Source organism: Acinetobacter sp. AM (genome assembly GCF_003105055.1).
Lineage (GTDB): Bacteria > Pseudomonadota > Gammaproteobacteria > Pseudomonadales > Moraxellaceae > Acinetobacter > Acinetobacter tibetensis.
Genome location: NZ_QETG01000007.1, coordinates 1 through 57,671 on the forward strand (window position 1 = coordinate 1; position 57,671 = coordinate 57,671).

The 57,671-nt window shown below is 40.9% G+C and carries 50 protein-coding genes and 1 pseudogene (1 of these 51 running past the window's edge); 17 read left to right on the top strand and 34 right to left on the bottom strand.

Annotated elements, in window-relative coordinates:
* From DCO44_RS16745 to DCO44_RS05160, 6 genes are all read right to left on the bottom strand, one after another.
* On the bottom strand, positions 1-188 hold a 188-nt coding region (locus tag DCO44_RS16745), incomplete at its 3' end, for a DUF4297 domain-containing protein (RefSeq protein ID WP_228157508.1).
* Positions 189-286: 98 nt separating this feature from the next.
* Positions 287-2,893, bottom strand: coding sequence for a Fe/S-dependent 2-methylisocitrate dehydratase AcnD (gene acnD / locus DCO44_RS05140; RefSeq protein WP_116759724.1), 2,607 nt, complete (start codon positions 2,891-2,893; stop codon positions 287-289).
* A complete protein-coding gene (gene prpC, locus DCO44_RS05145) occupies positions 2,893-4,044 on the bottom strand; it encodes a 2-methylcitrate synthase (protein WP_116759726.1) in 1,152 nt (383 codons plus the stop codon). The genes acnD and prpC overlap by 1 nt, the downstream gene beginning before the upstream one ends.
* Before the next feature lie 97 nt (positions 4,045-4,141).
* Positions 4,142-5,026 (bottom strand): methylisocitrate lyase, encoded by an 885-nt coding sequence (gene prpB / locus DCO44_RS05150; RefSeq protein ID WP_016165869.1) that lies wholly within the window; start codon positions 5,024-5,026, stop codon positions 4,142-4,144.
* Between the two features lie 23 nt (positions 5,027-5,049).
* Positions 5,050-5,733 (bottom strand): GntR family transcriptional regulator, encoded by a 684-nt coding sequence (locus DCO44_RS05155; RefSeq protein ID WP_116759728.1) that lies wholly within the window; start codon positions 5,731-5,733, stop codon positions 5,050-5,052.
* A 430-nt stretch (positions 5,734-6,163) separates the two neighbouring features.
* The gene (locus DCO44_RS05160; protein WP_116759730.1) at positions 6,164-9,127 is read right to left on the bottom strand and encodes a heavy metal translocating P-type ATPase; all 2,964 of its coding nucleotides are present in this window, start codon (positions 9,125-9,127) and stop codon (positions 6,164-6,166) included.
* A gap of 82 nt (positions 9,128-9,209) precedes the next feature.
* Between DCO44_RS05160 and DCO44_RS05165 the strand changes: the two genes are divergently transcribed.
* The 4 genes from DCO44_RS05165 (at position 9,210) to DCO44_RS05180 (ending at position 13,357) form a co-directional block, all read left to right on the top strand.
* Positions 9,210-9,605 (top strand): MerR family transcriptional regulator, encoded by a 396-nt coding sequence (locus DCO44_RS05165; RefSeq protein ID WP_116759732.1) that lies wholly within the window; start codon positions 9,210-9,212, stop codon positions 9,603-9,605.
* A 71-nt stretch (positions 9,606-9,676) separates the two neighbouring features.
* The gene (locus DCO44_RS05170; RefSeq protein ID WP_116759734.1) at positions 9,677-10,267 is read left to right on the top strand and encodes a 5-formyltetrahydrofolate cyclo-ligase; all 591 of its coding nucleotides are present in this window, start codon (positions 9,677-9,679) and stop codon (positions 10,265-10,267) included.
* Positions 10,268-10,415: 148 nt separating this feature from the next.
* Positions 10,416-12,845, top strand: a complete 2,430-nt coding sequence (gene lon, locus DCO44_RS05175) for an endopeptidase La (protein ID WP_116759736.1) — start codon at positions 10,416-10,418, stop codon at positions 12,843-12,845.
* Positions 12,846-12,976: 131 nt separating this feature from the next.
* Positions 12,977-13,357 carry a VOC family protein gene (locus tag DCO44_RS05180; protein WP_116759738.1) on the top strand — a complete coding sequence of 127 codons (381 nt, stop codon included), beginning with the start codon at positions 12,977-12,979 and terminating at the stop codon, positions 13,355-13,357.
* 282 nt (positions 13,358-13,639) lie between these two features.
* Here DCO44_RS05180 and DCO44_RS05185 read toward each other — a convergent pair whose 3' ends face one another.
* Positions 13,640-14,578: a M28 family peptidase gene (locus DCO44_RS05185; RefSeq protein ID WP_416224519.1), complete on the bottom strand. Its 939-nt coding sequence runs from the start codon at positions 14,576-14,578 to the stop codon at positions 13,640-13,642.
* 153 nt (positions 14,579-14,731) lie between these two features.
* Between DCO44_RS05185 and rlmH the strand changes: the two genes are divergently transcribed.
* The 3 genes from rlmH to DCO44_RS05200 all read left to right on the top strand — a co-directional run bounded on the left by rlmH (position 14,732) and on the right by DCO44_RS05200 (position 16,991).
* Positions 14,732-15,214: a 23S rRNA (pseudouridine(1915)-N(3))-methyltransferase RlmH gene (gene rlmH, locus DCO44_RS05190; RefSeq protein ID WP_026441300.1), complete on the top strand. Its 483-nt coding sequence runs from the start codon at positions 14,732-14,734 to the stop codon at positions 15,212-15,214.
* Positions 15,215-15,328: 114 nt separating this feature from the next.
* On the top strand, positions 15,329-16,105 hold the full coding sequence (locus tag DCO44_RS05195; RefSeq protein ID WP_116759740.1) for a DODA-type extradiol aromatic ring-opening family dioxygenase: 777 nt from the start codon (positions 15,329-15,331) through the stop codon (positions 16,103-16,105).
* A 115-nt stretch (positions 16,106-16,220) separates the two neighbouring features.
* Entirely contained in the window at positions 16,221-16,991 is a 771-nt protein-coding gene (locus DCO44_RS05200) for an META and DUF4377 domain-containing protein (RefSeq protein WP_116759742.1), read from the top strand.
* A gap of 62 nt (positions 16,992-17,053) precedes the next feature.
* Here the strand turns inward: DCO44_RS05200 and gdhA are convergent, their stop codons facing one another.
* Positions 17,054-18,397: an NADP-specific glutamate dehydrogenase gene (gene gdhA / locus DCO44_RS05205; protein ID WP_116759924.1), complete on the bottom strand. Its 1,344-nt coding sequence runs from the start codon at positions 18,395-18,397 to the stop codon at positions 17,054-17,056.
* Between the two features lie 342 nt (positions 18,398-18,739).
* Here gdhA and DCO44_RS05210 point away from each other — a divergent pair, with 342 nt between their 5' ends.
* Positions 18,740-19,531, top strand: a complete 792-nt coding sequence (locus DCO44_RS05210; protein WP_116759744.1) for an RnfABCDGE type electron transport complex subunit B — start codon at positions 18,740-18,742, stop codon at positions 19,529-19,531.
* A 2-nt stretch (positions 19,532-19,533) separates the two neighbouring features.
* Complete coding sequence (gene nth / locus DCO44_RS05215; RefSeq protein WP_116759746.1) at positions 19,534-20,232, top strand: endonuclease III; 699 nt, start codon at positions 19,534-19,536, stop codon at positions 20,230-20,232.
* A gap of 51 nt (positions 20,233-20,283) precedes the next feature.
* Here nth and DCO44_RS05220 read toward each other — a convergent pair whose 3' ends face one another.
* The 4 genes from DCO44_RS05220 to DCO44_RS05235 form a co-directional block, all read right to left on the bottom strand.
* Positions 20,284-20,466: a hypothetical protein gene (locus DCO44_RS05220; protein WP_116759748.1), complete on the bottom strand. Its 183-nt coding sequence runs from the start codon at positions 20,464-20,466 to the stop codon at positions 20,284-20,286.
* A gap of 85 nt (positions 20,467-20,551) precedes the next feature.
* Positions 20,552-21,211: an adenylate kinase gene (gene adk / locus DCO44_RS05225; protein WP_116759750.1), complete on the bottom strand. Its 660-nt coding sequence runs from the start codon at positions 21,209-21,211 to the stop codon at positions 20,552-20,554.
* A gap of 85 nt (positions 21,212-21,296) precedes the next feature.
* Positions 21,297-22,613 (bottom strand): hypothetical protein, encoded by a 1,317-nt coding sequence (locus DCO44_RS05230; RefSeq protein ID WP_116759752.1) that lies wholly within the window; start codon positions 22,611-22,613, stop codon positions 21,297-21,299.
* Positions 22,614-22,684: 71 nt separating this feature from the next.
* On the bottom strand, positions 22,685-23,212 hold the full coding sequence (locus tag DCO44_RS05235; RefSeq protein ID WP_116759754.1) for a hypothetical protein: 528 nt from the start codon (positions 23,210-23,212) through the stop codon (positions 22,685-22,687).
* A gap of 251 nt (positions 23,213-23,463) precedes the next feature.
* Here DCO44_RS05235 and mrdA point away from each other — a divergent pair, with 251 nt between their 5' ends.
* Positions 23,464-25,521 (top strand): penicillin-binding protein 2, encoded by a 2,058-nt coding sequence (gene mrdA, locus DCO44_RS05240; protein WP_228157509.1) that lies wholly within the window; start codon positions 23,464-23,466, stop codon positions 25,519-25,521.
* Positions 25,521-26,075, top strand: a complete 555-nt coding sequence (gene rsmD / locus DCO44_RS05245; protein WP_116759756.1) for a 16S rRNA (guanine(966)-N(2))-methyltransferase RsmD — start codon at positions 25,521-25,523, stop codon at positions 26,073-26,075. The genes mrdA and rsmD overlap by 1 nt, the downstream gene beginning before the upstream one ends.
* Before the next feature lie 88 nt (positions 26,076-26,163).
* Here the strand turns inward: rsmD and DCO44_RS05250 are convergent, their stop codons facing one another.
* The 3 genes from DCO44_RS05250 to DCO44_RS05260 form a co-directional block, all read right to left on the bottom strand.
* Positions 26,164-26,349 carry a hypothetical protein gene (locus DCO44_RS05250; RefSeq protein ID WP_116759758.1) on the bottom strand — a complete coding sequence of 62 codons (186 nt, stop codon included), beginning with the start codon at positions 26,347-26,349 and terminating at the stop codon, positions 26,164-26,166.
* Between the two features lie 197 nt (positions 26,350-26,546).
* A complete protein-coding gene (locus tag DCO44_RS05255) occupies positions 26,547-26,756 on the bottom strand; it encodes a hypothetical protein (RefSeq protein ID WP_116759760.1) in 210 nt (69 codons plus the stop codon).
* Positions 26,757-27,030: 274 nt separating this feature from the next.
* A complete protein-coding gene (locus tag DCO44_RS05260; RefSeq protein WP_133243150.1) occupies positions 27,031-27,330 on the bottom strand; it encodes a hypothetical protein in 300 nt (99 codons plus the stop codon).
* A 639-nt stretch (positions 27,331-27,969) separates the two neighbouring features.
* On the opposite strand from DCO44_RS05260, the gene DCO44_RS05265 reads away from it, so the two are divergent.
* Together DCO44_RS05265 and DCO44_RS05270 are read left to right on the top strand one after the other, a co-directional pair.
* Positions 27,970-28,167 (top strand): hypothetical protein, encoded by a 198-nt coding sequence (locus DCO44_RS05265; RefSeq protein WP_116759764.1) that lies wholly within the window; start codon positions 27,970-27,972, stop codon positions 28,165-28,167.
* 328 nt (positions 28,168-28,495) lie between these two features.
* On the top strand, positions 28,496-30,121 hold the full coding sequence (locus DCO44_RS05270) for a bifunctional 3-(3-hydroxy-phenyl)propionate/3-hydroxycinnamic acid hydroxylase (protein ID WP_116759766.1): 1,626 nt from the start codon (positions 28,496-28,498) through the stop codon (positions 30,119-30,121).
* A 79-nt stretch (positions 30,122-30,200) separates the two neighbouring features.
* Here the strand turns inward: DCO44_RS05270 and DCO44_RS05275 are convergent, their stop codons facing one another.
* The 12 genes and pseudogenes from DCO44_RS05275 to DCO44_RS05330 all read right to left on the bottom strand — a co-directional run bounded on the left by DCO44_RS05275 (position 30,201) and on the right by DCO44_RS05330 (position 44,594).
* Positions 30,201-30,812 carry a glutathione S-transferase family protein gene (locus tag DCO44_RS05275; protein ID WP_116759926.1) on the bottom strand — a complete coding sequence of 204 codons (612 nt, stop codon included), beginning with the start codon at positions 30,810-30,812 and terminating at the stop codon, positions 30,201-30,203.
* Positions 30,813-30,927: 115 nt separating this feature from the next.
* A complete protein-coding gene (locus tag DCO44_RS05280; protein WP_116759768.1) occupies positions 30,928-31,821 on the bottom strand; it encodes a LysR substrate-binding domain-containing protein in 894 nt (297 codons plus the stop codon).
* Positions 31,821-33,026: an MFS transporter gene (locus DCO44_RS05285; RefSeq protein WP_116759770.1), complete on the bottom strand. Its 1,206-nt coding sequence runs from the start codon at positions 33,024-33,026 to the stop codon at positions 31,821-31,823. Before DCO44_RS05285 ends, DCO44_RS05280 begins: the two co-directional genes overlap by 1 nt.
* Position 33,027: 1 nt before the next feature.
* Positions 33,028-33,609 (bottom strand): TetR/AcrR family transcriptional regulator, encoded by a 582-nt coding sequence (locus tag DCO44_RS05290; RefSeq protein ID WP_116759772.1) that lies wholly within the window; start codon positions 33,607-33,609, stop codon positions 33,028-33,030.
* A gap of 164 nt (positions 33,610-33,773) precedes the next feature.
* Positions 33,774-34,298, bottom strand: coding sequence for an acyl-CoA thioesterase (locus DCO44_RS05295; RefSeq protein WP_116759774.1), 525 nt, complete (start codon positions 34,296-34,298; stop codon positions 33,774-33,776).
* Between the two features lie 477 nt (positions 34,299-34,775).
* A complete protein-coding gene (locus tag DCO44_RS05300; protein WP_228157510.1) occupies positions 34,776-35,705 on the bottom strand; it encodes a patatin-like phospholipase family protein in 930 nt (309 codons plus the stop codon).
* 322 nt (positions 35,706-36,027) lie between these two features.
* Entirely contained in the window at positions 36,028-37,503 is a 1,476-nt protein-coding gene (locus DCO44_RS05305) for an alanine/glycine:cation symporter family protein (protein WP_116759778.1), read from the bottom strand.
* Positions 37,504-37,581: 78 nt separating this feature from the next.
* Entirely contained in the window at positions 37,582-38,823 is a 1,242-nt protein-coding gene (gltS, locus tag DCO44_RS05310; protein WP_116759780.1) for a sodium/glutamate symporter, read from the bottom strand.
* A 142-nt stretch (positions 38,824-38,965) separates the two neighbouring features.
* Positions 38,966-40,272, bottom strand: a pseudogene (locus DCO44_RS05315) (DcaP family trimeric outer membrane transporter).
* 304 nt (positions 40,273-40,576) lie between these two features.
* Positions 40,577-41,932, bottom strand: a complete 1,356-nt coding sequence (locus tag DCO44_RS05320; RefSeq protein ID WP_116759782.1) for a DcaP family trimeric outer membrane transporter — start codon at positions 41,930-41,932, stop codon at positions 40,577-40,579.
* A 784-nt stretch (positions 41,933-42,716) separates the two neighbouring features.
* Positions 42,717-43,628, bottom strand: a complete 912-nt coding sequence (locus DCO44_RS05325) for a neutral zinc metallopeptidase (RefSeq protein ID WP_116759784.1) — start codon at positions 43,626-43,628, stop codon at positions 42,717-42,719.
* A 39-nt stretch (positions 43,629-43,667) separates the two neighbouring features.
* Entirely contained in the window at positions 43,668-44,594 is a 927-nt protein-coding gene (locus DCO44_RS05330) for a DUF808 domain-containing protein (RefSeq protein WP_116759786.1), read from the bottom strand.
* A 199-nt stretch (positions 44,595-44,793) separates the two neighbouring features.
* Here DCO44_RS05330 and trpS point away from each other — a divergent pair, with 199 nt between their 5' ends.
* The 4 genes from trpS (at position 44,794) to DCO44_RS05350 (ending at position 49,504) form a co-directional block, all read left to right on the top strand.
* Positions 44,794-45,807, top strand: a complete 1,014-nt coding sequence (gene trpS, locus DCO44_RS05335; RefSeq protein WP_116759788.1) for a tryptophan--tRNA ligase — start codon at positions 44,794-44,796, stop codon at positions 45,805-45,807.
* A 381-nt stretch (positions 45,808-46,188) separates the two neighbouring features.
* Positions 46,189-46,830: a YqiJ family protein gene (locus DCO44_RS05340; protein WP_116759790.1), complete on the top strand. Its 642-nt coding sequence runs from the start codon at positions 46,189-46,191 to the stop codon at positions 46,828-46,830.
* Between the two features lie 24 nt (positions 46,831-46,854).
* Complete coding sequence (locus DCO44_RS05345; protein ID WP_116759792.1) at positions 46,855-48,564, top strand: flotillin family protein; 1,710 nt, start codon at positions 46,855-46,857, stop codon at positions 48,562-48,564.
* 118 nt (positions 48,565-48,682) lie between these two features.
* The gene (locus DCO44_RS05350; protein WP_116759794.1) at positions 48,683-49,504 is read left to right on the top strand and encodes a VOC family protein; all 822 of its coding nucleotides are present in this window, start codon (positions 48,683-48,685) and stop codon (positions 49,502-49,504) included.
* 23 nt (positions 49,505-49,527) lie between these two features.
* Here DCO44_RS05350 and DCO44_RS05355 read toward each other — a convergent pair whose 3' ends face one another.
* The 7 genes from DCO44_RS05355 to lpdA all read right to left on the bottom strand — a co-directional run.
* Entirely contained in the window at positions 49,528-49,890 is a 363-nt protein-coding gene (locus tag DCO44_RS05355; RefSeq protein WP_228157511.1) for a hypothetical protein, read from the bottom strand.
* 252 nt (positions 49,891-50,142) lie between these two features.
* Positions 50,143-50,904, bottom strand: a complete 762-nt coding sequence (locus DCO44_RS05360) for a TorF family putative porin (protein WP_116759798.1) — start codon at positions 50,902-50,904, stop codon at positions 50,143-50,145.
* 70 nt (positions 50,905-50,974) lie between these two features.
* Positions 50,975-53,275, bottom strand: a complete 2,301-nt coding sequence (gene tynA / locus DCO44_RS05365; RefSeq protein ID WP_116759800.1) for a primary-amine oxidase — start codon at positions 53,273-53,275, stop codon at positions 50,975-50,977.
* A gap of 129 nt (positions 53,276-53,404) precedes the next feature.
* Positions 53,405-54,079: a response regulator transcription factor gene (locus DCO44_RS05370; RefSeq protein ID WP_116759802.1), complete on the bottom strand. Its 675-nt coding sequence runs from the start codon at positions 54,077-54,079 to the stop codon at positions 53,405-53,407.
* 131 nt (positions 54,080-54,210) lie between these two features.
* Entirely contained in the window at positions 54,211-55,101 is an 891-nt protein-coding gene (gene sucD, locus DCO44_RS05375; RefSeq protein ID WP_116759804.1) for a succinate--CoA ligase subunit alpha, read from the bottom strand.
* Between the two features lie 11 nt (positions 55,102-55,112).
* On the bottom strand, positions 55,113-56,279 hold the full coding sequence (gene sucC, locus DCO44_RS05380; RefSeq protein ID WP_116759806.1) for an ADP-forming succinate--CoA ligase subunit beta: 1,167 nt from the start codon (positions 56,277-56,279) through the stop codon (positions 55,113-55,115).
* A gap of 174 nt (positions 56,280-56,453) precedes the next feature.
* A protein-coding gene (lpdA, locus tag DCO44_RS05385; protein WP_116759808.1) for a dihydrolipoyl dehydrogenase crosses the window boundary here: on the bottom strand, positions 56,454-57,671 show its 3' portion. The gene runs 216 nt beyond the window's last position; the window shows 1,218 of its 1,434 coding nt (coding positions 217-1,434); the start codon falls outside the window, past its right edge — the gene reads right to left on this strand; the stop codon is at positions 56,454-56,456.

A 57,671-nucleotide genomic window follows, 5' to 3' on the forward strand; every position in this document is an offset into this window, starting at 1 on the left:
TTAATATTCTCAATACCCTCAATTGTCCTAAAACAATATAAAAAGTCATCATGATGCTCAATACAGACAAAAAAGTTTTTCTCTTTAAAAGAATCATAATCGTCAAGTAGCAAATATAATGCGCAATTACGTTGAAAATCAAAACCAACCTGAGCATCTACGCCACCATTTACAGACTTCTTATTCAAAATTATCAGCCTTTAAAACCATATAATATAATTAAATAAACCCCATCATTAAGATAGGGTCTTTTAAAATAAATTTCAAATATTTATAGACTAAATAATTAAGCCACTTGGCCTTCTAAAAAGTCCTGAGCAAAACGCTGAAGTACACCGCCCGCTTCATATACAGAAACTTCTTCTTCTGTATCTAAACGGCAAGTCACAGGCACTTCCACAATTTCATTTTTACCATCAGCAGTTGAGCGCTCAATCACCAACGTTAAATCAGAACGTGGCGCAATATTACCAATCACGCTATAAAGCTCTGTACCATCTAATTTTAAAGTCTTGCGGTTTACACCTGCTTTAAACTCAAGTGGTAACACGCCCATACCCACCAAGTTAGTACGGTGAATACGCTCAAAACCTTCTGCCACAATCGCTTCAACACCTGCAAGGCGTACACCTTTTGCAGCCCAGTCACGGCTTGAACCCTGACCGTAGTCAGCACCCGCAACAATAATTAATGGCTGCTTACGGTTCATGTAGGTTTCAATCGCTTCCCACATACGCATGACTTCGCCTTCTGGCTCTACACGCGCTTTTGAACCTTGCTTAATGGTACCGTCTGAACGGACCACCATTTCGTTATAGAGTTTCGGGTTAGCAAATGTTGCACGTTGTGCAGTCAGGTGGTCACCGCGGTGCGTTGCATATGAGTTGAAGTCTTCTTCTGGCAGACCCATTTTATGAAGATATTCACCCGCAGCCGAGTCCATCAAAATCGCGTTTGAAGGCGACAAATGGTCGGTGGTGATGTTGTCACCCAAAATCGCAAGCGGACGCATGTTCGCTAAAGTACGTGGTGCAGCCAACGCCCCTTCCCAATATGGTGGACGGCGGATGTAAGTACTTTGTGGACGCCAGTCGTAAAGCGGACTTTCAGCCTCTACGGTTACGCCTAAGTCAAACATTGGAATGTAGACTTTACGGAACTGTTCAGGCTTCACAGCTTCTTTTACTAATGCATCAATTTCAGCGTCAGATGGCCAAATGTCTTTCAGGTAAATCGGGTTACCGTCTTTGTCATGACCCAAAGCATCTTTTTCGATGTCAAAACGAATCGTACCTGCAATTGCATATGCCACGACAAGCGGTGGAGATGCCAAGAACGCTTGTTTTGCATATGGATGGATACGGCCATCGAAGTTACGGTTACCAGACAGTACTGCTGTTGCGTACAAGTCACGGTCAATAATTTCTTGTTGAATGACTGGATCTAACGCACCCGACATACCATTACAAGTTGTACAAGCATAAGCCACAATACCAAAACCAAGTTGTTCTAAGTCTTTTAAAACACCCGCTTCTTCAAGGTAAAGTGCAGCCGCTTTTGAACCCGGTGCAAATGATGATTTCACCCAAGGTTTACGAACCAAACCAAGTTCATTCGCTTTACGTGCCAATAAACCTGCCGCCACAGTGTTACGTGGGTTAGAGGTGTTGGTACATGAAGTAATTGCAGCAATAATGATTGCGCCATCAGGCATTAAGCCATCAGAACGGTTTTCAACAACACCTGCAATGCCTTTTTCTTTTAGGTCCGCAGTTGAAACACGTGCATGTGGGTTTGATGGACCAGCAATGTTACGTGTTACTTCTGATAGGTCAAAACGTAGTACGCGTGGGTACTCTGCTTTGGTCATGTCAGTTGCCCAAAGGCCGATTTCTTTTGCGTACTGTTCAACCAATGCCACTTGAGCATCTTCACGACCTGTTAGGCGTAAGTAGTCGATTGTGTTTTGATCGATGTAGAACATCGCAGCCGTAGCGCCATATTCTGGTGTCATGTTCGAAATGGTTGCACGGTCGCCCACAGACATGCTGTCAGCACCTTCACCAAAGAACTCAAGGTATGCACCAACCACGCGCTCTTTACGCAAGAACTCTGTCAATGCCAATACGATATCGGTTGCCGTGATGCCTGCTTGACGTTGACCAACAAACTCAACCCCAATAATGTCTGGCAAACGCATCCAAGATGCACGACCCAACATCACGTTTTCAGCTTCTAAGCCACCCACGCCCACAGAAATTACGCCCAAAGCGTCTGTATGTGGCGTGTGTGAGTCTGTACCGACACATGTGTCTGGATATGCCACGCCATCACGCGCCTGAATCACCGGAGACATTTTCTCTAGGTTAATCTGGTGCATGATGCCGTTCCCCGCAGGGATCACGTCAACATTTTTAAATGCTGTTTTAGTCCACTCAATAAAGTGGAAACGGTCTTCGTTACGACGGTCTTCAACAGCACGGTTTTTTTCAAAAGCGTCTGGGTCAGCACCGCCATATTCCACTGCTAAAGAGTGGTCGACAATCAGTTGTGTCGGCACAACTGGATTGACTTTAGATGGGTCGCCGCCTTTGTCGGCAATTGCATCACGCAAACCTGCAAGGTCAACCAATGCAGTTTGACCTAAGATGTCATGACACACGACGCGCGCAGGATACCAAGGAAAGTCTAAGTCCTGACGGCGTTCAATTAGCTGCGTTAAATAGGCAGTTAAGTTCTCGGCATCGGCACGGCGTACCAATTGCTCTGCGAGTACTTTAGACGTGTAAGGCAGTTTTTCGTATGCGCCTGGCTGAATATCTTCAACGGCTTGACGCACGTCGTAATATTCAAGCTGAGTACCTGCCAGCGGTTTACGGTATTTTGTATTCATTAACCACGCTCCGCCAATGGTTTAAATTCGAGGTTTTCAGGGCCTGTGTAGTTCGCGCTTGGGCGAATAATCTTGCCGTCTTGGCGTTGCTCAATCACATGCGCTGACCAACCCGCAGTACGTGCAATCACGAATAATGGGGTGAACATGGCAGTTGGAACGCCCATTAAGTGATAGCTCACCGCACTGAACCAGTCGAGGTTGGGGAACATGTTTTTCACTTCTTTCATCACGGCTTCTAAACGTTCCGCAATCAAATACATTTTTTTGTTTTCTTGCGCATCCGCCAATTCAAGTGCAACTTGCTTAATCACTTCGTTACGTGGGTCAGCGATGGTGTAAACAGGGTGACCAAAACCAATCACGACTTCTTTGTTTTCTACACGCTTACGAATGTCTGCTTCTGCTTCATCTGCGTTGTCATAACGCTGTTGAATCACGAATGCAACTTCGTTTGCACCACCATGTTTCGGACCACGTAATGCACCAATCGCGCCTGCAATGGTTGAGTACATGTCTGAACCTGTACCTGCAATTACACGTGACGTAAACGTCGATGCGTTGAACTCATGCTCTGCGTACAAAATCAACGACGTGTGCATGGCTTGAATCCATTGTTCACATGGTTTTTCACCGTGTAACAAATGAAGGAAGTGCGCACCAATTGAGTCATCATCGGTTTCAACTTCAATACGTTTGCCGTTGTGACTGAAGTGATACCAGTAAAGCAACATTGAACCGAAAGATGCCATTAACTTGTCTGCGATGTCGCGTGCACCTGCATAGTTATGGTCTTCGTGTTCTGGAGTTAAGCAACCTAGAACTGAAACACCAGTACGCATCACATCCATTGGGTGCGCATATGGTGGGAGTTGTTCTAACGCCGCTTTAAGTGATGCAGGTAAACCACGAAGTGCTTTCAGTTTATTCTTATAGGCTTTGAGTTCCGCTTTATTCGGTAATTTGCCATGAACCAAAAGGTAAGCCACTTCTTCAAATTCACTTTGACCCGCAAGATCTAAAATGTCATAACCACGGTAGTGCAAGTCATTACCACTACGACCTACGGTGCAAAGTGCTGTATTACCCGCCACTTGTCCGCTGAGTGCGACTGATTTTTTAGGTTTGAATCCGCTTGTTGTTGCATTCATGAGATCTTCCTTCTTCCATTGGGTGGATCAATTCATTTTTATGCTTTGCGTCAGTTTTATTTCCTACACTGACGCGAAGATTTTTATGGTTAAACTGTTATTTATTTTTGACAAAAGAGGCATCAAGGTATTGTTCAAACGCATGATAGTTAATGCGATCATACAATTCTTGACGCGTTTGCATGGTATCAACCACGTTCTTTTGTGTGCCTTCTTTACGTAAAGTGGTGTAGACATTTTCCGCTGCCTTGTTCATCGCACGGAAAGCCGAAAGAGGATAAAGCGCAATGCTGACATCCGCAGAAGCCAATTCCTCTGTGGTGAATAATGGTGTAGAACCAAATTCAGTAATGTTGGCCAAAATTGGAACATTCGTTGCAGCAGCAAATTGTTTATACATCGCCAATTCAGTAATTGCTTCGGGGAACAACATGTCCGCGCCTGCTTCAATATAAGCACCTGCACGGTCAATTGCAGCTTGCAAACCTTCTACAGCCAAAGCATCGGTACGCGCCATAATCACAAACTTGTCATCACCACGCGCATCAACCGCCGCTTTAATACGGTCTACCATTTCTTGTTGTGAAACAATCGCTTTGTTTGGACGGTGACCACAACGTTTCGCGCCGACTTGGTCTTCAATATGCATAGCCGCTGCACCAAACTTGATGAGTGCTTTTGTCGTACGGGCAATGTTAAATGCAGAAGCACCAAAACCTGTGTCGGCATCGACCAATAAAGGCAAGTCACATACATCAGTAATACGGCGTACATCTGTCAGTACATCATCGAGGTTGCTAATACCTAAGTCAGGCAAACCCAAAGAACCTGCTGCTACACCACCACCAGATAAATAAATGGCTTTGTAACCTGCACGCTTTGCCAATAAAGCATGGTTGGCATTGATGGTTCCGACCACTTGTAATGGATGTTCACTTGCAACCGCATCACGGAATTTCTGCCCTGCTGATAACGTTGACATACGTCCTCCCTCTCTCTTCATCATTAAATTAGGTTTTGTTCAATATTTTGATAAGACGCAGCAATGTGGCGTCGCATCAGTAATTCCGCGAGTTCTGCATCACCTTCGGCAATGGCATCTAAAATACGAATATGTTCCGACAAGGCTCGATGCGGACGATTGGGCGTTTTGGAATACTGAATTCGATACATCCGAATCAGGTGATACAACTCATCACATAGCATCTTTTCCAAAGTTTTATTGCCACAGTTCTTGATGATGCAATAATGAAAATCGTCCTGACCTTCTTGTAAGTAATAGCCTTTACCTTCTTTAAAATTCGGGTCTTGCGCATGTAAATGCAGCACTTCACGCAAATTTAAAATCTGTTGTTTGTCGATGCTTTGTGCAGCCAAACGGCAAGCCAAACCTTCCAAGTTTTCACGAATTTGATACAGCTCAAACAGTTGTTGATGCGATAAAGACACAACGCGCGCACCAACATGAGCGGTACGCTCCACCAATTTTTGCCCTTCTAAGCGGTGGATGGCTTCACGTAAAGGCCCACGACTAATGCCATACACACGTGCCAGTTCTGGTTCAGAAATTTTACTGCCAGGCGTAATTTCACCGCTCACAATCGCAGTTTGAATCTTTCTGAAAATCTGGTCGGTTAAAGTCGCTGTAGCGACTTGTTTTGTCTGTGGAGACAGCTCGTCAATTTGCATATTGTCAACAATCAGATCAATTATTAGCTAAAATAAGCACAAATAAATTAAAATGCAATAAGATTGTCAACAACTTTGGTATTAGAGTTGAAAATGTGATTGACGAAGACTTGACAACGTTTAAGTAAAATCATATCGGGTATCCGTTCTAAAGATGCTTCAATACAACAGCTCTTTAATTTATTTTAATTCAATATCTTAAATCTTATTTCAATGCTGATTCTGTGATAGAACTGCATTTTAGATGTCCATGTCGTGACCTACTCTATCAATACTTGGTTTGAGTCCAATCGCGAAGTTGTTCTTAATGACCCTTGAGTTCTATTGTCGACACTTCAGTTTTTGTTTTGTTCTATCTGTTATGCCGTAAATGGAAAAAAGCCTCAAGGAAATGCTTGAGGCTTTTGTTACCATTTATATGCTGCTGGACTTATTTCGCTTTTTGCAAACGTAAAGCATTTAAGACCACAGACAATGAACTGAGCGACATCGCCACTGCGGCTAACATCGGGGTAAGTAATAACCCAGTGAGTGGATAGAAAATCCCCGCTGCGACAGGTACCCCCAACCCGTTATACACGAAAGAAAAGGCAAGGTTCTGTTTCATATTACGCACGCCGAGTTTCGCCATATGCAGGGCATCGGCTGCTCCACGAATATCGCCTTTGACCAACGTCACTTGCGCCGTCTGTTTGGCAATATCAGTTCCATTCCCCATCGCAATCCCGACATTGGCTTGGGCAAGCGCTGGTGCATCATTAATTCCATCACCCGCCATCGCAACAATTTTGCCCTGCGCCTGATATTTCTTCACTATCTCCAATTTTTCGATTGGGGTACAATTGCCATGCACATGCTGAATGCCTAACTCTTTTGCCACCAGTTGCGCATTTTGCTCATGGTCACCTGTTGCCATCACCACTTCAATGCCATCATCAATCAATTGCTGAATCACTTGATGCGCATTGGCTTTAATCGCATCATGGATAGAAATATACGCTAGTACCTCTTGGCTATTGCTCAAGAAACTTATGACATTGCCTGTTGCACGTTGCTGGTCTAACTGGCTTTGTAAAGTGGTGTCTAACGTGATACCGAGTTGTTCTAGCAACTTTTGACTACCGATATAAAGGGTTTGCTCGCCAATCTGACCTTTGACGCCAAAGCCTGTAACATCTTCAAAGTCTGCCACTTTAAGCAATTGCTGTGCAGGCACCAACTGAGTCAGAGTTTGAGCAATCGGATGACTTGAATACTGTTCAATCGAGGCAATCCACTGTTCAACTTGAGTTTGTTCCACATTTGGACTGAGCAACTGAATTTCTTTAAGGCTTGGTTTACCTTCAGTCAAGGTTCCAGTTTTGTCGACTATCAGCGTATTGACCTTACTTAAGGCTTCAATCGCTTCCGCATCTTTAAACAGAACACCTTTCTGTGCTGCACGACCTGTAGTGGCCATCACGGACATTGGCGTTGCTAAACCAAGCGCACATGGACACGCAATAATCAGTACCGCTACAGCACACATCAATGCCAAGTCAAATTGCGCACCACCAAACACCATCCATGCAATGAAGGTCAAAGCACTAATTAACAACACCACAATCACAAAATATTTAGCAAATACATCGGCTAAACGTTGTAGCGGTGCTTTAGAACGCTGCGCTTCCGCAACTGTCTGAATCATTTTCGATAACGTTGTATTCGCACCTACAGCCGTGGTTTGTATACGAATACTGCCCTGCTGATTCACTGTACCGCCAATGACTGTGTCATGCACTTGCTTTTTCACTGGCACAGGTTCACCCGTCATCATGGCTTCATCGACATAGGTTTTGCCTTCTACCACCACGCCATCCAGTGGAATCTGATCACCTGAGGAAATCTGTAAAATATCGCCTTGTTTGACCATGCCAATATCTACTTCAATCACTTGATCGTTTTGAACCAACTTAGCGGTGTTGACTTGCAGTTTCAGTAAGGCTTTCAATGAATCTGCTGTTTTGGCACGGGCTTTTAGCTCCATGATTTGACCAAGCAAACTTAAAGACACGATCATACAGGCCGCTTCATAATACACCGCGACGCCATGCCCTGTTTTGGCTGCCATCGGAATCAGGCTTGGGAAGATGGTCGCCACGACACTATAAATATAGGCGGCTAATACCCCAACCCCAATCAGGCTCCACATATTCAGGTTACGGGTTTTATACGAGGTCCAACAGCGCTCAATAAACGGTTTACCCGCCCACAGCACCACAGGAGTCGCGAGGACTAGCTCAATCCACGGCTGAATATGCGGTGAAATGAAACTATGAAGATGTGAACCCATCGCCAAGACAAATACAATCAACGTCAGTGGTAAAGTCATCCAAAAGCGATGACTAAAATCTACCAATTCTGGGTTTGGTGCATCATCTAAAGTGGGTTGCATCGGCTCCAGCGCCATACCACAAATCGGACACGTGCCCGGCCCTTTTTGCACAATTTCAGGGTCCATCGGACAGGTATAGTCCATATCCGCAGCCCCTTCAGGCACAGGACGCTGATCAGGCGGAAGTAAATAAAACTCAGGATCACCCTTAAACTTGTCTAAGCAAGATGGATTACAGAAATAATAGGTCTGTTGTTGATAATCCGTTTTTAACTCTGTATTCGGATCGACTGACATACCACATACAGGGTCTATAAAATCGGCTGATCCAGATTGAGTACTGTGTTCATGTTGATGTTTCCCGCCACCACAGCAGCTACTTTTTGCAGGTTCTGCTTTAGGCGTTGCTGCACAGCAACTTGCTTTGCTATCTTGCGCTGTGTGAGGTTTTGGCTCACAACAAGACGTTTTTTTCTCAGTCAATTTTGAAGTTGACCCGCAACAGCCCGCAGTAGAAGTAGACCCCGATACTGCATCTTCAGTTTTTACATAAGCCTCTGGATTGGCAATGAATTTTTGCTGACATTTTTCACTACAAAAATAGTAGTTCTGATTCTGCCATTTAGTATGCGGTTTAGTTAAATCTGTCACGGTCATGCCACATACAGGGTCAATAAATATGGTCTTCGCTGTATCTGAAACAGCTTTTGATCCACAACCACAACCTTTGGAAGTCACTACAGCACTTTCCTCTTTCACCTGAGATGAAGCATTGCTTATCTCTGTTTTCGGTTGACTGCAACAAGCGCTTGATTGTTTTTCTGAGCTTAAGTAAGCCTCTGGATTAGCTGCAAATTTCTTTAAACAGCCTGAGCAACAAAACAAATAACGAACTGATTGATGCTCATACACATGTGGAGAATCTTCCGCCACAGTCATACCGCAGACAGGATCGATATTTACCACAATAGGCGCTAATTTCTGTTTAGAACAGCAAGACGTTTTGTGTTGTTCACTCATTCTGACTCACCTTTTATTTTTTGATTGTGTTAGCATAAAGTCTGTACCTAGGTACTGAGTCAAGCCTTTTGGAGATTATTTTATGCTCACTATCGGCAAACTGGCAAAACACTGTCAAGTGAATGTGGAAACCATTCGTTATTATCAACGAATTGGTCTCATGCGCATTCCTGAAACCATGCAAAACTATCGCTATTACAGTCAGCAAGACATTGAAACCTTAAGTTTTATTCAAAAAGGCAAAGATGCTGGCCTGCAGCTCAGTGAAATTCAAGATCTACTACATTTACAACTGGATGATCGAGAGAAAGTCCGTGATGTGATTCAGCAACGTCTGGAAAAAATTGATCAACGGATTCAAGAATTAAATGCACTGAAACAGCGTCTTTCAAGTTGGGTGGATGAATGTAAAACCACAACAGACAGTTGCTGCCCAATTTTGCAAGAACTGAAAAAAAGTTCAACGACTGCACCATAAACAAATGCTGTCTTTTTGACTTGGCGATCACTTTAACACTTACCTTTTTGATACTCAGGACTGCGTTCACCATGTCGATTGAACTTGCCCAACTCAGAAAACAGCTTCGCAAACAACGCAGACAAGTTTCCGCCTATCAACAGCAGCAGTCCGAACAGCAAATTTTACAGCGCCTAAGACGTGTACCCGAATTCAAACATGCCACCCGTGTCGGTATCTACCTACATGCTTTTGGGGAAATTCAGACCCATAAAATCATTGAATATTGTTTTCATCAAAAAAAGTCGGTGTATTTACCGATGATTTGCAATATGAATCAACGCTTGGTGTGGGTCAAAGTTTCACGCAATCAATTTCAAAATAAGCGCTTTTCCCACCATCCACTGGGTATGCAAGAACCCATGGCAACACGTGGGCAGCACGTTTCACATTTGGATTTGCTACTGATGCCTTTATTGGCTTGCGATCCTTATGGCACACGCATTGGCATGGGCGGTGGTTTTTACGACAAAACCTTGGCTACTGCGCCCTATCACCGTCCGTTTCGCCTCGGTTTGGCCCATCACTTCCAGTTAGTACCACAGCATCTCATTCGAGAAAAATGGGATCAACCTTTAGATGGACTACTCACCCCTCAACAATATTTACGCTTCAAGCGCTAAAATTGACATTTTTGACTGTTGAGAATACTCAAAAATCAAATGTTTAGTCATTTTTTATACAATTTGCTTTGACCAACCCTTGTATTTTTTAAAATACCCATCACTATAAAAAATATGGCAACACCGTTGTCACTCATTAGGAGTGCCCATGTCTGAAATTATTATGAATCAAGAAACCTTAGAGCCTCAGGTTCCAAGTGTATTACCACTTTTAGCGTTACGTGATGTGGTGGTGTATCCACACATGCAAATCGCGCTATTTGTAGGTCGTGAAAAATCGATCAATGCAGTTGATGTGGCTCGTAACAGTGACAATCTAGTATTTGTGGTTGCTCAGAAAGATTCTCTTTCAGAAGAAATTGATCACGACAACTTATATCAATACGGTACTGTCGCGAAGATTGTGCAAGTTGTGAATCATGAAAATGATGAAAACTGTATAAAAGTATTAATTGAAGGCTTGCATCGTTCAAAGCTAGAAAAAATCATTGATGAAAATGATTATCTAACCGCAGAACATGCGCTTAGCCCAATGTCAGTCCACATTGACGAAACAACGCAAGAAACACGCGTTCAAGAATTACGTGCCCTGTTTGCTCAATATGCGGAAGCAAAACTACGTAATGCACGTGAACTGATTGCTGCTGCGAACAAGATTGACGATTTACTGCAATTGTTATTCTTCGTAGCGACCCGTGTTCCACTGAATATTGATGTGAAGCAAAAATTCCTCGAACACGATGAATTTGAAGCACATTTACAAGAACTGATGACATATTTATTGCAACAATCTGAAGAGCAACAGATTGAGCAAACTTTACATGACTCAGTAAAGCGTCAAATGGAGAAAAATCAACGCGAATACTTCCTCAATGAAAAGATGAAGGTCATTCAGCGTGAGCTTTCTGACATGAATGGCGGTGCGGAAGATGACGTTGCTGAGATTGAAAAACGTCTTGCTGAAGCTGATTTGCCCGAACACGTGCGTAAAAAAGCTGAAAGCGAATTCCGTAAACTCAAAGCAATGCAACCTGCGTCTAGTGAAGCGGCTGTGGTGCGCAATTATATCGAGGCCATTTTAGATACGCCTTGGAATAAAGCCAGCAAAGTCAGCATTAACTTAAGCAAAGCGCAAGAAATTCTCGATGCAGATCATTACGGCTTAGACGACGTGAAAGATCGTATTGTGGAATATCTCGCAGTTCAATCTCGCGTGAAAAAACTCAAAGGTCCGATTCTATGTTTAGTCGGCCCTCCGGGTGTAGGTAAAACTTCACTGGGTGAATCGGTTGCGAAAGCAACAGGTCGTGAGTTTGTCCGTATGGCACTGGGTGGCGTACGCGACGAAGCGGAAATCCGTGGTCACCGTCGTACCTATATCGGTGCGATGCCGGGTAAAATTGTGCAATCATTAACCAAAGTTGGTGTAAAGAACCCATTGTTCTTGCTCGATGAAATCGACAAGATGGCGCAAGACTACCGTGGCGATCCAGCTTCTGCGTTGCTTGAAGTACTTGACCCATCACAGAACAACAAGTTTAACGATCACTATTTAGATCTTGATCTAGACTTGTCTGAAGTGATGTTCATCTGTACTGCCAACAGCATGAATATTCCAGAAGCCTTGCTGGATCGTATGGAAGTGATTCGTCTACCGGGTTATACCGAAGATGAAAAAGTCAATATTGCTGAACGCTACCTTGTGCCTAAAGCCATTAAGAACAATGGTCTACGTGCGAAAGAACTGACTGTTCATGAAGAAGCGATTCGTGACATCGTGCAGCGTTATACACGTGAAGCTGGTGTGCGTAGCTTAGAGCGTGAAGTCTCTAAAATTGCCCGTAAAGTGGTAAAAGAAGCGGTCAGTAAAAAGGCGAAAAACCTGCAAGTTGATGTGACTTCGGCCAATCTTCCAGATTACTTAGGTCCACATAAATTTGACTTTGGTATGGCGGAAGATGAAGCACAAGTCGGTCGTGTCAACGGTTTAGCATGGACTTCTGTCGGTGGTGAGTTATTGACCATTGAAGTTGCTGCTGTGAAAGGTAAAGGTAAATTCATTACTACGGGTTCACTCGGTGATGTGATGAAAGAATCGATTACCGCAGCCATGACCGTGGTACGTACACGTGCAGATGAGTTAGGCATCGAGTCAACTCGCTTTGAAGAGACCGATGTTCACGTCCACTTACCAGAAGGTGCAACACCAAAAGATGGTCCATCTGCTGGTTTAGCACTGACTACAGCATTGGTTTCTGCCTTCACAGGCATCCCAATTCGCCCTGACATTGCCATGACAGGTGAAACCAGTCTTGGTGGTCGTGCAATGCGTATTGGTGGTTTGAAAGAAAAATTGCTTGCTGCACATCGTGGTGGCATTAAATTAGTCTTCATTCCTCAAGATAATGTCCGTGATCTTGCCGAGATTCCTGAAAATGTGAAAGAAGGTCTTGAAATTAAAGCGGTAAAATCAATTGATGAGATTTTGCCTCTTGCCTTGACCTCTATGCCTGAACCTTTGGTCAAAGCACCGATTGTAAAACCAGTCGATGATGGTAAAAAAGCAGCACGTCACTAATTTCAGCAAGAATGAAAAGAGAGCTACGGCTCTCTTTTTTTATTACAATTTACTGTTGATAATACCACATATCTTTATGCTTTTATCCCCTACAATAAATTGCATCCATAGGATGATACAGGACCATTAAAATGAAAAACCCTGTCGGATGGTTTGAAATATATGTCAATGACATAACCCGAGCCAAACAATTTTATGAAGCCGTATTTAAGATTCAACTCTCTGAACTCACTCCTCCTTCTGAGGGTAACTCGCTTCAAATGTGGGCTTTCCCATCGGATATGCAAGCCTATGGCGCTTCTGGTGCTTTGGTAAAAATGTCAGGTATCGCCGCTGGTGGGAATAGCACATTAATCTATTTTTCATGTGAAGACTGTGCAGATGAAGCTGCCCGAATTGGTCATGCTGGTGGCAAAATCCATGAAACAAAAACTTCAATCGGTGAGTACGGATTTATTGTTTTAGCTTTTGATACAGAAGGGAATATGATTGGTTTACACTCCATGAAGTAAACCAGTGTATCGTAAATAATTTAAGATTATCGTATGTTCTGACTTTTAGTATTAAGTAAGTTTACCTTCACAAATCAGACTTGAAAAAACAGAAAAAAAGCCCCATATATAATAGTAAGAATACATATGTGCTGTATGTTTCTTATTCCTAAAGGTTATCTGTTTCTCCAGGCAGATAATCTCTTGATCGCAGTCCTTACACTATTCAAGGACTGCGTTTTTTATTGGTATTTTTTATTTTTTCTACATAAAAAATAATGATGCCCTTTTATCCCACATTATTTACTTCAATATTGTTTGCACCAGCCCATCGATCACCTGAGTCATCTTTTCAAGATTTAACGTCTTTAATGTGTCCGCAGCCGTATGATAATTCTTATTCCGATAAAAAGCGGTATCGGTCAGCATAATCGCAGGAATATCATAATTCCAATAGTTACTATGACTGGAAAAATTCAGCCCAGGGGTAAAAGATGGTGCAACTAAACGTTGGCATTCCAACTGCTGCATTGCAGCACAAAAACGCTCACCTAGCCCACGCGAATCGATATCACTCACCGCTGCAATAAAGTTGCCATGGCTCGGATAAATCCATTTCAATCCAACAGGATATTCTTGTACCAGTGCTGCATCGTAGTAGCCAATCATTTCCAGAATATAAACTCCTCGAATCTTATCACGCTGTGCTTGTACGGATTTGGCATGTACATAACTGCCCATATATTCAGTATTGGTATACGGTGGTTCTTCAAGCGTATAAAAAGCGAATTCTACATTGTGGCTCAGATGGCTTTTTTCCTGTGACAAAATACGAGCCGTTTCAATTACTCCTGCGACCCCAGAAGCATTGTCATCTGCTCCCTGTACTTCACCAAACACATCATAGTGTGCGCCCACAATGACTTTTTCGGCACCACCCACATTTAATGAACAGACCACGTTGCGATAATTCTGCCGATTCACAATATAATTCTGAAATTGACAAGGAATACCAAATAAACGCATTTGCTCTTTAATCCAAGCTGAAACTCGATTTAATTCGGCAGTATTTTGATGATTCCGAAATGACCCTGTACCAATAATTTGCTGTAGATAAAGTTGTACATTCTGAACATCAGCTTGTTGACTGATGGCAGAATTGGCCTGACTCTGCGTAGCCACCGATATAGCGACCATCAGTAAACCCACCCAACCTATTTTAAAAAATTTCTTCCTTTTCATTTATTATTATTCCACCGTCATCGCAATTTTTTCCGTTCTTAAAGAGCATTAATGCAACAGCCAGTAATTATTTTCAATTGCAAAATGTATATCGACATTGGATTGTGTTCATTCAACGCTATAATTCTGCTGAATTAGCATGTGATGCCAGATATGAAAATACGAATTCTGACCATCGGTCAAAAAATGCCAGCATGGGTTCTGACGGGTTTTGAAGATTATTTCAAACGAATTCAACCCTTTGTACAGACTCAAATTATTGAGCTACCAATGGCAAAGCGTGGAAAAAATGATTCTGAAGCCGACATTTTAAAATATCGACAAATTGAAGGTGATAGCATTTTAAATGCGCTCAAACAGAATGAAACGCTCATCGCGCTTGAAGTGGGTGGTCGTGAATTCAGTACTGAAAAACTGGCAGACACCATGAAATCTTGGATGTTGGAAGGCAATGATGTCGCCTTAGCAATTGGTGGACCAGATGGTCATTCAGAAGCGGTCCGTAAAGCAGCAGCGTGGCATTGGTCGTTATCAAAACTGACCTTGCCACACCCTTTGGTGCGTGTCATGCTGATTGAACAGTTATATCGAGCCATGAGTATTAACCACAATCATCCCTATCATCGGGCGGGTTAAAGCTGTTCTCCATCATTCTATAATTGCAACAATACGTTGAATAGAAACTATTTATTCAATTATTCGTATTTGGCATGATGAACATATTCTTTTATTCAAATTAGGCGCAAGACAATGAATCTACAAACTTTACCAGGTTTATTTATTTCACATGGATCTCCCATGCTTGCGCTTAACCCTGAACAAGTTGGCCCAGCTTTACACCGTTTAAGCTTAAATCTCCCGACGCCCAAAGCCATTGTTGTGATGTCAGCACACTGGGAAAGTCAGGCACTGGAAGTTAATACGGGCATCCGCCCAGAAACTTGGCATGATTTTCGTGGTTTTCCCCCTGCGCTGTATGAAATTCGCTATCCTGCCCCAGGTGAACCTCAACTTGCCGAAGACATTTTAAAGCGCCTGTCCGATGCAGGATTTGATGCGCATGCTAACAATAGCCGCCCGCGTGATCATGGCGTGTGGATGCCATTACTCCACATGTTCCCAAATGCAGATATTCCAGTGGTTGAAATTTCACTCCCCATACATATGTCCGCAGAACAGATTTATCAAATTGGGCAAGCTCTTTCAGTTTTGCGTGAACAACAGATTTTACTCATCGGTTCAGGCAGTATTACCCATAATTTGTCTGAATTGTCATGGCATGGGGAATCTCAGGATGTGCCTGTATGGGCATCCACCTTCCGTAATTACGTCGTTCAAAAACTAACGCATCAAGACTATGACGCTGTATTAGATTGGAACAGCATTCCCTATGTACAGCGCAACCATCCAACCCTAGAACATTTTGCGCCTCTATTTTTTGCAATGGGTACTGGAACGCGATTCAACATTGTACATAGCAGTTTTTCTATGGGTTCATTGGGAATGGACATTTACCGTTTTGACTAATCCTTTATAAACATTAAAGAAATGAATACAAATGTTGTACACGTATTCATTTCTTTTTTTTATTAATCATTTAACCTTTAGTTTTGTAGCTATTCACTAAAGTGTTAATTTAAAAATGAAATTGAAATACCTTTTACTTGCTTTGTTGCCTTTTTCTCTTGCTGCTTGCCAATCAACTCAAACACCATCAAATTTGGATCAAGCCGTGAATGTACAATCAATTCCTGATCAAAACAAAACACTTGCTGCCTATGAATGGATCAGCACCACATCGACCACGCCAAAACCTTTAACACTGTCGTTTAATACACAAGGACAATTGTCCGTAAAAACGAGCTGTAACGGTTTAGGTACGAGCTGGAAAGTTGAAGGTGACAAAATTGTCACAGGTGCAATGATGGGCACACAAATGGCTTGTGCTGAACCCGCGATGCAACAAGAACGCTTAGCCGCAGATTTACTCGGGCAACGTTCAATTCAATTTACCTTGAATAGCCAAAATATTGAAGCACCGACATTAACACTGGTTTCTGCGAAAGGCGAAAAACATGTCTTTGTTGGGAAAATGACACCTGAAACGAAATACCAATCTCAAGGTGAAACCCTCTTTTTAGAAATTTCACCAGAAACAAAAACCTGTTCCGCAGGTGTCGCTCGTATTGAGTGCTTACAAGTTCGTGAAATCAAATATGATGACAAAGGTATAAAAACAACTGTCGATAAAAATTGGACTTTATTCTACGACCAGATCGAAGGCTATACTCACGATTCTAAAACCCGCCAAATTGTTCGCGTAAAACGTTTTGAACGTCAAAACTCTGCTGCGGATCAATCAAAATATGCTTATGTGAAAGATATGGTCATTGAAACCGAAACTGTAAAATAAGCACATATAAAAAAAGCCGATACAATTGCATCGGCTTTTTTATATGTGCTATTTATTCAGCTTTAGAACACACCCTGTGACAGCATGGCATCTGCAACTTTTACAAAGCCTGCAATATTGGCACCATCTACATAATTAATGCTACCGTCTGCTTTCGTGCCATATTTAACACAATTGCGGTGAATCTCTTTCATAATCGCATGTAAGCGCTCATCAACTTCTTCGAAACCCCAACCTAGACGTAAAGCATTTTGTGACATTTCTAGACCTGAAGTTGCAACACCCCCTGCATTGGATGCCTTACCTGGTGCATACAGAATTTTCGCTGCAACAAATTTTTCAACAGCGTCGAGGGTTGAAGGCATATTGGCACCTTCTGCAACACAGAAAACACCATTGGCTAATAATACCTCTGCATCTTCACCCGTCAATTCATTCTGAGTTGCACATGGTAAAGCGATATCACAAGGAATCCCCCAAGGGCGTTTGCCTTCTAAATATTCAAATCCATGCTTAGATGCAAATTCAGAAATACGTCCACGCGCTTCATTTTTCAAATGCATCACTTCTGCTAGAAGTTCGTCGGTAAAACCATCTTTGACATAAACCGTACCATTCGAGTCTGAAAGTGATACGACTTTTGCACCTAGGAACATGGCTTTTTCCGCAGCAAACTGTGCAACATTACCTGAACCTGAAATGGTCACGGTTTTTCCTTGGAAACTGTCACCACGCGTTTTTAGCATTTCTTCAGCAAAGTATACTGTGCCATAACCCGTTGCTTCTGGACGTGCCAAAGAGCCGCCAAATGCCAAGCCTTTACCAGTAAATACACAAGAAGTGTCATTACTGAGCTTTTTCATCATGCCTGCCATATAGCCGACTTCACGGCCACCAACACCAATATCTCCAGCAGGAATATCTGTGTTAGAACCTAAGTGACGGTATAGCTCAATCATTAATGCTTGGCAGAAACGCATGATTTCGCCTTCTGATTTCCCTTTAGGGTCAAAGTCAGAACCCCCTTTTCCGCCACCCATAGGCAACGTTGTTAAGGCATTTTTAAAAGTCTGTTCAAAACCCAAGAATTTTAAAATGGATAAATTGACAGAGGGATGGAAACGCATTCCCCCCTTAAATGGACCAATTGCTGAGTTGTATTGAACACGAAATGCTCGATTTACATGGGTATTGCCTTGATCATCTACCCATGACACGCGGAATTGGATGGCACGTTCTGGTTCAACTAAACGCTCAAGTAATCCATGTGCTGCATACTTTGGGTTCTTTTCAATGAATGGCCACAGACTGGTCATCACCTCTTCTACCGCTTGTAGAAACTCGGGTTGGTGTGCATCACGTGTTTTTACGTAATCCAAAAAGTCGTTTAGGCTACTGTATTTCAACACTTCATCCTCAGCAATTTATGAATCAAAATAGGTCAAAATTAAATTAAGTGATAAATTTTGGCGCAAAACATTAAATACTTTTTATCTACCTTCCACAATATTTATTTAAAATAACATCATATTTTCAATATATAACAAACAATTATTTAACTATTACTCAAAGTTTGTCTTTTCTGTTTTTTAAACCCTAGCTTAACAATTCACCCAAGCCTTGCACTATATAAATACACTAAATGCATTAATTTGGAACACAAGATTAATCCATTGAATCATGCTAAAATTCGGGAAAATTTGACTCTATCTCTCTAATCCTGTTTTAAAGACAGGTGTGGTTTTCGCATGATTTCGCAAATTGCTCTCATTCAACACATCGACTCTCTACTCCCCCAAACTCAATGTGGTTTATGTGGTCATCGAGATGGTTGCCTTCCCTACGCCAAAGCGATTGCAGAAGGAGAAGCAGCCAATAAATGCGTACCAGGTGGGCAACCTGTTGCAGATGCTCTAGCCCTTTTGCTACAGCGTCAACATTTACAGGTTGAAGAAAGCGTATGGCCACTTCAGGCGGATGGACGTCCGCAACGGATGAAAGCCATTATTCGAGAAGATGAATGTATTGGTTGTACCAAATGTATTAGTGCATGCCCTGTCGATGCGATTATTGGATCAGGTAAACTCATGCACAGTGTCTTGACTGATTTGTGTACGGGCTGTGAACTTTGTATTCCACCCTGTCCAGTCGACTGCATTGATTTGGTCGAAGACTTGAATAGCTTACCGAATGAAATTGAGCGTACTAAGGAACAAAACAATTTACGCCAGCGCTACTATGCTCACATTCAGCGAGAAGAAACTCGGCGCTTGCACCGCAAAGGACCTGTGGTACGTGCCGAGATTGATACCACATTATTTGCTCAATTCTCTACTCAACTTGACTCTGTACCTGTGATTGAAGTCGCAGATAAAACACCTGCTGTAGCCAATCAAAATGCCCAATCAACCATTGAATTGGCAAAGTTACGGACACAAATTAAAAAATTAGAAAAACAACTTAGTGTTCGTGAAGATGTCGCCAAACGTGCTCAATTGCTAACATTGACCGAACAACTCAATGCATTGCAAGGGGTTTAAACATGACAACCAAAACCTCTACCGTTAAAAACATGACCAAGAAGCAAATTCAAACCTTCTTTGAACGTTTACGCGATCAACGTCCGAATCCAACCACTGAATTAAACTTTTCAACACCATTTGAGCTGTTAATTGCTGTGACTTTATCGGCTCAAGCCACTGACGTGAGTGTCAATAAAGCCACGGACAAATTATTCCCCATTGCCAATACGCCTGAAGCCATTTTTGGACTGGGTGTCGAAGGACTCAAGCAATACATCAAAACCATTGGTTTATATAATTCCAAAGCTGAAAATGTCATTAAAACTTGCCAAATTTTAATGGAGCGACATAACAGTCAAGTGCCGAATAATCGTGCTGACTTAGAAGCTTTACCTGGCGTTGGACGTAAAACTGCAAATGTGGTGTTGAATACCGCATTCGGACATCCAACCATGGCGGTGGATACGCATATTTTTCGTTTAGGTAATCGGACTGGGTTAGCGGTAGGAAAAAATGTACTCGAAGTGGAACATCGACTGGTCAAAGTGATTCCCAAAGAATTTATGGTCGATGCACACCACTGGCTGATTCTTCATGGTCGTTACTGCTGTATCGCACGTAAACCCAAGTGTGCCGAATGTGTGGTTTCAGATGTGTGTAATTGGCCAGAGCGCTTTGAATTTGGGGCTCCCCGCGCGATTCCTGTTAATAATATTTAAGGAGCACAGTGCATCTAGCACAAGATGCGCTGTCATCCAAAAATCACGCTCTTATTTTTTAGGCTGTTTTTGTTTCAATTTCGGATGTAACTGATATTGAGGTTTTTCCGCAGTTTTACTTTCTTCTTTTTGCTTTTGTTGGGTTTCTCTTAACATTTTAAAGCTGATATACAACAAACCCAGCAACATCGCCAAGCAAGCCACCACTAAAATGAATAAACCAATTTTTAACAAAATCGTATCCTCAAAAAGTTCGGACAAATAAAAAGAGCCCTAATATGACTTAGGACTCTTTTAAAGTCAAAAATTCAGTTTTGAATTATTTTGACTGATCTAAAATCGCGAACAAATCTTTTTGTACGTCTTCAATTGCACGTAAACCATTTAACTTGTCATAAGTCGGGGCATTTTCACCAGAAGCAGCACGACCTTGGTAGAATCCAACCAACTGTTCAGTTTCTGTATGATATGAACCTAGACGCTTACGAATAGTTTCTTCTTGGTCATCTGGACGTTGAACCAAATCTTCACCAGTTTCGTCATCTTTGCCTTCAACTTTTGGTGGGTTGTAAACAACATGATAAACGCGACCAGATGCAGGGTGCTGACGACGACCAGACAAACGCTGAACGATTTCTTCGTCAGGAACTTCAATCTCGATCACATGATCGATATTAATGCCTTCTTTTTCCAAAGCTTCAGCCTGCGGAATCGTACGCGGGAAACCATCAAAAATGCAGCCGTTCACACAGTCAGGTTGAGCAATACGTTCTTTTACCAGACCAATGATCAGTTCATCAGAAACCAGACCACCGCTTTCCATTACGCTTTTAGCTTTAAGACCTAATTCAGTACCTTCACGAATTGCAGCACGGAGCATATCACCGGTTGAAATTTGTGGGACATTGTAGCGCTTACAGATCAACTGAGCTTGTGTACCTTTACCTGCTCCAGGTGGTCCGAGTAAGATAATGCGCATAAAAAAACATCCTCATTTAAAACAATATGTATGATACTTCGAGCCAACAATTATGCAGATCTAAACAGTCAGCATGAGTATCTAATTATAAGAAAGCCACAAACAAATGTATTGTACCAGCTATAAATCCAGTGACCCCACCTAATACAATCAGAATCCATTCGTCTTCCTGAAATGCAGGACGTAACAGGTTCTGGAACTCTTTCGGCGTTAACTCTCGAATACGCTCTCGGAACATTTGAAAGATTTTCTGTGCACGGCTCGCATTGAACGCAGGGTCGCATACTGGCACCATCGTAATTTCAATTGAGCGATCAATCAAGTCCGTCTTGAGTTTTGCGTACTCTTTTGGCCCTAAAGATAACTGTAATGACGTTCTAACTAGTGGAGTTTCCATAATCTGATTAATATGACGCTTGACGATACGACGCGTTTTGTCTTTTTTACTGCCATACATCATTTCAGTCATGATGGATTTTAACGTAATCAGGTCTTCTGTGACTACACTCGCAAATACGTCCGATACTTCTTCCTGACGCTTCATGAACGCACCTTGAATATTATACGTTCCGATTCTAGGCCAGACAGGCTTAACCCAAGGAAACTTACGATCTTTAGTTAATTCAGTGAGTTGCGGGTAACGTACATAATGTGGCTCTATCGGGTTAAAGACCATCCAGATTGCAATCCAGTTGGTTAAAAAACCCCAAACCGATGCCCAAAACGGAACTGTCCAGTGCCAAGGCACCACAAACCACACAATCATTTGGAACACGCCAAAAAACATTCCAATTAGGGCACTAATGTGCCAAATGAAATTGATTTCTTTCTGTCCCACTTTTAAGAACATACGGACCATTAAACGACGATCACCCTCCATTTGGCTGACCACCATTTCACGCATGTTAACCAATGACTCGACGTTCACAGTTAATTCTGTTACCAGTTCTCTTAACACTTCTGGAAGCTGCTTATGCGCCTGCGCATAGATACGGCGTTTAATCGAATAAGGTAGATTTTCCCAAAGTACGGCGTTGCGATCGACCATCACTTCATCAATCAGATGTTCCAGTTCAAAGCCAACCTGTTCACCGATAATACGCGCCATATCTTCTGGATCCATGGCATCTAGAAATTCGCGCAAAGAACCCAATTTAGACAAGGTGTTATCGGTAATGATCCCTGAGATGCGTCCTGCCTTTCGCGGCACAATTCCCTGCCAACCCACAGGCAAAGGACCTAAATGAAAGCCCCAAAAAGTAATTGGATAGAACACCATTTTGAGCGCCATCCAAACATGTGCCCAGGTCACAAATGCAGTTACAGGAATAATGCTCAGCACAGCCCAAAAATCGGGACGATTCAAAAAGGTTTGCCACAACTGATTGATGTACTCAAGCATGCATATTTTCCAAAATAATGACTAAATAATGACTAAATAACAGAGATTAATTCTTAATTTTTTTAAACAGGTTATTTTCTGCTTAAGCCCATACTTAATGTATAAGAGAATTGTATTTTCGGTTCGATGTGTTCCACAACCTCACCCTCACGATTTTTTAATTCTTCTCCCGCCCCAAGCCCGACACTCAATGTGCTAATGCGATCTTTGTCTAACAAAACATATGCAAGATCTACACCCGCACCTAAGCGCGTTTCATCTTTATTGTCCACTTGCTTACTGGCAATGTGACCCGCATAAGCCCCCACATAATACCCGTTTTTATCCTTCCCTGTGAAATAGTAAGGATATCTAAAACCAATTTGTGTTCCAAAAGGCGAATCATCAGTAAGAAAAAAACCTGCTTTGCCATAGGCAATACCATAAGGATTGACCCATTCAGCATTTAAGTGAATCAGTTGTTGGGTTACCCCTGCTCCAAGATTCCATGTGCTGACACTTTCAGGCGTCAATTTCGCATCTGGTAAATAATGATGGTCTTGCGCATAAGTTGTATTGAATAATGTTATCAATGCTAACAAGGGATAAACTCTTGTCATTATTGTCACCTTTGTCCTTATTTTAATTGTGCATGCATTCCAAATTTTTTGCATGTTTTTGACTTTAACAGAATTGTTTCTATTCTTATATACAACACCTGATCTTTTTACTGTCTATAAAGTCAAAACACCCAGTTGCAATTAAACAACCTAGCCCCGACCAGTTCCAACAGATAAGCATTATCAAAGCCTGTGACTTGAGTTAGAATAGCGCCTTCCTGATTCTCCCCCACAGTGTAAGTCAATAGCGTATGAAGCAGCACTTTCCTTTAAAAAATGTCCAACAAGAAAAGCGCATTTATCGCAATCGAGTATTTATCTCTGTCGGGATTGTCAGCTTTTTTATGTTGCTGTTGGTGGCACGTTATGCCTACTTGCAGATTATGCAATATCAACAGTTTGCGACAGCATCGGATCAAAATCGTATTCGACTTCAACCACTTGCACCTGCTCGCGGCTATATTTATGACCGTAATGGTATTTTATTGGCCGATAACTATCCTGTCTTTACAGCAACAATGAGCCGTGCGGATATCAAAGATATTGACGACACAGTCAAGCGTCTTACCCCAGTTTTGAGTTTGACTGACGAAGATATTGAACGCTTCCTGTCTCGGATTGAAACCTCGAAAAAAACCGAACGCGTTTCGATTAAACTTAATTTAACTGAAACGGATATTGCCAAATTCAGTGAAGTTAAATTCCAGTTTCCTGGAGTCAATATAGAGACCCAAATGACCCGTTATTATCCACATGGTGAACTGTTTGCCCATGTGATTGGTTATGTGGGTCGTATTAATGACAAAGAACTAAAAAGTATTGATAAAGACTTATATGCAGGCACCAACCTCATTGGAAAAATTGGGGTGGAAAAATCCTATGAGGAACTCTTGCATGGCGTACCCGGTAATGAATCTGTCGAAGCCGATGCGCATGGTAATGTCCTGCGCCATTTAGGACGTAAAGAACCCGTTCGTGGTAATGATTTATATCTTTCGCTCGATTATGGCTTACAGACTGTCGCTACCGAGCAATTGGCAGGACGTCGTGGCGCCATTGTCGCCATGGATCCCCGTACAGGAGAAATCCTTGCGCTGGTTTCTAGCCCAAGCTTTAACCCAAACTTGTTTGTTACAGGGATTAGCCATACCGACTATAGCGGTTTACGCGATAACCTTGATCAACCGCTTTATAACCGTGCAGTACAAGGGGCATATCCACCAGGTTCAACCATTAAACCCATGTTTGGTTTAGGAGGTATTCACTACGGCTATATCGACTGGGGTACCGCAATTTCTGATCATGGCTACTTTACCCTGCCGGGTGACTCTCATAAATTCCGTGACTGGAAAAAATCGGGGCATGGTGTAGTCAATCTGCATAAGGCCCAAGTCGTTTCCTGCGATACCTTTTATTACGTGCTCTCTTACCGTATGGGTATTGAGAAAATGAATGCTTGGATGCGCCAATTTGGCTTCGGTCAGAAAACAGGGGTGGATTTACCGAGTGAAAGTGAAGGGTTATATCCAAATCCTGACTGGAAAATGCGTACACGAAAAAGTAAATGGCTGAAAGGTGAAACGATTTCGGTCAGTATTGGTCAAGGTGCATTTACCGCCACGCCATTGCAATTAGCCATGGCTACAGCAATCACTGCCAATCATGGTGCACATGTTATCCCACATGTATTACAAACCAGTAAAGGGGCTAAACCACATAAAGTTTTAAATGCACCTGATGGGCATATTCAGTTTAATGGTAAAGACGAAGACTGGGTACAAATGCGAGATGCCATGGTAGATGTAATTGAAACTGGTACAGGTCGTGGTATTCGAACGCCAATGTATAAAATTGCAGGAAAAACAGGTACAGCACAGGTCAAAAGTATTGCGCAAGGGAAAAAATATAATGAAGCTTTACTGACCGAACGTCAGTTAGACCATGGTCTCTTTGTCGGTTTCGCACCTGCAGAAAATCCTGAGATTGCCATTGCTGTAGTGTGGGAAAATGGTCGTCATGGTGGTTCTGCTGCACAATTGGCACGACCTGTATTTGACTATTGGTTAATGCAACGTAAAAAGAACCCGATTAAGCCTGAAGGGCATCAAATTAGTGGTGGATTAATGACTGCTGGTATTAAACCAGGTGAACTACCGAGTGGCTCTGGTACATCTAGCTCAACCGCTAGTACTCAGGCTCAGCAAAGCACGTCAACACCTCATACTGCTACACATTCACCAACTCAAGTTGCGCCGACACAACCACAAGCCCAAGCCGCACCAACTGCTGCAACGGAAGATATTGAATAATGAAGAATCAACTCAGAATTATTGGTGGAGAATGGAAACGACGCCAACTCGCATTTGCAAGTATTGAAGGACTACGCCCGACCCCTGACCGCGTCCGCGAAACCTTGTTTAACTGGTTAATGTGGGATATTCAAAATGCACAAGTACTGGATTTGTGTACAGGTTCTGGGGCTTTAAGTTTTGAAGCCCTCTCACGTGGTGCAAAACATGTCACGATGATTGAACCTAACCAAACTCAGGCACAATTTCTAAAGCAGAATATTCAATTATTAAAAGCAGACAATTGCCAATTAAAAGTGACCACTGCTCAACAAGCGCTCGTGACACTAAAGTCAAGTTTTGATCTGGTGTTCTTAGATCCACCTTATAGTTTAAATCTTTGGGAAGAACTGGCCAAACTGACTGATCCGCTGATTGCTGAAAATGGGTTGATTTATATTGAAGCTGATCGTGAGCTCAACACGCTGAATTTACCGCACAGTTGGCAATCTATAAAGCAAACCAAAGCTGGTACAGTCCGAGCAGGCTTATATAAAAAAGTGACTCGTTCTTAATGCATATTTAATTTGAAGCCAGTTATCTGCACCCTGCCTCAACTGGCTTCAAATAATAAATGCAACAGCTCAACACCATACAATCACATTAACGTGGTGGTTGGTTATGATCATTATGCTGATTATTCGAATGATCATGCTGATTAGAATCAGGTCGATGATCTGAACCATGATGTGGAGGTGGTCTATTGTGCCGATGATCCCAATCATCATGCCATAGACATCCCGTGAGTAAACTCGTGGTTAAAACCAATAACACAATATTTTTAATCATTATTTTTACCTAATCTTTTTATCCAATTTTTATTATTCCTGATTCAAAGATCATGAATAGCAATATTTTGTTTGCTGCCTATTCCCACCCCAAAATACAAAGACTTGAAAGATAATTCAGTTCAATAACATATAAAAATTTTGTTTTTAAATAAAAACCAGATGGAAAAAACCAATCTCCATCTGGTGCATTGATACTCATAAATCAATTAAAGGGTATCGAATAAAGTCAACTTTGGGAGATGAACCATTTTTGTCATTCATATGTTTTTGATGAGATGGTTCTGGTTGATAATCAGTTTCTTGAAGCATTGGACTTGTACTTGAATGATCCATGCCTGCACTATGTGACATACAACCCATCATCAAGCCAGTACTCAGTACTAGCAATAAGGTTGCTTTTATCATTTTCCTTCCCCTTTTTACTAGGGTCGAATATTTATTATTCTTCTTTAAAGCGATTTAGGGGTTTTCAATTTGTGCGTTTTTTGTACTATTTTTTAAAATACGTCTACTCTATCACTAATAGAAAAATTGCGATAAATAAAAGCCGTGCTAAAACAATTATGTTCTTGTCTTCAATTTTTCGAAAACTATCTCTCCCGCAACTTATCTAACATAAAGTTAAATAAGAAGAACATCCTCTTATTTAACGAGATATTCAGCATCCTTAAAAATTCAGCTAATGTGGTAATGGCCTAGTCTGCTTATAGTTTGGTCGATCTGGTCGATGATCAGGTGGACGACTTTCAGGAGGTCTACGTCCAAATGGACGGTGCTCTGGTGGCCTATTTTCTGGAGGACGATGCTGTGAAGGATGATCATGCGGAGGTCTATAATCTGGACGTCCATCCCATCCATAACCATAAGATGGTCGATGATCATAGTCGTGATGATCATGGTCATACCAATCATCATCATACCAAACACAACCCGACAACATAATGACCGACAAAGTGGATAACACAATTAGTTTTATCATAATGTTCCCCTTACATATGGGAGTACTTCTTCATTATTCAGAATAAAGATGAATAAAAAACAAGCAACTTGTTCTGTTTTTGTTATGGCAAAATAAACGTGCTGTTATGACTTAATGTCTATATTTCCATTCATTAAAAATAGATGTAATTCCATCACCTTAACGCTTTTTATCGAACAGTTATTCTTCTAGGCTGAAGCAATATGACCGACCTAGTCAAATCACGTTGATGAATACTCCCAGTTAAAATACTTTAAAATATATTGTATTTTTTCAATATCTTTAATTTTTGTTCAATACATCTTAATCCGAAATAATTTCTTACAAGTCTCCCCTGAGTCATCCCTCCATAAAACAGCCTCGCCCTAGCCATTATGTGTGGTTTAAGTAAATGAAAATCGTTTGATGACGTGCTGTTGAAATATTTAAATACAAATCCTGATGACCGTTTCACCTCATTGTTACCCAAGCTACACAGTTTGCACATTATTGTATTATTCACGTAATTCATTCTGTTTCGCTTTGTTGTTTCAATTGATTGAATGCCTGTGAATCCTTAGCATGAGTCCTGTTCTGACTTAAGTGATGATAAGTAGAACAGCTTTAATTTTATCTCGTTAATAACACAGGATGCCTATTATGAAATTAACTCATATCCTACTTGCAACAACCTTTGCTGCTGTAACAACCACAACTTTTGCTGCAACAACTGAACAACCTCAAACTGAAGAAAAAGTCATTGTTTCAACCCAAGAGCAACCTGCTAGTTCTGCAACTGAAGGCTCGGCTGCTCAACCTACTACAGACTCAGCAAGTGAAGCTACGCCAGCACAATAAGGCCTAGTACACCAGTTTTCTAAGACCTTCACTCCACCTCATTCACTCGAAGGTCTTAGAAATTTTCAGGTGATTCAGCGTATTCTGTGTCACCTAAATTTTCTAAGAAATGTATAATTATCTAAAATTCCTGAATAATGAATATAGTTAATTATGATGATTCCCATGACATCAACTATGATTGATTTTTAAATAAAGTAAATAAAATCATATAAATATTAAAAATATTAAACCTAACCCAAAACCTATTTATGCTAGCTATCCACTATGGCATAGCTTGTTTGCAGTCATGACTTCACCGTTAATAGCATTATTGTGAATGGATTGAATGGGATTCGCTGTGAGCACAAAAAATACTGATTTTACCACTGAAGTGGCAATCCTTGGCGCTGGCCCTGTAGGGCTTACGCTTGCAAATTATTTAAGCAAACAAGGGGTTCAAGTCACCGTCATAGAACAACTGGATCAATTAATCGATTACCCTCGTGCTATTGGTATTGATGATGAAGCATTGCGCACGATTCAGTCTCTTGGGCTAGTAGAGCAAGTTTTACCCCATACAACCCCAAATCATGCCATGCGCTTTTTGACTCCTAAAGGGCATTGCTTTGCGGATATTCAACCTTTAACACGTGAATTTGGTTTCTCGCGTCGTAATGCTTTTATTCAACCGCAAGTCGACAATGTATTACTACAAGGGCTAAAACAATATCCACAAACCCAAGTTCTATTTGCACGTCAACTGACTGAATTTAGCCAAGATACGCAATCAGTCACCTTGAATATGCAAAATAAACAGGGAGAAGCTGAAGTTGTAAAAGCCAAATATTTGATCGCCTGCGATGGGGGTAACTCTATCGTGCGTCGTACCTTAAATATCGGTTTTGACGGTAAAACTGCCCCGAATCAATGGATTGTCATTGATATAGAAAATGACCCATTGGCAACCCCACATATTTATTTATGCTGTGATCCCGTGCGTCCATATGTCTCGGCTGCATTACCGCATGGTATCCGTCGTTTCGAATTTATGGTGATGCCTGGTGAAACCCAAGAAGAGCTCAGCAAACCAGAAAGTATTAATCAACTGTTGGCAAAAGTTTTACCGAATACCCATAATATCGAGGTGATTCGTCAACGTGTATATACCCATAATGCCCGCATTGCAGATAAATTCCGTGTAGATCGTATTTTACTTGCAGGTGATGCCGCGCACATTATGCCCGTCTGGCAAGGTCAGGGCTATAACAGCGGTATGCGTGATGCCTTTAACTTAGGCTGGAAAATGGCATTGGTTGTACAAGGAAAAGCAGGACCTGAACTCTTAGATTCATACCAAATTGAACGTAAAGATCATGCCAAAGCCATGATTGATCTTTCCGTGATGGCAGGTCATGTATTGGCACCACCGAAAAAATGGCAAGGCTTTGTACGTGATGGCATTGCATATGCACTCAATTATATTAAGCCGATTAAACAATATTTATTAGAAATGCGCTTTAAGCCCATGCCGCAATATCATGATGGCGTGTTGATTCAAAATAAGCTGAAGCACTCACCTGTCGGTAAAATGTTTATTCAGCCTAAAGTTGAATTGGTTTCTGGCGAACAGGTGCTCTTGGATGAAATCATTGGCAATGACTTCGCAATCTTGGCTTGGGGGGTAGACCCACAATGGGGCTTATCAGATGCAACCCTACAACAATGGAAAAAGCTAGGGGTAAAATTTATTCAAGTTTTACCTGCGGTTCAGTTGCAAAATGAAAAGCGTAAACAATTCGATGGTGTGATTTGTGTCGGTGATATTGGCACTGAAATCCGTAGCTGGTTTGGTCGCACCAACGACTCTATGGTCATTTTACGCCCTGACCGCTTTGTAGCAGCACTCGCGATTCCTCAAAGCGTAGATCAAATCAGCCAAGCATTGTTCGCAAAGTTACACAGCAAAGCTTAATGCTCTGCGCTACGGCGTTACATCCTCTAAATCACAAAGCCCAGAACAATTCTGGGCTTTGTGATTGCGCGCTAAATAACTATTCAATCGCTTTGAACCATGCAATATCCTGAACCGAAGCACGAGTTTTCATCTGTCGTAAAAATGGTTTAGCTTCTTCAAAATATGGCAGCAACTTAAACGACATGGCATACACCAACCAATACGCCAAATATAAATCTGCCGCAGTACACTTTTCTCCAAGTAAATAGGGTTTTGCCTGACTTAAACCTTGTTTTAAAAATTGAAATAAACGCTGTTCATCACCAAAACTTAAACCCATTTTCTTACTTTCAATCAGATCTTTAGCCACATTTAAATTTTTAATGTCCATATATTCGGTTAATGGGCCATGGATGTAGAACAGCCACTTTAAGTAAGCACCACGTTTAGGGTCATGCAGTGCGGGAGCAAAATCCTGCTCAATATATTTATCTGCCAGATAGGCAATAATTGCAGGTACTTCAGTGATGACAATATCGTCATCTACCAAACAAGGTACTTTTGCCATGGGATTAATGGCTAAATAAGTTGCCTGATGCATATCTTCATAGCTGATATTAATCAATTCTACCTGATCTTCAATCTTTAGCTCTTTGAGGAAAGGCAAAATGATATTGCCTCGTGATTGTGGATTGGTATAAAGCTGCATCATTGTTATGGTTCCACTGTTGTTATTTTGCGCTACCTTAGCATAGCTTGCCTCTCAACTGCGTGGTGATTCTGTCATCCATGACCTAGAATTGGAGCATATTTTCAGTGCTGAATTAGAAAATTCCAGTATAGAATTGCTCTTTTAAGATTTTTAAAATGAGGTTAATCGCCTCATTACGTTGCTCTTTGCGATAGCTGGCATACAGACCAATGGTGGGTAAAGGTTCAATGGTATTTTTTACCACGATTTTATCGCCCAATAAGGGAATGACATAAGCAGGAACCAAACTCCAGCCTACCCCCATCCCGACCAAATTCACATTGAGTAGAATGTTGGTAGAATGCTGCACCACATTCACATTGAGTTTGGATTGTTTGAAAAAATCCTGAATAATTTTATAAAGTTGAGGTGAAGCACCTTCATCACTGATAATAAAATCTTGCTGATTAAAACTTTTAATACTGACATGACGCTGCGCTGCTACAGCCGAATCTTTCGGTACAATGAGCGCCAAAGGTTCATTGAAAATTTGTACAAACTCTAATTCACTCGATTCATCAATATAGCGGGTGAAAGCAATATCAATGTCGCCTTTCTTTAAAGCTCTGAATTGATCTGCATCAGTCAAACTATGAAAATGAATTTTTAAATCGGGAAAATGTGCCCGAATATTGGGCATGATGTAAGGGAATATCTTCATCTCGGCCACAGGCACAAAACCAATATGTAATTGGTCTTTACTCATATTTGCCACTTTACGTGCATCGTGAATGGCTTTTTCCGCATGTTCCAAGCTGAGTAATGCTTCCTTTAAAAAGGCTTTGCCTTCTTCGGTCAACTCCACTTTTCGGTTAGAGCGAACCAGTAACTGTACGCCAACCTCTTGCTCCAGATCTTTGATTTGCTGGCTTAAAGAAGGTTGTACCGTACACATGCGCTGCGCAGCTTTGGTAAAATTTAACTCTTCAGCCACTGCAACAAAGTAACGTAAATGACGTAATTCCATCAGTGCTCTCCTTCATGTTGAACGGATACAACTTTAGCTGCCACTTTTACTCGATACACGACAAGCGTGGCTAAAGTCATCATGGCACAAAACAAATAAGTCATGGCATAGCCCCAATAGGCAATTAAAATTCCCATGAACACTGAACCGACCGCCAAGCCTAAATCAAACAGGGTAAAATAAGTCGAAATCGCATGTCCAATCCGTTGCTTGGGTACACTCTGAATGGCGACCGTCTGCAAACATGGAAATAAAGTGCCATATCCAATTCCGATCAGTACCGCGGATAACCAGAGTACCCATGGCTGATTCAACTGACTGAGCACAGCTAAACCAACAGCAAACAGAATAAAAGATGGATAAATCACCACGCTAGCCCCTTTCTGGTCAAACCAACGCCCCACCCATGGTCGAACCAAAATCATGGAGCAGGCAAAGACCAGAAAAAAGGTACTGGTATACGCTATCAGTTGCTTGGTTTCAGTATACGCCGCAATAAAGCTCATCACACTCGAATAAGAAAATGCTGTCAAAAGTGCGACCAAACCCACAGCAAGTACGCGAAACTCAATAATATCGTGTAGTGTTAAACTGGAAGATGATGGCTCGACTAAAGATCGGCTGTCTTCATCATGAATAGGAATGCACAGACAGAAAATAAATCCTAGCGTCATCAGTCCCGATAAAATGGCAAATAACACTGTAAAACTGGCATATTGAGTGATGGTTAAAGCCAATAAGGGACCAAACACAACCCCTAAATTGGTTGACATCACAAAGTAGCCCATCCCCTCACCTTTGCGATGTTCAGGAATAAACTCATTGGCAACAGGTACCGTGACTGTCGTTAAAATACTGAACCATATGCCATGAATAAAACGCACCAATAACAGGCTCCACATGCTGTCGATCCATAAATAACTGAATGCAAACAGCACAAATAAAATTTCTGAGCCACGAAAACTAAGTTTCTTGCCTATTTTTTCCGAAATAAGCCCAGAAAAAGGACGTACCATAATGGATGAAATCAAAAACAAGGTCAGTGCTAAACCCGCTTCTTGAATAGACCCACCCAAATCTTTCATGATGTAGACAGGTAAAATGGCCAGCAAGGCAAAATAATAGGTAAATAAAAACAGGTTATTCAGAACACAAAATACAAATGCTCGATTCCACAGCCTCTCTACACGTCCATCCGATCTCATTTTATGGACTCACTTTCTCAGTCGTATTCATACGTGCAGGTTGCAGAACCATGTTCAGCAATGCTTGAATATAAGCTTCATCAGGCTGATGATTAAAGAAGATCATCTGATAATGAATGGGCGCATACAAAGTATCGAGCATCAGTTCAAATGGATAGTCGGCACGAATCTCTCCACTTTGAATGGCCAATTGAATCAACTTTCGGGTCGCTTCACGGCGCGGTAATAAATACTGACTAAAAAACGCCCCAGCGGCTTCACGATGCTCGGATAACACCACCAATAAAGCTCGTCCAATCGGGCGATTTAAAGCATGTGATAACTTGAGTAATTGTTGCTTTAAATTAAATTCCAGACTCTGCGCATAATCCAGTTCAAACACCGAAGCCGTTTCCTGCTTGAAGGCTTCAAAGACCAAGTCAGATTTATGTTTCCACCAACGGTAAATGGTGGACTTCCCGACACCCGCCCGAGCAGCAATCTCTTCAATCGTCAACTTACCGTATTCATAATCTTCTAAAGCTGCGATCACAGCATCTAAAATACATTGCTTGCGACGCGAAGATTTTTCTAACTCAGACATAGCTCACCACAAAACGAAACGATACGTATCGTTTTATACTAATGTAATTTTACTGTCTAAACTAGAGGATTAAGACCAAGGACTATAAGTTCATACCATTTAGCGGCATAAAAAAACCCGTGAGTTAGTTACACTCACGGGTTTCGCTTGAACACAGCTAAATTTTAACTTGGTGTCGAAGACTTTTTATAAATGCTGCAAGATGGGTGATGGTTTTCTTGCAAACGAGCCACTTTACGTTGTTCTGCAGCCTCAAAACGACAACGCTTCCATTCATTGGTTAAGTCCAATGGTGGAATTTGTTTAGGTTGACCTGTTTCATCTACCGCAACCATCGTGAAATAGCAGCTATTGGTATGACGTACAGTACGTTTTTGAATATTTTGTGCTTCTACACGAATACCGATTTCCATAGAAGTACGGCCCACATGGTTCACACTGGCAAGGAAAGTGACCAACTCACCGACATGAATCGGCTCTTTAAAGTTCACTTTATCAACTGATAGTGTCACAACATAACTACCCGAATAGCGACTTGCACAGGCATAAGCCACCTGATCCAGCAGCTTTAAAATAGTTCCACCATGAACATTACCCGAGAAATTTGCCATGTCTGGAGTCATCAATACAGACATGGTCAACTCCGACTGATCATCTAAAATTGGAGTAATTTGATCTAATGGGGACATCGCGCTCTCTAGACTCTTGCAAAGATAGTAGAATATGTACGCATTATTATATAACTTTTGTCATAAATAACATGTTCAAATCGGCAATTAAGTCATCACTATTATTTATAGTGATTACCATATCATTCAGTAAAATATATATTAATGCGCTCGAATTTAATATAAACCTATAATTTTATTATATTTATCTTAAAGTCATTCAATAACGACTATAACTTAACCGCTGACCTTGTCTTTGCAAAGCTCTATTTAAATGACTGAGAACCTCAAACAAAACCAGTCCATTACTTGAAATGGGAAAGTGAAAGTTTTTTAAATATTAAAATTGGATGAATTGAGGCATATCAATTGAAAATGACATTCTGCTTAAATTAACGGCCCTCCCCACAAGAAACAGCCCAATCGTTGTCCTCTTTTTCACGCTCTGGAAAGAATGAATTGAGGCTATAAGCTCTAATATTTTTGAGTGCCACAGTGCTAGTTCTGAACAGAGTATTGAGGAATTTTATAACCGCGTGAATAATTCTGTTGATCGAAGACTTTCAAGATATTACTCAATTGTTTATCCGCAGCATGAATACCTGCCTGCATGGTTTCTTCACGCCCTTTGACATCAAAGATATGCACTTTTTCACGTAAATCTGGCTGAATGACAATATCGGCATGTTTCAATTCTTCTCGAGCCAAGTGATTCTGCATAATGTTGATATTTTGGTTAAACAAGCCCCACATATTACTGGTTTCTGTGTGTTCGGGTTGTGCCAAAATATCTACAGCAATCACAATGTCTGCACCTAATTCGCGGGCAACATTCACAGGTACAGGGCTGACCAATCCACCATCGACATATTCATCTCCCGCAATTTTTGTTGGAATGAACATACTCGGAATAGAAACTGAAGCTCGGACCGCTTGTCCAGTATTACCATAATTGAAAACTACTTTTTTACCTTCTTTTAGCTCGGTCGCCACTACATACATTGGCGTTTTTAAAAGTTCCAATGGTGTATTGAGCACTTGTTCATTGACATAGTCTTGAACTTTTTGACCATCAAAGAAACCCGTCATTGCCAGTTTTACATCACGGACATCATTGGCTTTCATATTCAGCGCAATCTCACGTAATTGTTGGGCATTTTTCCCACTGGCATAAATTGAACCCACTACGCTGCCTGCACTGGTGCCCACAATCAAATCTGGATGAATCCCGTATTGCTCCAGTACCTGAATCACGCCAATATGTGCATAGCCACGCGCACCACCACTGCCTAAAACCAATGCCACAATCGGACGATGTTCTGTTTGTTTGAGTTTTTTGAAGTCGATACGATTCGCCTGCACTTGAGCTTCAGTAACTATAGGCGTAGTTGTCGGCTGAGCCGAGGGCAATAATGATGACTGAGCCATACTCTGCCCCGAGAACATTCCCCAAATAATGCCAATAACTAAACTAGATTGAAGCGGTTTCAAGGTAGGTAAACTCTCTGATCGTGACTAATAGTTATTCTATGCAAAATAGATGGTTTCACTGTTGCATTTCGTAAAAATGAAACTTTAGCTCATTAGCATAACGAACAAAAACCATGAAATTATGAAGACTAGGCTGCATTTTCGAAAATTTTCTTCTTGGCTTGTTTTTAAATCAATGATCCCTGCAGATCAAAAACCAAATAAAAAAGCCAGTATGATTTAGACACACTGGCTTTTCAAAAATCAGATTTTTAAGCGATTACCAAATATCAGAATTCACTTTGTCTTTAAATTTTGGATAGTTGTCCAATTTAAATTCAGGTTCTTTAATCCCTTGCTTCAACTGTGAGGTATAGTCTTTTAATAGCATGAGAGCAAAAGGCGTTAACAATAGAATTGCAAATAAGTTAATAGTTGCCATTAAGCCCATAGATAAATCCGCCATCGACCATACCAATGGTACGCTGGTAATTGCACCAAAGTACACCATAAACAGCACCAGTAAACGGAATACCAACATCACTTTGCGGTTATTGTTAATGAACTGCATATTACTTTCGGCATAAGCATAGTTACCAATAATCGATGAGTAAGCAAACATAAACAAAATGATGGCAAGGAAGTCATCACCCCAGCTACCAATCTGGCTCACCAAAGCCATTTGTGTTAATTGTACACCCGCAAAACCTGCATCATGGTACATCCCTGACGACAAGATAATAATCGCTGTACATGAACACACCACGAAGGTATCCACAAATACACCCAGCATTTGTACCAAACCTTGGTTTACAGGATGTTTAACATCCGATGCTGCTGCCGCGTTTGGCGCAGAACCCATCCCCGCTTCATTCGAGAATAAACCACGTTTAATCCCCATCATCATCGCCATAGAAACCATCGCACCGAAGAAACCACCGGCTGCGGCATCAAACTGGAAAGCATGGGTAAAAATGAGTTGGAAAATTTCAGGTAACATTGAAAAGTTCTTCACGGCGATGTACAGCGCTACAGCCAAATACATCACTGCCATGAGAGGAACAAAGCTTTCTGCCACTTTGGCAATACGCTTAATTCCACCAAAAATAACGACTGCCGTTAGAATCACTAAAACAATACCCACCCAAGAAATTTCGAAAGAGAAAAGTCCTAAGTTCAGCATGAGATTGGCTTTATCCCAGCCCCATGCATGCGAGGTTGCATCAATGATTGAGTTGGCTTGCACCGCATTGAAGACAAAGCCATAAGCTAAAATCAACGATAACGCAAAAACCACACCCAACCATTTTTGTTTTAAACCCTGAGTAATATAGTAGGCTGGTCCACCACGAAATTGCTGATTTTGCGTGTCACGAACCTTAAAAAGCTGAGCCAAAGAAGACTCAACAAATGCTGAACTCATCCCTAAAAATGCGGTTAACCACATCCAGAACACTGCACCAGGACCACCAATCGCAATCGCAATCGCAACACCTGCAACATTACCTACACCGACACGACTCGCAAGACCAGTCACAAAGGCTTGGAATGGTGTAATGCCATGCTCATCATCGCCTTCTTTACGACTCGATTTCATGACTTTAATACTGTGAAAAAATAGTCGAAGCTGCACAGCACCCGTAATTAAGGTATAAAACACCCCAACCACCACCAAAAATACCACCAAAAAGTTCCATAAAGGGTCATTCAGCATTTGCACCCAAGACATCAGGGTGGTATTTAGTTGTTCGTTCATTTTCTTATTCCTTAAGACTCAGCAGATAGTGTTTAGCAATTCAAAAAAGGCCTTGAGAACAAGACCTTTTGCTTCCTCTTAAGCAAAGAACTTAAGAATAAGTTGAATAACAGTGGCGTTGATCAAGTCAACGAAGAATGCCCCACAAAGCGGAACAATCAAAAAAGCTTTATGTGAAGCACCATACATGTTGGTGATGGCTTGCATATTGGCAACAGCAGTCGGTGTTGCTCCCATACCGAAACCACAATGCCCTGCAGAAAGTACGGCTGCATCGTAATTTTTTCCCATGACTCGGAATGTCACAAAGGCTGCATAAAGCGCCATGGTAATGGTTTGTGCACCTAAAATGACAACCAACGGACCAGCAAGGTCTGCAAGTTGCCATAATTTCAGCGAAAGTAATGCCATGGCCAAATACAAAGAAAGTGACGCATTACCAAACACATCAATCGCGCGGTCAAAAATACTTACTTTGAACACGCTCTCAAGAATGTTACGTAAAATTACACCACCACCCAATGTCCAAACAAAGGTAGGCAATTCAAACCACGTGCCCTTACTAAAACCCGTCATAAACTCGGCAAATGCCAAACATGCGGCAAACATCCCTAAGGTAGTAATCGCATTATCAGCAGTAATCAAACGTACCTGATGTGGATATTCAAAGGGTGCTGATTGTTCTGCCTCTTGAGCTGTCATTGGCGTATGATCACGCTTCTCGATCTGAGCATTGGTTTTAGGTTGTGCAAGTTGATAACGGTTGATCAACATTTTCGCCAATGGACCACCAATTAAACCACCAATGATCAAGCCAAAAGTGGCACTTGCCATACCCAGCGCTAATGCACCTTTAATCCCATGCTCAACTTCCAGAATTTCACCCCAAGCGCCCGCAGTACCGTGGCCACCTGTTAAGGTAATTGAACCTGCGATAAGACCGATCAGTGGATCAATACCCAATAAAGTCGCAAGACTCATACCGACAAAATCTTGAACCACAATGAATGAAGCAACAGCAATCAGGAAGATCACCAAGCCCATTCCACCTTCTTTCAATTTTGAAAAATTTGCACTTAAACCAATTGAAGCAAAGAAAATAAGCATAAAGCTGGTTTGTAATTCACTGCTTGTGCTGATGCTAAAACCCCAAATGTTGTATACAACTAGGGAAAGGAGCGCTGCAATCAAACCACCTGCAACTGGTTCAGGAATATTATAACGACGTAAAAAATCGATGCGATTCACCAGGAATCGCCCCAATAACAATACAATGACTGCCGCAATAAGCGTATAGAATGCATTAAAAGTAAGTGCCATAATTCTTGTCCGTCAATTTTATCTGTTGTTATACAGATAAATAATAACGCTCTATGTAGGAAAAGCTATAAGCAGCTTTGTACAAACAGTGAAACATACTGCTTGTACAAAGCGCTTGCAGTTTGACTTTAGAGCAAGAGTTTTAGAAGTTGTAACGTGCCATAGCACCTACGCGATTATCTTTCCCTTTTTGCCAGAGAAAGTTTCTCGCTCACCATAGACATATTCCATCCCTAGCGTGACTGGAGTCACAGGGCTATACATCACATTGAGCCAAACTTGTTGCAAGGTCTTGTTTTGTACAGTATCTATAGATACTAAACCGTCAGCAAAGCCATTCCTGTCATTTGCCAACATAAGACCATCCCCCAAAGTACTGCGTACTTTAGGATTGAATTGATAAATTGTACCTACCGTTAAGGCATCAAACTCATTTAAGTTAAGGTAGGTTGTAGTCGGGCTGATATTGTAGGCTATATTGGTATATAAGAAGAATTTGTCATCACCTTTGACATTAGAATAATCCCCCACCACGTGAAGTTGTTCAGACAACTTATAACTTGTACCTAAACCTAGGCCCCAACTAAATGCAGTTTTATTATCTGCATCTGTAGCACAAAATTCCTGTGCTAAAGCACCTAAAGAAGTGGTTCCCTTAGCTTCTGAAAAGTTGTGTTTCAGCTTTGCTGTAAATGCTGGGAAGCAATTGTCATCATGCTCTTTTTCTAAACCCAGAACATATGATGTGTCTGTATTGAATTTATCGCTATAACGCACCATTGGGGTACGAAACGTACCAATCCTTAAAGGTGCATTAAAATCAAGCATTTCAGGTTGTAAGCCAGTGGTTATAAAAGTCGAGGTCATTTGAGCAAATAACCAGTTATTCAGAGTTAAATAAGCATGGCGAATGCGTAGTGAATCATGACTGCCACGAAAATCGACTTCGACCTTCCCTCCAACATCTTGATCTTGAATCGGTGCTTTAAAATCTAGACCTAAACGGGTTGTGGTCGCGGTACTATAAAAACGATCTTCTATTTTATTTTTATTTGTTACATCACTCAAGACTACCGCATTAATACGGTTAAAAATTGCATCGCTACCATCAAATTGGTAAGAGGTATCGCCACGGACAAATCCGTAGAGCTTAACTTCAGAACCACTCGAGGCTTTGACCTGTAACGGTGATGCTTTTTCTGTACTTATGGAATGAACAGCTTTAGATGTAGTAATTTGTGGTTTGGTTCTATGACTTACCACTGCTGCTTGTTGTATTTGTGGAAGATTTTGCTGAATCAAAGCTTTTAATGCTTCAACTTCAGCTCTTAATCGTGCAATTTCCTCTTGCTCAACAGATGCTGCGTGAGTCACTGTCATCATCAAAGTTGCAATGGTAACTGCTAAACTTTGCCGAATCCTAGGCTTCTTCATGAGGGGTAAACTCATTCCAAGCTCCTTGTTCCTTTGGTATTTTGCATGTTCATCTAGATCCATTTATATCGGGTGAACAAATAGACCTATACGATAATATCAATTTCTCAATTGATCACTGCTGAAATGAAAGCGCAACATTATGCTGAATTTTTACCAAAAACCTTATTATTATTTTTTAACTCTGTTTTAAGTGTTTCTAATTTAATCTACTTTTTGTTCATCCATCCTCTTTTTGTAACTTTTAATTTTAGCCAAATAATTGTTTAAATAAATAAAAAAAGAGGCTTATGCCTCTTTTTTTATTTGAACTGAATATTTAGAAATTATACAGTGCAACCACGTTTACACGATTTTCTTCACCTGTTTTACTGGTTAAAGGCGTTGTTGCATTGGGTGCAGAGAAGGTTTCACGTTCACCATAGGTGTATTCAAGACCTAAACTCACTGGTTTAATTGGGCTATAAAATACATTCGCCCAAGTTTGCCATAAGTCTTTATTCAAAGCGCTTGGGCTTTTAGATGCATTGATATAATCCAAATCTGTATCATGCTTCATATAACCATAACCCAATGTACCACGCCACTTCGGATTAAACTGCTGAGTAATACCGACCGTAATTGAGTCAAATTCACTTTGTTGAATATTTTTATTGGCATCAATTGCATAGCCTGGATTTGACCAAGATACAAAGCTACTATCCCCTTTGACATGGTAGTAATCTGCTTTTAAGGTCGTACTTGGTGTGACATTGTATTTTGTTCCTAAGCCTACGCCCCAAGCCACTTTTTCATCATCAGAAGTTTGCTTATCTACCACCATGGTACGGGCTGAAACAATACCAGCATTGTTGGCAAACTTATGATTCAAACGTGCTGTAAGTGCTGGAATACGCATCTGGTTATCTGGATCTGAACCCAAGGTCCAAGCCGTTCCAGAGACTGAATCTGAACTATATTTAGAATCTTCCAATGCAAAGATTAAGTTAGTTTCTGGCGTAAAAGTACTGGTATAACGTACTTGTGGAGTGCGCTTAACTGCACCACCGACATAACCTAAAGCATCAATCGTTTCTGGCATATAATCAGGCACAGCAAAGTTTGACCATGTTTGACCAATGAGCCAGTTGGCATACGTTAAGTATGCATGACGAATACGTAAAGTATCATTGCTGCCCAAAAAGTCGACTTCAACTTTACCAGCAACATCACCCACCTGAGTTGGCGTCTTAAAGTCAAAACCTAAGCGTGTTGCAGCTAAAGTAGATTTGAAAAGATCACTATTTCCTGGTGCTCCGTCTAAAGCTGCTTTATTGATTTGGTTATATGGATGCGCTCTGCTTGGACCACCATCAATCTGATAAGTCGCATCTGCACGGACATTACCGTAGAAATTAACTTCTGCACCACCGACCGTAATGCCTAAACCTTTTTTCTCTGGTGCTGGTTTTGCTGGCGGAGTTTGTGTAGCAGCCTGAACCTGATAATTCTGCTGCTGCGTGTTCATTTGCTTTTGCTGCTGTGCATATTGCTCTAACATGCCTCGCAACTCTTGAACCTCTTTACGTAATTGTTCAACTTCCGTATTGGTATCTGCCTGTACAGTTCCTGCTGCAACCACACCCATCGCTAATACTAACGTTTTTAAACGCACAGACATCTTTTGAGTCGTCATCCTAAATTCCCTATCCATCACCAGTGCAAATTATTGTTTGTTCATTCCACTGAACATTTCTTGAGCCAAAATGTGACAGATAAGTCTTATATCGACTATATATGCTTTAGTCGAAGGCTATTTTTTGTTTTTTATACAAATTACCATTTCGTTTGCAATGAAATTGAGACTAAGTCTTTGTCTTTTCAGTATAAGTATCGAATTATTATTCATAAATAATGAATTATGATTCATTATTTTAATGAGCTAAGTTTAACTAATATGATAATTAACATCAGAAACAATACCTTTAAGGTATTGAAATCAACCTATTAGGTGTGATTTTCTCTTAAATTAATACCTAGAGATTTCTTACTCATCTGTCTCATTATTATATTGTTGTACAATCTTGAACATTCGACTTATTTACTCAAACCAAACAACGCCGAAAAATCAAAACAGAGATTCAGCTTTTATTTAAAGCACAGACTTTAATTTTTTATATTTACGCTCAATCTTTCCAAATTTCCTCTGTGACTTCACTACCTCATCTTACGCAGCAATGCTAAGAAGTTTTCATTTTAATCAATAACAATTAGGTTAATTGCCGCAGTTTTAAATCAAATATACAGAGCTGTGTGATGACAGCATCTTCATCGAATTATATTCAGGTCCATAGGTTTAGATCCGTAATTTCAAGCAAAACTTTGTCAGTAGAATTCCTGCTGAATAGAGGTAGACTATGCATAAAACACACATAAAAAAGGCGTAATTTAAATTACGCCTTTTGCATTCAGCTTAAAAATTAAATCGCTTGATTAAAGGTATCACAGTCTTTTAAGTTGCCTGATTTAAGACCTGCTTGAAACCATTTCATCCGCTGCGCACTCGAACCATGTGTAAAGCTATCAGGAACAACCTGTCCTGTTGATTGCTTCTGTAAGTAATCATCCCCAATTTTGTGCGCAGCATCCATCGCTTCTTCAATATCACCCTGTTGCAAAAACTGAGTGCGCTGTTGGTTATGATAGGCCCAAATACCTGCTAAACAATCGGCTTGTAATTCTTGACGCACAGACAGTTGATTCGCTTCAACCTTCGAAGTCTGCGTGCGTGCTTTATGAACCTGATCAGAAATTCCTAAAAGGTTCTGCACATGGTGTCCAACCTCATGTGCAACTACATAGGCTTGAGCAAAATCGCCCGCTTGATCTTGGCGAGTCAGTTCTGTTTGGTTTTGTTCACCACCAATGCCCATTTGCTGACGCATATCTTTAAAGAAAGTGGTATCAATATAAACTTTCTGATCGACTGGGCAATAAAACGGCCCCATAGCCGCTTGTGCCGCACCACAGCCTGAATTCACAGCCCCAGTAAACATGACCAGTTTCGGTGCGGTATACTGTTGATTCAATTGCTGCTGAAACACCACATTCCACGTGTCTTCAGTATCTGCCAACACTGTTCCAATAAAATCCATGGCTTCTTGCTGCTCTGGGGTTGGATTATCCAAACCTTTGGTTTCCGCACCAATCGAAGCTTGCTGTGTTACTTGCTGAGTAGCTTGATATGCCTGCTGTGGATCTACTCCAAAAAATTTCCATGCGACAAATGCAACCACCAAGCCTAGAATACTGAAGCCACCCATTTTGCGACCTGCACCACCGCCACGACGGTCTTCAATATTGCTACTGACACGACGACCTTTCCAACGCATAGCCTTATTCCTTATTTTTATGAAGTAGACCTTTTAAGCTTAAGCCTGTTTTGAATTCGGCCAAATCTTTTTAAACACAGTTAGTACAAGAATCACTGCCAAACCCGCGGCAATACCAATCATCAAATTAATTAAAGTTGGCGTTAATGCACCAACAATACTGCCAAAATTAGGAATTAACTCTAAGTGATCAACTGTATCTTCGGTAAAATGATGGATAAGCGGTACTGCATGGTTAATAATCCCACCACCCACCAAGAACATTGCAATTGTGCCAACTACAGTTAATGTTTTCATGAGCTTAGGTGCAAAAGCCAATAAAAAACGTCCCACTTTCTGTTTCGCATTCGAGCCTTGTTGAGTTAAGTACAGCCCAATATCATCAATTTTGACAATCAATCCGACAAATCCGTATACACCGATGGTCATTGCAATCGCAATAATGCTGAGTACAGTCAGTTTACTCATAAACGTCGCTGTCGCTACTGTACCCAAAGAAATCACCACAATCTCTGCAGACAGAATAAAGTCAGTGCGAACGGCACCTTTGATTTTCTCTTTCTCATAGGTCACTAGGTCAGTTTCAATGGTGTGAAGCTCTTCTTCTGCTTCCTTCTCATTGCTCGCCTTACGATGTTGCAAACTGTGTAAAACTTTTTCTACGCCTTCATAACATAAGAATAAACCGCCAATCATCAATAAAGGATTAATCAGCCACGGCGCCACTACACTGATCAATAGTGCCAGTGGCACCAAAATCAATTTATTCACAAAAGAACCCTTGGCGACACTCCAGACTACCGGCAATTCGCGTTCTGCACGTAAACCGCTGACCTGTTGTGCATTGAGTGCCAAGTCATCCCCCAAAACACCCGCTGTTTTCTTGGCAGCCACTTTGCTCATGACAGCAACGTCATCTAATACAGTCGCAATATCATCTAATAATATTAATAAGCTACTTGCCATTATATTTATCCTAAGAAGTTTGCTCTATTTTAATGGGATATGAAGAAAAAAACTGTATTTACCTGATGATTTATGTTCGGATTTAATTTTTTTCTACTTCTATTTTTTTCTGACTGACATTAAAAAAAATTATGCCGTACAATGTAGCCCATTAATTGACTGCAGATGTAGTAAAAAACACTACTTTTTGGAAAAGAAAATGAGTAATCAAGATAATCGTCCAGTCATTTTGACTGGCGACCGTCCTACAGGGCAACTTCACTTAGGTCATTTTGTTGGTTCGTTACGTTCACGTGTGGGTCTACAAGATTCACATCATCAACATCTTTTATTGGCTGATGCGCAAGCATTGACTGACAATGCCGACAATTTTGAAAAAGTACGTCGTAATATTATTGAAGTTGCTACCGATTACTTAGCAGTTGGTATTGACCCAACCAAAACCACCATCTGTGTTCAATCTTGCTTACCTGCATTAAATGAACTCACGATGTTGTATCTCAACTTCGTGACCGTTTCACGTTTAGAGCGTAATCCAACCATTAAATCTGAAATTCAGATGCGTGGTTTTGAACGCGATATTCCAGCAGGCTTCCTATGCTATCCAGTCGCTCAAGCTGCTGACATTACCGCATTTAAAGCCACTGTTGTTCCTGTTGGTGAAGACCAAATTCCAATGATTGAACAAACCAATGAAATTGTTCGTCGTATTAACCGTCAAATCGGTCAAGACCTATTACCAGAATGTAAAGCACTGCTTTCTAATATGAGTCGTTTACCAGGCTTTGATGGTAAAGCAAAAATGTCAAAATCTTTAGGCAACACCATTGTGCTTGATGCAAGCGATAAAGACATTAAAAAAGCCGTAAATGCAATGTATACCGATCCGAACCACCTGCGTATTGAAGATCCAGGTCAAGTCGAAGGGAATATCGTATTTACTTATTTAGATGCTTTTGATCCGAATAAAGAAGAAGTCGAAGAGTTAAAAGCACACTATCGTCGTGGTGGTTTAGGCGATGGTACGGTGAAAAAACGCTTGGAAGGTGTCTTGAAAGAATTGATCGGACCAATTCGTGAACGTCGTATCGAGCTTGCCAAAGATCCTGATTATATTATGGACATTTTAAAGGCTGGCACAGATAAATGCCGTGATATTACCCAACAAACTTTGGATGAAGTTAAATCCGGTTTAGGTGTATTTCACTTCTAAATATATTTGAGCAACATCACAAATTAAAGGTCTTTTATAAGGCCTTTAATTTTTTAGAATAAAAAAACATCGCCCCAATCACAAGACTCTCCAATTATTAACGTGATTTAACATGAAGTAACGTGATTGCTCATGACCTTGAGACTCATTACGATTAACATTATCCCATGATTTAGGAAATCCTAAATTGATAACATTTCTCCTTAACCGAACTGTGCAAACAGATTCGTTGTTCTACGCAATGATCACCCCAATCGTTGCGTATTTTTTTGTCTCAAAGTTTTTTAGACTTATTCTCATTTCGGTGCTATCTTAGACAATAAAGAACAAATTTGTATTTTATTTGTTATAAATATCATTAAAAAAAAAGAGAATTCGATCATGTGGGAACTTGTGACGCACCCGTCAAATCTCATTTTTAGCATTTCTATATGCCTACTCTTTCTCTTTGCCTTTTTTGAGCTGACTTTATTGTTATTGGGCGGTGGCACTCAAGGTATTCTCGACCAACTTTTACCCGCTGATCTCACTTCACCTGAAGTCGATATAGATACTGAAGCCAGTTGGTTGTTACAGGTTTTAGACTGGTTATATTTGGGGCGTGTGCCTTTATTAATCTGGGTTATTATCTTTCTTACCATTTTTGGGCTGTTTGGACTGCTATTACAAACAGTTGCTCACTTATTTACAGAAACCTATTGGAGTGCTTGGCTCTTAGCACCTGCCAGCTTCTTCTTGTGTATGCCATTGGTCCGTTTCACCGCGAAAGTTGTTTCAAGAGTTTTACCGCAAGACGAAACTACTGCAATATTTAGTGAAGAATTGGTCGGTCGTACTGCCGTAATTGTGATTGGTATTGCTAAACCCCATTCCCCTGCTCAAGCCAAAGTCAAAGATCAATTTGGACAAATTCATTATGTTTTGGTTGAACCAGAACAAGAAGATGCTTTTAAACAAGGTCAGCAAGTGATTCTGACCCAAAAAACAAAAATTGGCTTTCAAGCCATACGTTCTGAAACTTAATAACACTTAAATTTTGAGTATACGATGCTAAATTCAAATCTTATCAATCTGTTAGTAATTGCAGGCATTATTTTTGTCGCAATTATTGCTATTGGCTTTATAGTCGCCCGCTTATATCAACGTTCAAGCAAAGAAATTTCATTTGTCCGTACAGGATTTGGTGGCGAGAAGGTCATCTTGAATGGTGGTGCCATTGTTCTTCCTGTATTGCACGAAATTATTCCAGTTAACATGAATACCCTTCGACTTGAAGTGGTTCGTGCAGAAGAACAAGCGCTCATTACACGTGATCGTATGCGTGTAGATGTAATGGCAGAGTTTTATGTGCGGGTAAAACCGACTGCTGAATCGATTGCAACAGCCGCTCAGACTTTAGGTCGAAAAACCATGTCTCCCAATGAACTGAAGAATTTGGTGGAAGGCAAATTTGTTGACTCTTTGCGTGCGGTCGCTGCTGAAATGGCAATGGAAGAACTACATGAAAAACGTGTGGACTTCGTGCAAAAAGTTCAACAAGTCGTATCAGAAGATTTATTCAAGAATGGTCTAGAACTTGAAACCGTGTCTTTAACTGGTTTAGATCAGACCAGTTTTAAATACTTTAATCCGCAAAATGCGTTCGATGCAGAAGGTTTAACCAAACTTACAGAAACCATTGAAGACCGCCGTAAAAAACGTAATGTGATTGAACAAGATGCAGATCTTGCAATTAAAACTAAAAACTTAGAAGCCGAGCAAGCACGTTTACAAATTCTACGTGAAGAAGAATATGCCAAATTACAACAAGAACGCGAAATTTCAGTCCGTCGAGCAGAACAGCTTGCTGAAATTGCAGCACAAGAAGCCGCTAAAAAACGTGAGGCAGAAGAAGCACAAATTGCTGCTGAACGTGAAGTTGAATTAAAGCGTATCGCTTCCGCACGTGATGTAGAAAATGAAAATATTTTAAAAGCCCAACTCATTCAAAAAGCCCAAGTCGAGCAAAAGAAAACCATTGAATTGGCAGAGCAAGATCGTGCAATTGCGATTGCTGAAAAGTCCCGCGCAGAATCAGAAGCCAAAGCTCAAGCAGATCAAGCCCGTGCTCAGGCAGTTAAAGCAGAAGAAGAAGTGCTTACTGTCCGTGAAACGCAACGTGCTGAACGTGAAAAAGCGGTTGAATTGGTTGCAGCAAAACAAGCCGCTGAAAAAGATGCCATTGCAATTACGGTCGCTGCCGAAGCTGGTAAAAAAGCTGCTGTGGACGAAGCAGAAGCAATTCGAATTGCTGCGGAAGCGGAAGCTGAAAAAGCCCGCCTACACGCCAAAGGTGAAGCAGATGCTAAAGTTCTACTGGCACAAGCCATGGAAAAACAATATCAAGTAGATGCTGAAGGAACTCGCGCTGTACACGAGGCGAATAACACCTTGTCATCTGAGCAAGTTGAAATGCAAATTCGACTGGCTTTACTTAAATATCTGCCTGAAATTATTCGTGAAAGCGTTAAACCAATGGAAGGTATTGATGATATTAAAATTTTACAGGTGAATGGTTTGGGAAGTGTTGCACATCCTCATGGTCATGAATCGACGCCTGAACATTCAACAGCTTCACTGTCTGATCAAGTTGTGAATAGTGCTTTACGCTATCGTTCGCAAGCTCCATTAATCGATAGCCTAATGAGCGAACTTGGACTGCATGGTGGTGATATCAATGGTTTAACCCAACAACTCAAACCGCAAAGCAAAGTATAAATTCTAGTATTAAGTTAAGCGCAACTTCTGTTGCGCTTTTTTCATCAAAATATTACATATTGCCACTTCGTACTCAGTTAAAATTCAACCCTATAGGACCTAAACACAAGGAGCATGCATGCATCTTACGATCTATCCTGCTTTGTGGTTTGACAATCAAGCGTTAGAAGCATTTGAATTCTATTGCTCAGTTTTTCCAAACAGCATGATCCTTGAACATAATCCGACTGTTGTAAAAGCATCTTTGTCCAATCAATGCTTTATTGGGATTAATGGTGGTCCCTATTTCTTACCTAATCCAGCCATTTCTTTTACTGTCATTTGCAATAGCCGCCAAGAAATTACGACATTGTGGCAAAAACTTATTCTCGGTGGTGCAAGTCTTATTGATCTCGGGCATTATTCTTGGAATGCTTATTATGGTTGGGTTCAAGATCAGTTTGGCTATACTTGGCAATTACAACTAGGTAACTGCGGTAAAACACAACAACACATTCTTCCCCATTTATTATTTTGCGGTATCCATCAAAACCAGTGTTCGCAAGCCTTGCAATACTATCAAAAAATTTTTCCAGAATTTCAACGTCATCAGCGGCTTCGCTACTCTTCAGGCGACTTGAAAGGAAAAATCCAAAACAGTATTTTTAGCTTGAACCATCTTAAATTTATAGCAAAAGATAGTCCTGATCTGCATATTTTTGATTTTAATGAATCTGTTTCTTTTGTAATCCCCTGTAAAACACAGCAAGAAATTGATTATTACTGGAATTATTTTACTGAACACGGTTCGGAAAGTTGGTGTGGTTGGTGCAAAGATGTATTTGGTATTAGTTGGCAAGTGATCCCCGATAACCTTGCACAAATCTTAGCGGCTCATCCCCAAGCCTATTCAACACTTACACGTATGAAAAAGATTATTCTGCAAGATCTACTTACGTAAAACCTGAAAAATATTATGGCATTTTAGAACAAACGGAGCCAAAAGAATCGGATTAACTGTCCTCGATCATAGGGGAAATTTGACAGATATTCATAACCGAGTTTATTTCGCTTATTCAGTTTAATTTCAATTCCATAGCCAAATGATATTTTTAAGGCATCCAAATCTGAACTATTGAACTGACCTGTACCAAGTTTGTTCGTAAAATTATCAGAATTATAAGCGGTGTAATTAAACACCCGAATATATTCATTTTCATAAAAGTCATTATTCGCTACGCTATAATCATTTTCTTCTTCATTATGCTGCTCTGCAAGATGCTGATAATAATTGAAAATTTCATCACCAATAAACTCATCCATTTGTACATCTGCATTTTCAGCCATAGCAACATTCATCAATAGAAAAATCAGAATGAGTACCCGAAAAAAGAACAAATGAAGCAGTCTTAACATTTGCAATACTGTGTCTTGAAAATATAATTTTATGCATGAATATAGCATAGTTAAACAGCATCACATACAACACCTGATTAAACTACCCCCCTGATTTTGCAGCGAATAAAATTTATTTTTTCAAAAGAAAAAGGCTTCATCATCTTGAAGCCTTTTATCACTTTAAAATAATTATGTGCTAGATTAGAACAGTTTGGTCAAAGAGAATACGACACTTCCTTTCATAATATTGGCATCACTATCGATATTATTGTCAATCCATACCAACTCTGAATTTAACCCCAAAACTTCTGCACCCAAACCAATTTTATAATCGAAATAATCATCTTGCTGACCATCGCCACCAAATGCTTTAGCAAACTGTTCATTATCTTCCAGTTTGGTATAGCCCAAGCTCGAAACAAGTTTAATATTTTTATACACTGGGAACTTATAACTTGTATTTAAGTAGATTTCTTTACCTGATTTAAATGCAAATTCTGGTGAATAAAACACTCCCGCTGTGAAATAGTCACCACCCGTCATCAAATCACTATGGTTGTAGTTCACACCAAATTCACTAAAATCGGTGTGAAATTCTTTAATCGTGCCAGGATAATTCACATCGGCATAGTTAATATCTAGAAATGATTTTTCTGTGATGGGTAAAATATAGCCCACAAAAAAGTCAGCTTCGACATTCCCACCTGCCCCAACATCCGCATTCGATGCCCATAAACTTAGATAGGCGCCTGATTTATGCGAAAAGTTTAAAGCCCCTTGAACGGCTGGATCACGATTTGACATCGAAACACCACGGAAACGATAATCCGTCAACATTGCCATAGAGCCTGCAACTGTAATTGCAGGTGTAGATTCAGATGTTGTTGTTCCCTCTGCAAATACTGAAACTGATGACATTAAAAGTGATACAGTCAACCACTGTTGAGCACATGATTTAAACATAGATTCCCCCAAATCTTAAGATTTGCCACATCAAGGTTTTGATATGGCATGTTTTGTTGCTGTCCTAGCATTAATGTTGATGTGTCGAGCTGTCTTTTGATGTGTTTAGATTTAAAGTTGGGGTTTCATCGAAAAAGTTCCACGGTTTAAGCAGTACGTTCACCCACTCCGTTGGCATGATTGGCCATTCTTCTGCACGAGCAACGTGCGTTGTACCTGTGGTTAACCACACGACCAAGTCTTTGTTGTCAATGTTGTCGTTATTTTTAACAAATTGCCCCAAGCCTGTATCTTTGTCAGAACGGTTTGGATATGCACCCTCAGGATATAACTCTGTAGGATGATATTTGGTCACCCAAATTTGCTTGTCCATAAAGTTTAAACGCTTGAATAACCATTCATCTGGACTAAAGTTTGCACCTTTGGCAATTGGGTGTGTACCACCAGCAAATGGTATGAGTTGATAAGAAACTGGATTGCCAACTTTGTTCTCTTTCGAATAATTACTGATTAAACGAATGGTCGATGGATTAAATTTCTCTGCTGCTTCTTGCTCATTACTCACGACATGCTTTTCGATTTCCATCGTGCTCTTACGAATGCCTTTTTTATTGACATTCACAACAGGGTTCATGTGGGTCAGTGTATTGTTCTCACCATCGACATCTAAATCTAGACGGAAGTTATAAATATGCTGATGGGTTGTTCCCACAATATTATGATCAATCAAAGTACCGTAACGGGTGTCTTCTTTGGCTGTTGCATCATGCATCGTTGATGCTTTTACCCCTTTAACCGCTTCAATACCTGTAGCACCCGCATTAATACCCATGGTGCCATTGTCTGAGAAGACCCAGTCAAACATGTAGTCATAATTACCGACTGTACTAATCCAGCGCACCACAAGCTCACGGCGTTCGGCACTGACGTTGGTTTGCCCCATTTCCTGATGTTTAAACTCTGGCCCGGCATAGCGTTCAAATACGGCAATTGCATTTGGAATAGTAATCGGATTGCCTTGATAGTCAGCAATCACCGCATCCAATAACACCGCATTTTCAGGTACATCTTTACCGCGCTCAATGGATGAAGTTAATGTTCCCATTCCATATTCACCAGAGTCGAGATAAGACTTGAAGTACCAACCCATATCTGGATCGCCATAAGGAACCACCATGCCGCCAAGATTGCCTTGGTACATGACCTTACGTTTTACGCCCTTATCTTTAAAAGTGACTGTACCCACTTGTAAACCTACACGTGAATCCAATCCTACGTGGAAGCACCAGTTACCCCAATGAATATACTGCCCCGTGATGCTGTAGTTTTTACCCTCAGGTTCTACAATGTTTAAAGGCTTACGTGTTTCTGTTTTCTTATCACGGCCATCATAAGAACGTGGTGTCATAGGTACAGGCACTAAACTGCCTTCTTCAATTTTAACGATTTTCTTTTTATCTAAATCAACCACGGCAACTAAATTCTCGATAGGATGTGCCCAGTAATTGCCATCACCTACATCAAGATAGCTGACAATTTTCAGTAGGCTAAGTTCTTTGTTTAAACCATCTTCACCTCCAAAGTATCCTACTGTCAGTGGTGTACCAACAACTTTAGTGACATCTGTAATGCCACGTTTTGCTACCGCAGCTTTATACTCTGGACTTTTCTGAATGACCTCTTGTACCATCATAAAGTCATCCAACAACACCATCCCATGCGTTGCAGGTAAGACCTTCCAAGCTCTTACTTGTTGTGTGTTCAGATCAACCACACCCTCAATAATATTATCGCTTTGTAATAAGCTGAATTCGGCTAAACGTGGGCCTTTATATTCAGTATGATTCAGCACACTGTTCCAAACAGCATTTTTTTCAGGTTCTTGTAAACGAATACGACTGAAACGTAATGCTTTTGGTGCACGTTGATCTGCCTGAATAATTTTAGTCACTGACTGAATTTCTTCTGTCGTTAAGGTATTTAACGGATGCTTTACGGTTTCAACTTGAAAGGTTTGATCAAGTCCAGATTGGAAAATCTCATTCGCCAATGTTTCCGATGCCATGGCTTGACCATCTTTTACAATAATGGGCGCCGAAATTTTTAATGGCTTCCCATTCACCATAATGGTAGTTGAATTAGGTTTTGCTCGGACTAAGGTCGAGTTTTTGCTGATGGTATAGATATTGGCATATTGGTCTTGCTGTACCGTTGCACCTACCGATTGCATGGCTTGTTGTAGGGGTAACATTTTCGCCGCTTCACCATGCGCCATTGCTTGAGTTGCACATGCACCAATTGCCATTACACCAACAACATTTGATATTTGTTTAAGATATTTTTTCAGCATTTGTGAATGTAATGTTTTCATCTCGGATTTCCTTAGCCTTACAAACTGTCTTCTATGCTGAAAAATTACGCTGTTCTCTATACAAAAAAATCATCCCAAAGGATGATTTTTAAAATTGAAGATAGCTCGAACTTTTATCTATTACAGATGTCAGCCAGACAGTACTCGGCTCATCAATTCCTGACGGCTTCTGACCTGTGTTTTTTGATAGATATGCTGTAGATGGGTCTTTATGGTTGATATTCCACAATGCATTTCATTGGCAAGTGCTTGGTTATTTAAACCTTTGCATAATAAGCCTAATACTTTAGATTCTTGTCGCGTTAGTGATTCTGTTAAACCTTCATTAAATAGGCTAACCTGATGACTAGAAACATCATAAATTTGATTAAAACAACATGCGGTCAAATCATAAAATGACTCAATTATTTTTAACTCTTGATCAGAAAATTCTGCATAAGCTGAAGACCGAACCAAACTCATGCCCCGTACAGGAACCCCATTCTGCCTAAAAAAAAGTTCAATCGTGTCTTTGATATCCCACTTTTTTCTAAAGTCATCATACTCATCATTAGAAGCCACAGCTTGTAATACGCTAAACTTCATATCTGCTTGATGGTATGCAAAACGAAAATGTACAGGATCAAAATATTGCTTACGCTCCAAGTATTCATCAACAGCTTGATGAGGTATACCCTTAAACGAGTATTGACTCGCTGTTGTTTCAGCGTCGATCTGAAATGCAACCAATCCATCAAATGGCAGCACTTTTTGGATATTACGGGTGAACTCTTCGCTGAACTGATTCCAATTTACCGCTTGCATCGTATCAAGACACTATTTTGAATGAATACTTGCTCAGAGCAATTTATATACCAAACGTAACGCGATAAACGTAAAAAAGCGCATGCTACCGAAGTAACACACGCTTTCTATACGCAATGAGTCTGAAAAAATTAAGCTAAACCTTTTTCTTTCAATACTTGTAACATGGTAGAACCGAGCTCAGCAGGACTGCGTGTATATGCCATTCCAGCGCGCTCAAAGGCTGCGAATTTTTCTTCAGCAGTTCCTTTACCACCTGAAATAATCGCACCAGCATGTCCCATACGCTTACCTTTTGGTGCGGTTACCCCTGCAATGTAACCAACTACAGGTTTAGTAACATTCGACTGAATATATTCAGCTGCTTCTTCTTCAGCCGAGCCACCAATTTCACCAATCATGATAATGGCATCTGTATCTGGGTCATCTTGGAACAGTTTTAATGCATCAATTTGGTTCATACCTGGAATTGGGTCACCACCAATACCGATACAGGTTGATTGTCCTAGACCCAGTTTAGTGGTCTGAGCAACCGCCTCATAAGTCAATGTTCCTGAACGTGAAATAATCCCGATACGACCCGGTTGATGAATATGACCCGGCATAATTCCAATTTTACATTCCCCCGGTGTAATCACCCCAGGACAGTTTGGACCGACTAGACGTGTTCCATTGCCATTGGTTTCTAAATAACGCTTGGCTTTTAACATATCTAGCGTCGGCACGCCTTCGGTAATCACCACAATCAGTCCAACACCTGAATCAACTGCTTCAACAATCGAATCAAGTACATAAGGCGCGGGTACATAAATCACAGATGCATCAGCTTGCGTTTCACGCACAGCATCTTTCATGGTATTAAAAACAGGTAAATCTAAATGAGTCGTGCCGCCTTTACCTGGGGTCACACCACCCACGACTTTGGTTCCATAGTCGAGTGCTTGTGCAGAATGGAAAGTACCATTTTTACCTGTGAAGCCTTGTACCAATACTTTTGTGTTTTTATTAATCAATACGCTCATGATGGCACTCCTTATGCTTTTACTGCTGCAACAATCTTTTCTGCAGCATCAGCTAAGCCGTTTGCAGAAGTTAATTTCAAACCTGATTCATCTAGAATTTTTGCACCCAATTCCGCATTGTTGCCTTCTAAACGAACCACGACAGGAACACTCACATGTACTTCCTGAACCGCAGCAATAATAGCTTCCGCAATCATGTCACAACGAACAATACCACCAAAAATGTTAATTAAAACACCTTGTACTGAGGTATCTGCCAAGATCAATTTAAATGCTTCAATGACGCGCTCTTTGGTTGCACCACCACCAACATCTAAAAAGTTTGCAGGTTGCCCACCATAAAGTTTAATAATATCCATGGTTGCCATTGCCAAACCTGCACCGTTGACCATACATCCAATATTGCCTTCTAAAGCAACATAGTTCAGATCAAATTCCGATGCTTTTAATTCACGTTCATTTTCTTGTGATTTATCACGAAGTGCAGAAACTTCTGGCAAACGATATAAAGCATTTGAATCAATACCAACTTTGGCATCAACACATAAGATTTCACCATTTTCACGGACTGACAATGGGTTAATCTCGAATAAGGCAAAATCATTTTCAATAAATGCCTGATATGCAGCCGTCATAATTTTGACAAATTGTGCAATCTGAGCATCTTTTAATTTTAAAGCAAATGCAACTTCACGAGCTTGGAAAGGCTGTAAACCCACTAATGGGTCAACTTCTACTTTGATAATTTTTTCTGGAGTTTCTTCTGCAACTTTTTCAATTTCTACACCGCCTTCGGTCGATGCCATAAACGTTACACGGCGACTTGAACGATCAACGACTGCACCAAAATATAACTCACGTTCTACTGGATAGACATCCTCACAAACCAAGACACTATTCACAGGCTGACCATTGGCATCAGTTTGATAAGTAACTAAACGAGTACCGATGATATGGTTTGCGTAATCTGCCGCTTCAATACTGGATTTTACAACTTTAACACCACCAGCTTTACCACGACCACCAGCATGCACCTGCGCTTTCATAACCGCAAATTTTCCACCAAGTTGCTCGAAAGCTTTCACTGCTTCTTCTGCATTGGTTGCCAATACACCTTCTTGAACAGGCATACCATATTTTTTTAATAACGCTTTGGCTTGATACTCATGTAGATTCATTGACTAACCTTTTACTACTTCTTTGCTTTGTTATGGACTGACTAATTCCTAGACTCACGTCTTATTTGGTATTAGTCCTTATTACATTTTTTCTTTCTTATTTGTAGTAGATTGTTCTGGTAAAAACAACCTTTAATCAAAAAAAAGAGCGGTTAAAACCGCTCTTTTCTTGTCTTATTTACGCTTACGCTGAATTGCGTGAATCGCTCGGCCATCGACAGCCAATGCAGCTTCATGAACAACTTCAGAGAATGTTGGGTGACCAAAAGTCATCAACTGTAGATCTTCAACAGAAGATACAAACTCAAGTGCGATCATACCTTGGTGTACGATATCAGACGCAGCAGGTCCAATCACATGCATACCGAGTAAACGATCTGTTTTCGCATCAGCAACAAACTTCACGAAACCAGCATTTTCACCAGCAGCCATTGCACGGCCATTTGCAGCAAAACCGAATTGACCCGTTTTCACTTCGTGACCTTTCTCGACCGCTTGCTGTTCTGTTAAACCTACCCACGCCGCTTCTGGGTGTGTGTAGATCACAGAAATGATGGTGTCATAGTTGACTTGAGCTGCATGACCGTGAATACGCTCAACAGCCATTACGCCTTCTTCCATTGCTTTATGTGCAAGCATTGGACCACGTACTAAGTCACCAATTGCGTAAACGCCTTCAACAGACGTTGCACACCAATCGTTCACTTCAACTAAACCACGTTCAGTTAATTTAATACCGCAATCATCAGCCAATAGACCTTCAGCGTATGCACGACGACCTACACAAACAATCAACTTGTCGAAAGTTTGAGTTTTGTCTTCACCGCCTTGCGTATATTTAACAGTTACTTCAGAACCGTTAACTTCTGTACCAGCAACTTTCGCGCCAACACGAATATCAAGACCTTGTTTGGTCAAAAGTTTTTGGTAGTCTTTTGCCAAAGCTTTATCAGCCATTGGTAAGAATGCATCCATTGCTTCAAATACCACAACTTCAGCACCCAAACGACGCCAAACAGAACCAAGCTCTAGACCAATCACGCCTGCACCAATTACGCCTAAGCGCTTAGGTACTTCTTGGAATTCTAGTGCGCCAGTTGAATCAACAATAATGTTTTGATCAACTGGTGCTGATGGAATGTTAATTGGCACAGAACCGGTCGCAAGAATCACGTACTTAGGCTCTAAAACTTGAGTTTCACCTTCGTGAGATACAAATTCTACTTTTTTACCTGCAAGTAATTTACCTGTACCTTTTAACCACTCGATACCGTTACCTTTTAGAAGACCATCAATACCCATGGTAAGCTGGTCAACAATTTTGTCTTTACGTGCAAGTAATTTTGCAAGATCAAAGCTCACATCACCTGTGGTAATACCGTGATCAGCTAA

What these genes read in the sequence shown, in the direction of transcription:
- DCO44_RS05170 (WP_116759734.1), top strand. Translation starts at nt 9,677, where the DNA reads ATGTCGATTGAACTTGCCCAACTCAGAAAACAGCTTCGCAAACAACGC.
- DCO44_RS05340 (WP_116759790.1), top strand. Translation starts at nt 46,189, where the DNA reads ATGTGGGAACTTGTGACGCACCCGTCAAATCTCATTTTTAGCATTTCT.
- DCO44_RS05180 (WP_116759738.1), top strand. Translation starts at nt 12,977, where the DNA reads ATGAAAAACCCTGTCGGATGGTTTGAAATATATGTCAATGACATAACC.
- DCO44_RS05270 (WP_116759766.1), top strand. Translation starts at nt 28,496, where the DNA reads ATGGGATTCGCTGTGAGCACAAAAAATACTGATTTTACCACTGAAGTG.
- DCO44_RS05300 (WP_228157510.1), bottom strand. Translation starts at nt 35,705, where the DNA reads ATGGCTCAGTCATCATTATTGCCCTCGGCTCAGCCGACAACTACGCCT.
- tynA (WP_116759800.1), bottom strand. Translation starts at nt 53,275, where the DNA reads ATGAAAACATTACATTCACAAATGCTGAAAAAATATCTTAAACAAATA.
- rsmD (WP_116759756.1), top strand. Translation starts at nt 25,521, where the DNA reads ATGAAGAATCAACTCAGAATTATTGGTGGAGAATGGAAACGACGCCAA.
- DCO44_RS05330 (WP_116759786.1), bottom strand. Translation starts at nt 44,594, where the DNA reads ATGGCAAGTAGCTTATTAATATTATTAGATGATATTGCGACTGTATTA.
- DCO44_RS05275 (WP_116759926.1), bottom strand. Translation starts at nt 30,812, where the DNA reads ATGCAGCTTTATACCAATCCACAATCACGAGGCAATATCATTTTGCCT.
- DCO44_RS05305 (WP_116759778.1), bottom strand. Translation starts at nt 37,503, where the DNA reads ATGAACGAACAACTAAATACCACCCTGATGTCTTGGGTGCAAATGCTG.
- nth (WP_116759746.1), top strand. Translation starts at nt 19,534, where the DNA reads ATGACAACCAAAACCTCTACCGTTAAAAACATGACCAAGAAGCAAATT.
- prpC (WP_116759726.1), bottom strand. Translation starts at nt 4,044, where the DNA reads ATGAATGCAACAACAAGCGGATTCAAACCTAAAAAATCAGTCGCACTC.
- DCO44_RS05345 (WP_116759792.1), top strand. Translation starts at nt 46,855, where the DNA reads ATGCTAAATTCAAATCTTATCAATCTGTTAGTAATTGCAGGCATTATT.
- DCO44_RS05360 (WP_116759798.1), bottom strand. Translation starts at nt 50,904, where the DNA reads ATGTTTAAATCATGTGCTCAACAGTGGTTGACTGTATCACTTTTAATG.
- DCO44_RS05325 (WP_116759784.1), bottom strand. Translation starts at nt 43,628, where the DNA reads ATGCGTTGGAAAGGTCGTCGTGTCAGTAGCAATATTGAAGACCGTCGT.
- mrdA (WP_228157509.1), top strand. Translation starts at nt 23,464, where the DNA reads ATGAAGCAGCACTTTCCTTTAAAAAATGTCCAACAAGAAAAGCGCATT.
- acnD (WP_116759724.1), bottom strand. Translation starts at nt 2,893, where the DNA reads ATGAATACAAAATACCGTAAACCGCTGGCAGGTACTCAGCTTGAATAT.
- DCO44_RS05165 (WP_116759732.1), top strand. Translation starts at nt 9,210, where the DNA reads ATGCTCACTATCGGCAAACTGGCAAAACACTGTCAAGTGAATGTGGAA.
- DCO44_RS05185 (WP_416224519.1), bottom strand. Translation starts at nt 14,578, where the DNA reads ATGAAAAGGAAGAAATTTTTTAAAATAGGTTGGGTGGGTTTACTGATG.
- trpS (WP_116759788.1), top strand. Translation starts at nt 44,794, where the DNA reads ATGAGTAATCAAGATAATCGTCCAGTCATTTTGACTGGCGACCGTCCT.
- prpB (WP_016165869.1), bottom strand. Translation starts at nt 5,026, where the DNA reads ATGTCAACGTTATCAGCAGGGCAGAAATTCCGTGATGCGGTTGCAAGT.
- DCO44_RS05350 (WP_116759794.1), top strand. Translation starts at nt 48,683, where the DNA reads ATGCATCTTACGATCTATCCTGCTTTGTGGTTTGACAATCAAGCGTTA.
- DCO44_RS05260 (WP_133243150.1), bottom strand. Translation starts at nt 27,330, where the DNA reads ATGATAAAACTAATTGTGTTATCCACTTTGTCGGTCATTATGTTGTCG.
- sucC (WP_116759806.1), bottom strand. Translation starts at nt 56,279, where the DNA reads ATGAATCTACATGAGTATCAAGCCAAAGCGTTATTAAAAAAATATGGT.
- DCO44_RS05355 (WP_228157511.1), bottom strand. Translation starts at nt 49,890, where the DNA reads ATGGCTGAAAATGCAGATGTACAAATGGATGAGTTTATTGGTGATGAA.
- DCO44_RS05210 (WP_116759744.1), top strand. Translation starts at nt 18,740, where the DNA reads ATGATTTCGCAAATTGCTCTCATTCAACACATCGACTCTCTACTCCCC.
- DCO44_RS05235 (WP_116759754.1), bottom strand. Translation starts at nt 23,212, where the DNA reads ATGACAAGAGTTTATCCCTTGTTAGCATTGATAACATTATTCAATACA.
- sucD (WP_116759804.1), bottom strand. Translation starts at nt 55,101, where the DNA reads ATGAGCGTATTGATTAATAAAAACACAAAAGTATTGGTACAAGGCTTC.
- DCO44_RS05285 (WP_116759770.1), bottom strand. Translation starts at nt 33,026, where the DNA reads ATGAGATCGGATGGACGTGTAGAGAGGCTGTGGAATCGAGCATTTGTA.
- DCO44_RS05320 (WP_116759782.1), bottom strand. Translation starts at nt 41,932, where the DNA reads ATGACGACTCAAAAGATGTCTGTGCGTTTAAAAACGTTAGTATTAGCG.
- adk (WP_116759750.1), bottom strand. Translation starts at nt 21,211, where the DNA reads ATGCGCATTATCTTACTCGGACCACCTGGAGCAGGTAAAGGTACACAA.
- lon (WP_116759736.1), top strand. Translation starts at nt 10,416, where the DNA reads ATGTCTGAAATTATTATGAATCAAGAAACCTTAGAGCCTCAGGTTCCA.
- DCO44_RS05200 (WP_116759742.1), top strand. Translation starts at nt 16,221, where the DNA reads ATGAAATTGAAATACCTTTTACTTGCTTTGTTGCCTTTTTCTCTTGCT.
- gltS (WP_116759780.1), bottom strand. Translation starts at nt 38,823, where the DNA reads ATGGCACTTACTTTTAATGCATTCTATACGCTTATTGCGGCAGTCATT.
- DCO44_RS05265 (WP_116759764.1), top strand. Translation starts at nt 27,970, where the DNA reads ATGAAATTAACTCATATCCTACTTGCAACAACCTTTGCTGCTGTAACA.
- DCO44_RS05370 (WP_116759802.1), bottom strand. Translation starts at nt 54,079, where the DNA reads ATGCAAGCGGTAAATTGGAATCAGTTCAGCGAAGAGTTCACCCGTAAT.
- DCO44_RS05160 (WP_116759730.1), bottom strand. Translation starts at nt 9,127, where the DNA reads ATGAGTGAACAACACAAAACGTCTTGCTGTTCTAAACAGAAATTAGCG.
- DCO44_RS05295 (WP_116759774.1), bottom strand. Translation starts at nt 34,298, where the DNA reads ATGTCCCCATTAGATCAAATTACTCCAATTTTAGATGATCAGTCGGAG.
- DCO44_RS05195 (WP_116759740.1), top strand. Translation starts at nt 15,329, where the DNA reads ATGAATCTACAAACTTTACCAGGTTTATTTATTTCACATGGATCTCCC.
- DCO44_RS05290 (WP_116759772.1), bottom strand. Translation starts at nt 33,609, where the DNA reads ATGTCTGAGTTAGAAAAATCTTCGCGTCGCAAGCAATGTATTTTAGAT.
- DCO44_RS05230 (WP_116759752.1), bottom strand. Translation starts at nt 22,613, where the DNA reads ATGCTTGAGTACATCAATCAGTTGTGGCAAACCTTTTTGAATCGTCCC.
- rlmH (WP_026441300.1), top strand. Translation starts at nt 14,732, where the DNA reads ATGAAAATACGAATTCTGACCATCGGTCAAAAAATGCCAGCATGGGTT.
- DCO44_RS05255 (WP_116759760.1), bottom strand. Translation starts at nt 26,756, where the DNA reads ATGATAAAAGCAACCTTATTGCTAGTACTGAGTACTGGCTTGATGATG.
- DCO44_RS05280 (WP_116759768.1), bottom strand. Translation starts at nt 31,821, where the DNA reads ATGGAATTACGTCATTTACGTTACTTTGTTGCAGTGGCTGAAGAGTTA.
- DCO44_RS05250 (WP_116759758.1), bottom strand. Translation starts at nt 26,349, where the DNA reads ATGATTAAAAATATTGTGTTATTGGTTTTAACCACGAGTTTACTCACG.
- DCO44_RS05155 (WP_116759728.1), bottom strand. Translation starts at nt 5,733, where the DNA reads ATGCAAATTGACGAGCTGTCTCCACAGACAAAACAAGTCGCTACAGCG.